We start from the raw sequence: 57,671 nt of genomic DNA on the forward strand, positions 1-57,671 counted from the left end.
TCATGCAATAAAAGAAACCGATTTTCAAGCAATTGCCAAATTCGCCGACCATAACTATGCGTCAACCTATCAATTGCAACTGGTAGCAGGAAGAAATCTACAAGCCTCCAATATGACGCGCGAGTTTTTAGTGAATGAAACCTTGGTAAAAAGCCTCGGATTTAAAAATCCGGAAGATATCCTGAACAAAGAAATCAGCATGTTGGGCGATCAGATAAAATGCCCGGTGGTCGGCGTATTGAAAGATTTTAATGATCGGTCTTTCCATCATGCACTTGCGCCCTTGCTGATTACGACCAACGGCACCATGTATCGTCAGATTGGAATAAAACTCACGAGTGCTCACCTCGCTACCACCATGCAAGCGATTAAAAAAACATGGGAGCAGGCCTTTCCCGATTACGTTTACGAATACAAGTTTCTTGATGATAAAATTGATAGTTTCTACAAACAGGAAAATCAGTTGGCTACGCTGTATAAAGTTTTTGCAGGTATTGCTATCTTCCTTAGCTGCCTTGGCCTCTACGGATTAGCCTCTTTCATGGCCGTGCAGCGTGTAAAAGAAGTCGGTATTCGAAAAGTGCTGGGCGCAACGGCCGGTAATATCGTCTATTTGTTTTCAAAAGAGTTCATTTTACTCATTGCCATTGCCTTTGCCATCGCTAGCCCCATTGCCTGGTATTACATGCACCAGTGGCTACAAGATTACGCGTATCGCGTCAACATCAGCTGGTGGCTATTTGTTACAGGTGGAGTGATCGCCTTTCTGATCGCATTAGCCACGGTCAGTTTCCAAGCCATCAAAGCCGCTTTGGCAAATCCGGTGAAGAGTTTGCGAAGTGAATAGTGTTTAGGACACGTTATAAACGATCAGTCATTCATTTTAAGCTTAAACAAAAATTAACCCTATATTCGTATCATACATAAATAATCGTTTTATGAAATCTAGTATGCATTTACGTTTTCAGCGAATAGTCGCTGTTCTCGTCCTTCTGACCAGCGTCAGCTTAACAGCCTTTGCCCAAAGCCCGAAAAAAACGGCGGAAGGTAAAATTGGCAGTGCAACCGTATCCATTCAGTACAGCAGCCCGAGTGTTAAAGGTAGAACCATTTGGGGTGATTTGGTGCCTTACGACAAAGTCTGGCGGGCCGGTGCCGATGCGGCTACCGTTATTACTACCGATAAGGATTTAAAAGTAGAAGGAAAGAATTTGCCGGCCGGCAGTTACAGTTTATTTGTGATTCCCGGCAAATCATCCTGGACTATCATCTTCAATTCGCAAACCGGCCAATGGGGAATCAAAAAAGGCGGTGAAGCTAACTTGGATCGTGCAAATGATGTCGTCACGGTTACCGTTAAACCTGTCAGCAATGCGATGACCGAAAGCTTAACCTATGAAGTGGATAGCAAGGGGATCGCACTGGTATGGGAAAAATTAAAAGTACCTGTAAAAATAAAATAAGCAGTAAGTTTCTTATCGGCTCATCTCCGCCGGCAACATCATAACGATCAGTACAGCCGAATCTGTACTGATCGTTTTATTTTATGTCACTTCCTAAGGGTGCCCAAGCCGGGGAGTATTTCATTCAAAATAGCACTAATTTTCACATTATGTTTCGCTATTTTCTCTTTTTTCTCATTTTTAACACACTTTCTAAGACTAAATGAACGAATACGCCCGGAGCGTGTATTACCAATTTGCCATGCAGGTAGCCATCATCCGCTTCCTTAAAATCGAAGAAAACAACACCATTTATTCACGTATAAAAAAAAACAATAAGTATGAGCTCATCAGATCAGAACGAACAAGCTAAAAGGCCGAATACCATCTCCTTGGAAAAGGCTAAATTACAGACAAAACGGTGGCGCGAATTGCTGGAGGAGGATTTTCCCGGTTATAAGCTGAAAAATAAAGCCGCTTTTATTCAAGCAGAAGACTTAATCGGCTTAGTCGAACTTTTTAAAAAAGAAAAAGACCTTATCGGCGTACGCGCTTACTTCGCGCTGGAAAGAGAAGAGCAGGACGATAAGACACCCCTCCACCACGTAAAACTCGTTCTCGTACCGGTAAAAGAAGGCGGAAAAAACGGCAAAGATGTGATCGAAGAACAAGATCCGCTGGATGTCACCAAAACCCAATCCGTTATATACGATTTTACAATGCCTTGCCCCGACTGTTGCGATGTAACAAGTCCGCTATTTAGCTGATTATCTTTTCTAAGTTTCGGTATCCTCAATCTCTGTGGATGTCGAAACTAGATTTGACTTAGCCGATGTAGCATAAAAGCCTCGGGTTTCGTTTTCTTATCAAATCCCTAAATCAAGGTCATGAAAAAACGACACCTAGCCGGTATACTCTTCTTCAGTATGTTGCTTTTCGTTACTTGCGAAAAAGAAGAAAACGAAAACCCCATCATTGTAGAACCGCAACAATGGCGAGAAATAGCAAAAGACAGCATCAGCACCGGCACCGCGGCAGGCTTTACCATCGGTGCCAATGCGATGGAAACCTACCAAGTGGTACAACAGCTATTGCAAGTCCATACACCCAATGTGCAAGTTGTATCCAATATCTATCATAAAGTGGAAGCGGTGGCCGGTAAAGTCGGTTTATACAATGCGCTTCTCTTTGATGAAGAAAAAGGCACCGGCACCGGCGTACAGCTTTATTTCGAAGACGATCACATCAAATCCATTTATACTAATGATGGTAAAAAACTCAACAGTTGGCCCAACAACAGCCTTTCCATGCGCGTACAAGTAGGTATGGAAGTCGATCGGGTTTATCCGCAGCTACTGGCCCTAAGCAGTATCAGCCAATATGCACGTAAATTTCAACGTATCTCTTTATTTTCCAAAAACACCAACAAAGATTTTGATCCCGCCATGGCACAATCACCCCAATGGTATTTTGCCCATAGCGAAGGCGATAACCGGCAGAAACATATTCGTTTGCATTTTGAAGAAGGTAAATTGCAATCGGTGGTGATTGGTTTATATGCCCCTTATTAAATACCTGCGATTAAATTTTAAAGGCCGAAAAAAGACATTGATGTGGCCAAACTTCGCAGGCAGATTCCCATCTTTGTAGCTACAAAATGGAAAATATAGATAACAATACTACACTCATTTGGCTTATGTGCCTACAGATTTCTTCGAGCACCTGTAAACATCATTGTTATACAAACACAAGTTCTACTAAATAAGAATAGCGCTCGGAAATCTAACAACGGCACCACGAGTATACAGCCTTATCACACGAAGGGAGCAGAAAAACTGCTCCCTTCGTTTCTTATACCGATTTTTTATCCTTAACTTTTCGTATTCTTATCCTTGATTCGTTGTTCATTGATGTGTAAACTATCCAACATTTGTGGCCAGGGCAATACCTGATGGCTGGCTGCCCACTGTTGCCAGGCGCTGGCTAAGGCCTTCACTTTCTCCGGCATTTCTTTGGCCAAATCATGCTGTTCCGTACGGTCCTTTTGCATATCATATAATTCCCAATGTTGCTGGGCCTCTTCTCCTTCCTGCCACTTCATAACCGCTTTGAATGCACCCAAACGAACCGCCTTATTTCCTTCATGTTCCCAAAAAATGGGCTGCTCGTGTATGGGCCGGTCACTTCCTTCCAATAGTGGCACAAGACTTTTACCGGCCATATCCGGTACCTGTTTTCCACCCTTTTCCGAATGATAGCTTGCCCCCGACACATCCACAAAAGTGGCCATGATATCGGGTAAAAAACCGTATTGTTGAATGAGAGACCCATTTAGTTTTTTCGGAATCTTGGCCGGCCAATGGGCAATCAGCGGAGAGGATATCCCTCCCTCGTGCACCCAATGCTTATACTCACGGTAAGGCGTGTTAGACGCGTTGGCCCACCCTTTCCCATAAGTAAGGAAATAACCGACCTGTGTTTCCAGGTTTTCTTTCTTTCCGCCGCCTACATCTCCCCCTTCGGCGCAGGCGCCATTATCGTTAATGAAAACGATCAGTGTATTTTCATCTAATTTATTCTTCTTTAGGTAAGCCACAAGTTTACCTACATTTTCGTCCATGCGATCAACCTGCGCAGCATAAATAGCTCGTCGCAAAGCCATTTCATCCTGCTTTTCTTTCGGCAACGTATCCCAATCGAAGATATCCTGCTTACTCATGGCCCACCCTGTGTCTATCAGCCCCAATTGCCTCATCCGTTTGTAGCGTTCTTCGCGTAATTTACCCCATCCATCATGATAGCGATCACGGTATTTATCAATTACCTCCTTGGGTGCCTGCAGCGGCCAATGCGGAGCAGTATATGCCAGGTAAAGAAAGAACGGACGCTCACCATCTGCTTGTTTGCTTTGATCAATAAACTGAATCGCCCGATCTGTAAAGGCATCGGTTGTATAAAAATCAGGATCATCAATCGTTAAGGTATCATTCTCCAACGTAATACCCCGCGGTTGTGCCGGACGGAAATAATTGCTAGCGCCATCCAAAATGCCATAATAATGATCGAATCCGCGCTGCAAAGGCCATTGCTCCTTTCGTTCCATACCAAGGTGCCACTTACCGGTCATCAGCGTGGTATAACCGGCAGTTTTTAACACCTCAGCCAAGGTATTCGTTTGTGGGCTCAGCTCGCCTCGATAGCCGGGCACATGATAATCATGCTGTGTAAAATGTTCGCTCGGATTGGTCATGTGGCCAATACCTGTTTGATGAGGATAGAGTCCCGTCATCAGCGATGCGCGCGAAGGGCAACAACGCGCACCATTGTAAAATTGGGTAAAGCGAAGCCCAGTAGCTGCCAAGCTATCCAAATGAGGGGTTTCAATTTCGCCGCCGTAACAACCCAGATCCGAATAACCCATATCATCTGTCATGATGAGGATAATATTAGGTTTAGCGGGCTCCTCTTGAGCTGGTGGTTGATTGCATCCAACATATAATCCACCGATCAGCGTTACGAGCAGGCTAATGTGCGCGAACAAAGGCTTATTTTGTTTTCCTATTAACGACATCATATTTAGGTTTATCATTTTACTTCTCCGGCATGCTCGCCTAATTCATTTTCTCCCATCAGCTCACGTTGTTTCTTCCCCCATTTGCTCAGCTGTTCAAAAATGGGTGTTAATTCAATGGCCAGGTCGGTGAGTTCATATTCCACCCGGACAGGTACTTCCGCATACACCGTCCGTTTCACTAAACCATCTTTTTCCAGCGCGCGCAGCTGACTGGTGAGCACCCGATCTGTCAGGAAGGAAAACTCGCTCTTAAACTCCTTGAACCGATATTTTTTACGCGATAAGAGATCTAAGATAAACAATTTCCAACGACCGCTGATGATGTGTATCACATAGGTGAGATCGCAATTGATGATACATTGCTCATTGCGGGTATAGGTAGAATTTAGTTTTCGCTCGCCCATTACTTACTTCAATATTAGTAGCATACAATTACCGGTCTGCTATGCCAACTCCTTGGCCCATGCTATTTTTACACCGGTGTTTATACAAACTTACTATTTAATTGATAAAAAAGATGGACTTACATTTAGCAGGAAAAACAGCCATTGTTACAGGTGCCAGTCAGGGATTTGGCCGAGCCATCACGCGCGAATTGGCCATGGAGGGCGTGCAAGTGCTGGCTACGGCGCGTAGTGAAGATTTATTGCATAGCCTGCAAGCAGAAATAACCGGCGCCGGAGGCATGGCGCCGATCCCCTTCGTACAAGATTTTATGGAAGCCAGCGCACCCCTTCATATTGCAAATGCGGCATTGGCAGCTTTTGGTGCCGTAGACATCCTTATTAATAACACCGGAAGGAGCCGTGCTGTGGATGTAGTAGGTGCAGAAGAAGAATGGGAAGCCGGTATGTTGCTGGATTTTCACCGGCATCGTCAATTAACCCAACAATTATTACCACAATTTATCGAACGAAACACCGGCAGCGTCCTTAACATCACCAGCACCTATGAGCTGCGGTCTATCAACGTATCAGCGGTAGCCAAAGCAAGTTTAACCCAATGGTCTAAGCAACTTGCCGGTGCGCTGGGCCCACATCGTATTACGGTAAACTGCCTACAGCCCGGACTGATTGATACGGCCAATACCCAACGTTTATTCTCCCCCAGCGAACGTCAAACATTTGCTGCCAGCGAAATTCCGCTCGGTGATTTTGGTACACCCGAAGACATTGCCTCGATGGCTGTATTTCTCGTATCTCCACGAGCGCGCTATGTAAGCGGAAGCGTATTTACGGTTGATGGCGGACTGAGGCGTCACGCGTTTTAGTTATGTAAATTCAAAGTTTATTTCATGTATTTTCAAAATTATATTCATGTAAATTCAAAATTAAGTCTATGTATTTTCAAAGTTTGTATGTATTTTTGAAAAAAAGAGGAAATGGAAACATTCATAAAACGCGCTGTTTCAAGCATATTAATGGCGCAAAAGGAAAAGTTTCCCGTATTAGCCGTTACCGGACCGAGGCAATCGGGAAAGACCACCCTATTGAAGCATTTATTCAAAGACTATAAATACATCACATTAGAAAACCCCGATGTCCGTTCTTTTGCAAACGAGGATCCCAATGGTTTTTTGCAACAATATGATGGAAACGTTATATTGGACGAGGCACAGCGAACCCCTGAACTCTTTTCTTACATCCAATCAAAGGTAGATGAAAACGGTAAAATGGGGCAATTTATCTTATCCGGATCGCAGAACTTTCATTTACTGAATAGTATTACCCAAACCTTGTCCGGAAGGGTCGCATTATTTAAATTACTGCCTTTTGATATGCAGGAAATGCAAAACGCTGCCTTATTGGTCAAAAGCTATACCGATGCTTGCTTTAAAGGCTTTTATCCCGCTATATTCGATCGTGAAATTGACCCCACTATATTCTATGCCAATTACATTCAAACCTATATCGAAAAGGATGTAACCACCTTGATCAATATCCGTGATCTAAAAACCTTCCGCACATTTCTCGGCCTATGCGCCAGTCGCGCCGGCCAACTACTTAATATCAGCGCATTGGCAAATGCTTGTGATATTAGTCAACCTACAGCTAAAGCCTGGTTATCTATTCTAGAAAGCAGTTATATTATCTTTTTGCTCAATCCTTATCACGAAAATTTTAACAAACGGCTAATCAAAAGCCCCAAGCTATATTTTTATGACAGCGGTTTATTATGTCATCTATTGGGTATTCGCCATCAAGAAGAAGTGTCCGAAAACCGCTTAAAAGGTAACATTTTTGAGAACATGGTCATCGCTGATTTCATTAAGCACAACGCACATCAATATCTTCATCAAGAATCCTATTTCTGGCAAGACAGCAATCAACACGAAATTGATTTCCTTCTTAAAAAAGCCAATGGTTTTGAGATCTTCGAAGTAAAAGCCACACAAACCGTTACACCAAAGCTTTTCGCCAATATGGACTATTTCGCTGAGCTAGCAAGTCCACAACCCGTGAATAAAACCTTAATTTATGGTGGTAATGAAAACCAAGAGCGCACAAAATATAAGGTGTTAAGCTGGAGAGATATCGGGAAGCTGTACTCTTAACTTTTTAAATCGGTTCATCTTCATTTGGCGCCGCTTTATTTCCATTTAACCGGAATAAAAACAATCGACTTATAGTTGTCTTTCTCGTATAATATACCAACGGTTCTCTTCCCAAGTCGAACAAGATCAGAATAAGCTGCATAACCACCTTTATAAGCAAGAGGGGCCGTGGCAACCCGCTTATTATAAAACCAATGTTGACCATCATCTTTGCTCAAACGTAAGGTCAGGCTGTCGCGGTTCTGCGTAGCTGCCGCATTACAGAAAGCCAGTATCCGATTTCTCTTATCTAAAAAGGAAAGCACACTTCCCTGATTAACCGGATCCGGCAATTGCTTATCATAAAAGGTAGTGTCCCAAGTCGCCCCCCCATCCTTACTGATACTCACGATTCTATTTCGCACCTGTCCCTGCTGGTTACGGGTGTTCATCAAGAGCCTGCCTCCAGTCAACTCAGCCGCCATCGACTCATTCCCCCCTTCAAACGAAACGCTCTCGCCCAGTTTAAACGTCTTCCCATGATCATCCGTATAATAACCATGTGCCCGGTAGTCTTTGAACGCATCTTGTGGCATGCCGGCAGAATGGTTGGCCGCAATAAAGATCCTTCCCTTAAACTTCCCGGCCTCGAGCTGCACCGCATGTCCGGGCGTATTCGCATAACTGCGCCAATCCTCCTTAAAACGGTAAGCAGGATTAAAAGCGGGTTGATTGGGTCGATGCGTCTGCAGTGTAATATTCACAGGTTCAGACCATGTTTGTCCGTGATCCGTGGAAGTAACATACCATACCTCACGTACCCCTTTTCCCCGGCGCACCTCACCCTCATGATTATTACCCGTATTATAAAACAAAAAAATACGGCCTTGCGGATAAGAAGGATCCGTTAAATCCACTACTGGCGCCGGATTGCCCGCTTGTAAATCGCCGTAATCGACCACCTTTTGCAAGGTGTTCCAGGTTTTTCCGTTATCGGCACTCCGTTTCATCACAATGTCGATATCCCCAAAGTCACCCGCATGAGCCACCCTGCCCTCGCAAAACGCGAGTAAATCGCCATTTTTAAGTTTAATAATGGCGGGAATCCGATAGCTTTGATATCCTTCCCTTCCAGAAACAAAAACTGCCTTTTCAGCAGTAGTATCTTCCGGCAATCCCTCAATCTTTTCCTTTGCAAAGCTCATCTGCTGCAATAGCAGCATACACCAGGCTACCACCATCGATTTCTTGATCATATTCTCTTATTTTATCTTGTTTTACGTAAATATTCATCCAGCAGTAAATAGCAGTACCACTCTTGCCGAGGTAGATGAAAGGGCCCCTTAAACAAATTTCCTTTGGCCGTCTGCGCAAGGCGGCCATCCCGATGAAGATAACCAAACCATTCGCCATGCACCCGATCATGAAAATGTCCATACGCATATTCATGGATCATGCGGTGCCATTGCGCATACTTTTCGTTCCCCGTCATCAAGTAAGCAAGCAAAGTAGCAATGATGGCCTCATTTTGTGGCCACCAGAATTTCATATCCTGCCAATACTCCTGTACCGGTTTACCATATACATCGCTGAAATATAAAATACCACCCTGTTCTTTATCCCATCCCCTTTCCCACATATAATCAAGCATCCTACATCCCAGCTGAATCAATGCCGGATCATTGTTCCGGTGTTTCGCCTCATGCAATATAAACCAGGCTCCTTCAATTGCGTGCCCCGGATTTAAGGTCCGGCCATCTATATGATCAATGATACGACCATCAGGTGCCACCTGCTCCATCACACATCGGATATCATCTTTCACAAAATCCGATTCAATTTCACTGATCCAATTACTGATCGCTTGGTCGCAACGTTCATCACCGATAATTCCCCGTAACTGCTGCGCCGTATTCATCATAATCATCGGTACGCCGATACCCTTCGAAGGTCGCGTATTCATAAACTTGGCCGGCAATTGAAGCTCACCGGAAGCATAGCGCAAACAGCTACCGAACAGCGTGCGGGCGTAATCAGCAGCCTCCTTACTCCCGCTTGCTTTGGCGTAAGCGGCTAAAGCAATCACCGCAAAAGTTTCCGAGAAAAAATAACGGCGTTTCCGAATCGGTTCGCCCGATCGGGTCACATGGAAGAACATCCGTCCATCCTGATCAAAGCAATGCTTCATCAAGAAGTCATATCCAAGCTTTGCGCCTTTCAACCATTCTTCTCGCTTTTCTATTGTATTGTAAAGTGTCGCCAGTAACCACGTAGCCCGTCCCTGAATCCAAACCGCCTTATCATCATCAATTAAACTACCGTCCTGATCGCGCATCAACAGAAAACCACCATTTTCCTCATCATAAGACCGCGGAAACCAAAATGGAACGGTATCATGCAACAGTTGGTTCTTATAAAACTGTTTCAATGCCTTTAGCTCTTCTATCGTGTACATCATGTTATTCAGTTATATCCATGCTAAATGTCGATACCGGCACCCCCTGCTCGCTAACCAGATTCGCGCGTGTGAAAGGCTGCCAGGCATAACGGAGTGCCTTTGGAAAAACACCTTTAGGTACTTCGATCCGTATTATATTATGCTGTATCTCCACCGCTGTGGGTAGCACATTTCCTTTCGTGTCAATCCATTCAAAGCCCTTTACCGGCTTACCGTCAGCCGTTTTCAAGTCGGTGGTAAAATATAGATTCAAAACCGCTCCTCCTCGGTTCATTTCCTTTACTTCAGGTGCATCCGCCAAGATATCCCGACCATAACTATGCGCCAATGCCAAATTGGCCAAACGTTCGCCAACCGGAATCTTGTTGGTCGGATGTACATTCAATGAATCACCAACATCAGCACTGATAGCCATCCACGTATTCGGAATCTCCTGCTGAAGACGCCTTTGTACATCCCTAAAATATGGCCATGCCGGCCGACCTATACTAGTAAGTTGCACATAAAAAAAAGGCAGGCTATCCTGATTAAAAAACCGACGCCAACCCTGAATGAAGGTCTTGAAAAGTTTCGTATAAAGCTCCGGATTATGCACATTGCTTTCACCCTGGTACCAAATAACCCCTTTGATCGTAAAATCCTTTAATAGCGCCACACCTGCTTCAAAATTATAGGCCGGTTCGTAAGGGTGCCTTTGCCCGGGATTTGTTGCAAACTTTAAATTCACATCAGCCCTCCCGCGATTCCAGTCCATAATAAAATCAGATTTCCGCCAGTTATTGAGCATATCCACCAGCAGCGGATCATTCTCCAGGCTGTAGCGATCTATCCACGACTCGATCCCCGAGCCACCTACCGCAAGCTGTATCAAGCCAATCGGTACGCCCGTTTCCTGTTGCAATCTGTTACCGAAGGCATAGCCAATGGCCGAGAAGCTCGCGGCATCTACCGCGTTCACCCGCTTCCATATGCCGTTAAAATACTGCAATGTGTTCGTCTTCCTGAGATCTTCTTTAGACCAGGCCTTATCACTCGTGGGCGTGGCCCCTTGAAGCTGATACAAGCGTAAATTCATGCTGCTGTCTGCCTGCTGTGCAAGCATCGCTCCCCCTTGGGCAGCCCGCAGCGGAAAAGCCATATTCGATTGCCCGCTACACAACCATACATCACCCACTAAAATGTCCCTTAGCACGATATTTCGATTTTCACTCCGCACAAGCAGCTGATAAGGCCCTCCCGCTTCCCTTGCGCGCAATGATACGGTCCAACACCCGTTCTCGTCGGCTTCTGCCATGCCTTGCTCCTCGCCCAAACGGACTTCCACGCGCTGCCCGGCATTCGCTATTCCATAAATATGAATAGGCCTTTCGCGCTGCAGCACCATATGATCGGCAAATACCCTTGGCAGTTGTAAACCACCGTAATTTCCCGTTATTTTTTTAAAGACCGTTTTGGCAATAATTTCAGCACCCTCTTCATTCGGATGCAGGTTATCCGGAAACAAATCGGGTCGGCTATGCAAAGGTTCCTTTAGGTTGATCAATTGAGCCTGATGTGTTTTGGCAATAAGGGGCAGCAGTTTCTGAATTTGCTTATACCACTCAAAAGTACCCGATTTAAAGCGGGGATGACCGCTAAAAATGGGCGTTAACACGCACACATAAAGCTTTACCTTTGGATTTACCTCCTGTAAGGTATCAAGCAGCCAATGATAATCCCGCTCAAACTGATCCCGGTAATGGGGCCAATTACGCGGATCCGTATCATTCAAGCCGAGATGGACGATGGCGACATCCGGCTTAAAAGCCAATGCATCCAAAAATTCCTGCGTCTTGAAATAAGGATTATGTCCGTTTTTTAATAAGGTTGCCCCACTATGGCCAAAATTACCGACCTGATATTTCGATCCCAGTAACTGCTGTAATTGCGCCGGATACGATTGTACAGAAGGGTCCTGCAAACCATATCCATAAGTAACCGAATTACCCATACAAGCTACCTTCATCACCTCGGTAGCGCCGCTTTTAAACACATACAAGCAGCAGATCATAAAAAAGCAAACACCTTGCTTTATCTTATTCTTCTTGAAAATCATTTGTAGTCGGTTTTAGTAGTGATAATTGCAGGAGTACAACAGCTAAAACAATAAAAGCCAGCACTGCGAAAGCACGCCCCAGATGGCCTGAATCAACAAATCTTCCCAGAAGATCGGTAATAAACGCCCCGGAAAATACCCCCACCATATTCATTAAGCCGTAAGCCGTTGCCCGATGTTTGGTGTCGACGAACTGACAAAGGATCGGCATATTGTTTGCATCGAACATACCGAAGCCCAGGCCAAAACCCAGCGCTGCCAATAGCACAAACAGCAAGCTGTTTCCGAAGCCCAAAAGTAGCAGCGCAGGTACCGTTAAACCCAGTCCGATCGCACTGCAATAAATTCGTCCTTTTATATGCTTATTCACCCAGGCATCCGATAGCATCCCACCAAAAATGACCCCCACAAAAGACGACCCGGCAATTGTAATCGTCGATAAAGGCCCGGCCGCTGCCATTGGGATATTCAGATTATTCGAAAACAAGGTAGGAAGCCAATTCTTCGTAGCCCAACCCGGCAAACTGGGAATGGCAAAATACAGTAAGATCATCCAGAAGGAGCCGTTCCGCAACAAAACCGACAGCCCACTGAAAGGTGTTCTTGTAACGCTAGGTGGCGTCGTTGCCGTGGGTCTATATTCTTTCAATAGCCATACCAGCACCAGCGCATAAGCCATACCGATGTAACCAAAGGTATGAAAAGTAGCCTGCCAGGAGGTATTGCTGGCAATTGTAGCCCCGAAACCTCCCAGTGCCTGCCCGAAATAAAGCCCTGTCATATGTAAGCCTACGGCCAAAGAGCGGGTCCGCTTTTGATGATAATCGGCGATAAGCGAAAGACCGGCAGGAATATACAAAGCTTCACTAACCCCCATAATAGCCCTTAAAACATAAAGCTGATGATAAGTGCTTGCATAGCCCATACCAAATGTGACACCCGACCAAACAAACAAGCTACCAACGATCAACCATTTACGATTCGTTTTGTCGGCTATCATACCCGCAAGGGGACTCATCATACCATAAATCCATAAAAAGACCGCCATGAGATGGCCAAAATTCGTAGCCAGTTTCAGTTCCGTGATGTCAACCTGCATGGCGGGTTTCATCGTGGCCAGCATTTGCCGATCGAGGTAATTCAATAAAGCCACTACCCACAGCAAGGCTACTACTAACCAAGGATAATATTTTTTTCGGTTCATTGCGCGGTGTTTATCATTGGTTTTGTCTATCCATTGCTCGTTTATCATTTTAACTTTCCCTTTAACACCAGCGGCGTTCGAATGCCGGCTTTCACCTCCCCGCTCGGTATATATACCTGCCCTCCCCACCATACTGCGGTGGTTGTAACCGGTGCATTTATCGGAAGATCCTCTTTAACCCGCCAAGTATCAGTTAAGCTATTGTATGCCCAAACTTTCCGCCCGAAACCCGGATGTGCGATCTGTATGTTATTCTTTTCGTCGATCAATGCCCGCTTCTTTTCACTATCTTCTTCCACTGCAATTTCGCTCAGCAATCTTTCCACCTTTTTAAACGTAGCGCCCTGATCGCCGCTGAATATCCAAATTTCATCTTCACCCATTGCGAGCCCTGTACCTGCCGATAAAGCTTCTGGTAAAGACGCTTTAGCAATCCATTTTTTTGATTTGATTTGATATTGCCAAACACCCTGATAAAAATCACTCAGTGTCCCTTCATTCCTTTTTCTGCCCCCAATTAAATAGATAGCATCACCCAGGCTAAACAAATAAGCGTGGGAAACAGGGTAGGGCAGATTCACTTGCCTTATCCATCCTTTCTCCGGTTGCCGCATATCCAAGGCAAGCAACTGATCAGAAACGCCCTTCTCCAGCTCGCCACCGGCCAAATAAAGGATATCGCCCACAGACGTCATCGCCGCATTGCTTAACCGAAACGGCAGCGGTAGCAGGTTTTTTACTTGAAGGTGTTTGCCCTTCTTCCGGTATTGCAGCAAGAGCGTTTGATCGCTCAATCCTTCCCGATTTTCTCCTCCGGCAATTACCATCCCATCCGCCGTGCTCCAACTCGCACCATAAGCGAGATCAACCGGCAGTTCAACCTGATCCATCAACTCTTCCGCGTTCTTTGTCTTTTTATAAACATAAACCTGCCGGTGATAGGCCTTTACACCCCCCTCCCAAGGCAGTTTGTCCGGAAAATTTGCACCTCCTCCAATTAAAAGCAACGAATCGCACACCCCCACAATGGGGCCGGCCAAACCTGGATGTACCGTCCCCTTAGCTGCGCCGGGTATTGAAAAGGCTACCGACCAATCAAGCTGCCTTTGTTCATGCCGGCCCTTCACCGATATGGCTATTGTCATGAATATAAGAGAAATAATACGATAAAAACCTGTGTTCATTACAAAAAATTGGTACTCAAGGCAAAACCGACCGGAATTGGTCAAAACCCAGGGCCAGAACATCTTTTCTAAAGCGCTCGGTTTCCTCTTCACCCATATTCTGTACCGGCAAACGAAAACCACCGCAATCGATGCCCACCAATTTCATGTAGGCCTTGCCTGTTGCGATGCCCCCATACTTACCGAGCAATCTAATCATATCGATCGACTGTTGCTGCAACTTTTGTGCGTCCCCAAGCTTAGCCGATTCAAAAGCAGCGATAAGCTTGTGGTAAAGCGGAGCGGCATAATTGAAGGTGCTACCCACCGCACCCTTCGCCCCGAGCACTAAAGCCGATAACATATTTTCATCACGCCCCCAGAGCATATCATATTTACCCGCTGCAAAATGTAAGCAGGTTAAAAAATCCATGAAATCTTCATGCGTGTATTTAATGCCCGCAAAATTGGGTATGTTGCCATCAACGGCCGCTAAAAGATCGGCCATTTGAAAACCAACGCCGGTCAGCACCGGAATATGATAATAATAGAAAGGCATGTCCGGAACCGCAGCAGCCACCGCTGCACAGCAATCCGCAAGCGCCGCTACATGCGGCGGCTTAAAATAATACGGTGCCGTGAAAGAAACCCCATAGAGCCCGAGCCGATAAGCCTCCTTTGCCAATTCCTTGCAGTCGCTCAGGCAGGTACCCCCTAGCAATGCCATTACGTTAAAGTCATTGTCTTCCGCGGTGGTCACCGCCCAAGCCTCCATAACAGCAACCTTTTCGGCAAAGGTCATCGAGACCCCTTCCCCTGTAGAACCGCAAATAAAAGCACCGGCAACGCCATTGGCTTTCAAAAATCGATAATAATCGGCAATACCCGTTAAATTAAGTGCTCCCGAGGCATGCATCGGTGTAAAAGGAGCAGCAATTAAACCCGCTAAGTGTTTATTCATGTTTGTTATCATTTAATTTCGTACACTCAATCTAAAATTGCGAATAGCCATCAGTCTGCGCGAGCGATCGGTTATTTGTTAAGGTATTCCGATCAATCGGCCAGTATAACTTATACGCATCGGAAGCAGGAAGCCCGGTGTACTTATAAACAAAAGCATCACCAAAACGACGCAAATCATACCAGCGCTTCCCCTCTCCCACAAACTCAAAAAAGCGTTCTTGCAAGATGGCCTCCGCAGGATTAGTGTCCACAAGTTGATTGGGATAGCCGTGTACGGCAGCTTGATAATTACTTCCATAGGCTCTTTGACGGACCTGATTTATTTCGTCGGCCGGATTCTCGCCCAAGATCGCTTTTGCTTCCGCCAGCAACAGAAGTAAATCAGCGTATCGATAAATCGGATAATCATTGGTATAGGCCCTCATTCCTGCATTCTGTTCGCCCTGAAATTTTCTCAGGAAACAACCCGCCATACGGTATTTTCCCTCGTTATCCTTTTCATAGGCCGCCTGGATACTGGTATTTTTTCGCGTATCGTCCTCCTCAAATTTTCTATAGGTCTGTATTTTAGTGGGGGCGCGCAGTATACCGCCATAATTATCGGCCGTTACACTGAATTGCCTGTTTTCAAGCGAATCATAGAAATTCGCAATCAAACCCGTTTGCGGAACAAAATTGCCGATAAACCCTAATGTAGCTTCATTCAGTTGATGCCTGATTACAAAGATCATTTCCGCATTTCCTTTGTTGGCGGCATCAAATACTTCCCTATAGCTTGTTAGTAGGTTCAAAGACAAGTTGCTTTGTACCTCAAGCAGCGCTTGTTTAGCGACCTCCGCGTCTGCTGCCCCTCCCTCGCGGTGTGCGGTCCATAAAAAAACTTCCGCTTTCAGCATCAGCGAAGCAGACTTTGACCAGAACGCTTTGTTGCTTCGGATACTATAATCCGAGCCAAAATGGCTTATCGACGTCTCAATATCCTGCTTCACCAAGTCCAATACTTCATTAGCGGGGCTCGCTTCCTTTGCTAAATTAGCAACATCAATATCCGCTATTGCCTCCGTTTGCAGAATAGCCTTCCCCCAAGAACGATACAATTGAAAATAGTAAAAGGCCCGCATACCATGGGCAATGCCCAAATAATATTGCTTGGTTGCTTCGGTTACAACATTTGTGCTATTCAATTTGCTGATCAATAAATTCAATTGATTGATGTTACTATAGAAATCTCCATAATTACTTACACCGGGGTTATCCAGGTCAAGGTTATGTAACCACATCCGTTCCAGGCCCTGCGAGGCTTCACCGGTAAAGGAGGCTGAGGTACCGGCATCATTTCCAAAAATATCGCCTCTCAGTTCGCCCAGATACATAAAACCTTGCGCATGGTCTCGGAAACGGGTATGCAAACCCGTAACAAAGGCGTCAAATTGATCCGGCGTTTTCCAATAGCTGGCATCGCTGATGGTACTCACCGGTACCAAATCCAGCTTTTTATTGCACGAAGTAAGGCCCGTGGCACCTATGCTGATCGCTATAAGCGATATGATCATTGTAGTTTTCATTTAGATAATTTTTTTTCAATGGCAATGAAGTTGTTATACTATTTTTTACATTCGTTCATTTGATAAAGGATGATCTCACCGATCTATCGCCTTAAAATGAAACCTGAACACCTACTACAAAAGAGCGTGGCGTTGGATACGTACCACTGTATATTCCCGTCGCGAGGTTACTCGCGTTCACCGGCGGCTCAGGCGTCGGACCCGAAAACCCGGTGATGTAAAACAAATTGTTAGCACTTACATATGCTCTAGCCTGCGAAAGCAAATGCGTTTTTGATAATAGGCTTTTGGGCAGATCGTACGACAAGGTGATTTCACGCAAAGCCAGGTAATCCCCTTTTTCATAGAACCTGGAATTATTACTGTTCAACACCGGGTTTGCGTTATTTCCGCGCGTATAATTCTGTTTCGAACCCGCCACCTGATCGGCAAAATATACTTTTGGAATATCCGTTACCGTATTTGTTGGAGACCAAGCCTGTTTCTGCAGCTCGATGTAATTGAAAGTTCCCTGATAATTTCCCAAGGTCCGCGCTACCAAATCGTTATAGATGGTATGTCCCAACGCAAACTCCCAGTTCGTAAATAAGCTCAGGGCTTTATAGCTTAAATTGGTTGTAAATCCCCCCGTCCATTTCGGATTAATATTACCGATATAGACCTGATCGCGCGAATCGATGATATTATTGCCATCTACATCCAGCCAGTTTACGTCGCCCGGTGTGATGCGTCCATTCGGCCCGGCCGGCAAATTAGGTCCGGTAATCCCGGCAATAGCATCGGTTCGATTACCGGCCAACTGTTGCACCTCTTGTTCATCCTTAAAAATAGAAACCTGTTTATAGGCATAAATGTCGCCCATCGATTGCCCCTCCTGATAACCACCGACCCAAACGACCTGACCTGATTTCGGATCATAGACCTGTAAGCCGCCCTGGCGATTATGCTCGTTGCCATTATAGGGTAATTCTAAAATTTTGTTCTTAACAAAAGCCGCATTGATACCCACATTCAGGTTAATACCTTCCGGCTTACGCAGTAGCTGCGCATTCAAAGCAAACTCATATCCTTTATTTTGTAAGGTACCCAGGTTGGTGGTAATCGAAGAAAACCCGACATAACTTGGAAGAGACAAATCGGTCAACAAGTTACTCGTCCGGCGATCGTAATAATCGAACAACAGCGTTATTCTATTATCGAATAGCCCCAGATCCAATCCTAGCCCTGTCGTTTTACTCTTCTCCCAGGCCAAGTTGCTATTAACCGGTTCGGTGTTTAAGTAACCCGCCACACCGTTATAGTTGGTCTGCAGGCCATAGGTTCCCTGCACTTCGTACCTGCCCAGCCCCGAAATATTCCCGTTCTCACCATAACTCACCCTAGGTTTGAAGGTCGAGATATATTTCGATAGGGCCGATGCTGCAAAAAAGTGTTCCTGATGCATATTCCAACCCGCTGAAATCCCCGGAAAGAATCCGGTACGATTTCCAGCCGCTAAGCTGGACGCCGCATCCAAGCGATAGACCGCATTAATTAAATACTTACCGTCAAAGTCATAGGCCAGGCGGCCCAAAGAAGATATAATGCGGTATTCCGACTGCGTGCTGGTGTTATCTCCCGGTACAAAAACCGTCGAGGCATTTACCGTAGGTATATCATCGGTTGGTGCATTTTTTCCGTACACCTGCATGTAATCCGTTTTTACATTGTAGTATTCCGCCCCAACCATGGCATTGAAATTATGCTTATCGTTAAAGGTTTTGGTATAATTGAACAGGCCATTGAACTGCGTCTGAAAATCCCGATTCAAGTTTCGGTAAGCATCTCTGGAAGTACTACCGATAGATGGTGGATCCGAAAAGATGTTAGCATAGGTTTGTGTAGACTTCTGAAAGGACTCATTAAACTGCTCGAGCATATAAGCATTGGCAGTAGCTTTAAAATAGAAGCCGGGAAGAATGTCCCATTTCAACGAGCCATTTACAATGACGCGATTGGTTTCATTTTTTCGGGAGATACGTGATAACCAATACAAGGGGTTCCCGTCATTAACCCCATTCCCGGGGTTCGGTAAAGTCTTCGCTTCATCGAGCCAGGGATTGAACGTTGGCCAAATGGCCAGCGTCCGATATAGCGCATTTACTTCTGACCCCGCAACACCATACTGAGAGGAAGTAGATAGCGTAACACCCGTAGACACCTCCAAATTAGGTTTTATTTTGTACGAGCCATTTACGTCTGCCGAGTAGCGTTTATAATCCGAACCCACAATCACCCCTTTTTCATTATAGGCATCAAAGGAGGCAAAATACTTACCCCGGTCATTCCCGCCCGTAACATTGACATAATGATCCTGCGTTGTGGTGTTTCTGAATAAAATATCCTCCACCTCACCACCGTGATCTTTATAAATAATTTGGCCGCCGTATGGGTCATCCAGCACAGCCCAGCCCTCGTTTACAAGATAGTTAAGCTCCGGTGTATACCGCCGAATATCAAAAGTCGCTAAATTAGCCGGATCAGTCAGCAGTCCAAGCCCACGGGAGCTATTCACTTGTGCCTCCGTTCTGTTCGCATTCAAATAACCCAAACGCGTGTAGTAGATATAGTCACCGGCATTCATATATCGATAACCGTTTCTCCGTTGATTAAATCCACCGGTAAACTTATACGTGATCTGCGCCGTACCGGCCTTACCCGTTTTCGTAGTCACCAATAAAACCCCATTATTTGCCCTGGCGCCATAAATCGCGGTGGCCGAAGCATCTTTCAATAACTCCATCGACTCGATATTCTCTGAAGCAATATCATTTAAATCGCGTATAACCCCATCAACCACAACCAAGGGCCCTCCCGGATTATTGATGGAGGCGCCACCTCGTAGACGCAACATCGGAGCAGCACCCGGTTGCCCGGTTTTATTAACTACTTGTAAACCCGGCACAGCACCCTGCAAGGCCGAAGCTACGTTTGCGCGCGGTACATTTTCAAGTACTTTTTTATCCAATTTAGCAATGGAACCGGTGATGTTCGATCGGCTCTGTGTTCCATAACCTACCACCACCACTTCATCCATTGTTTGCACATTCACTTCAAGGCTAATGCGGAGCCGGGTTTCTTTCCCCACAATAATTTCCTTTGGCGTGTAGCCCGTATAGGTTACCATCAGCACATCCTGCGGCTCCGCATCTAAACTAAACTTCCCCTCCAGATCGCTCTGTACCGCTGTTCCCGTTGATTTGCGCGTAATGGTAACGCCCGGCAAGACTTCGTTCGTTGTTGCATCAACAACCTGACCGACAATCCGTTTCGTCTGTGCATACGCTTGCTCATAGCCCACTATCAGCGTACATAGTATCGCTACAAGGTGGATTTTTAGGTTTACTCTCATAATTACTAGTTCAGGTATAAAAGTATTAAGTATTACATAATGCACAAATATAGAGATTAAAAAATAATATGCAAGAAAAAAACAAGTATATGTATAACATAATAACGATTGCAATTCATTATCTTTGTTGCAAGTTTAGCATAACACCCTATGAGCAGTAAAAGCACAATCTCAGAGCAATTTGGCACATTAGACACTTCCAGTCTGGTCGATCGAGTAGAAATGAAGATTATCGACTTATTTATTAATAAGGGCTTGAAAGTTGGGGATGCGCTTCCAAAAGAAGTGGAGCTCGCTGAAATTTTGGGCGTGAGCCGCACGGTTATCCGCGAAGCGATGTTGCGGCTGCGCATGGTAGGACTGATCGATTCGAAAAAGCATCGCGGTGCTGTGCTCACCAATCCGGACTTGCTCTCACCTTTAAAAAAATCGCTCCATCCGAGCATATTAGCTGAGAAAACCTTACGGGATTTATTTGAAATGCGCTTGGTGCTGGAGGTTGGTATGGCGGACTTGCTATTTGAACGTATTACGGATACCGACCTGGAAGAATTGGACAAAATTGTTGCCAATGAGCCCTTGAATCCGGACGCGACCCTATTTAATATTATAGATGAAATCGCTTTTCACGGGAAGCTCTATGAAATATCAGGCAATCAAATGCTGAAAGATTTCCAGCATATGCTTTTACCGGTGTTTCAATATGTACATACGAGCGGCTTATTAACCAAAGCCTCTCAATCGAAAACATTCATTTCGCATCGGGGTTTGGTTGACATTTTAAAAGTTGGTAATCCCGAGGTATTCCGGAATGCCATGCGAAAGCATCTTGATAATCATTTCGCTCGCCTTTTCGCCCGTAACTAAGTTTTCTATGAATTGATTCTATCTCCATTTTGCACTGTGACAGTGCATTTTTTATAACATTTTGCACTATCATAGTGCAATGTACCCTTTTATAAAGAGGCCGTTCTCGGTTTGCCAATATCGAATGAGATCATACAATCAAACCTATCCGTCCACAAATGAACAGCGAGTGTTCAATATCGAACAGTTAGACCACCAATCAACAGAGTATACAGCACAAAATCAGTCATTTACATTTTTGGCTTAGTTGATGATAGCCTTCTGCTAAACACCGGAAATCGGTCGCGGAATATAAACGCTATGATCAAAAACTATTTGAAAACCACCTGGCGCAACCTGGTTAAAAGCAAAGGGTATAGCGCTATCAATATCGGGGGACTTGCCGTGGGGATGGCCGTCGTCATGCTGATCGGTTTATGGGTATATGACGAACTCACGTACAATAGCTACCACAAAAACTATGATCGCATCGCACAAGTGATGCAACATGCCAATTTTAACGGTAAAATAGGCACACAGAGCGCCAACCCTGCATTGATGGGCCCGGAATTACGGGCTAAGTACGGAAATGATTTCAAATATGTGGTACAGGCATCCTGGTATTACAACCCTTTGCTCTCTGTGGGCGACAAACATATCAGCCAAGAAGGCATCTATTTCGAAGAAGACGCCCCTGAAATGCTCAGTTTGCAAATGCTGAAGGGAACACGTGCCGGCTTACATGATACGCATTCCATTTTACTATCCGCCTCTGCGGCCCAAGCCCTATTTGGCGAGGAAGACCCCATGGGAAAAACCTTGAGGGTAGACCGCAGCCAAGAGGTGAAGGTGACCGGTGTTTATGAAGACCTACCCAACAACAGCTCTTTCAATAAGGTAAAAGTTATCCTGCCCTGGTCTTTATGGATTATTCAAAACCCCTGGGTCAACAAAATGGAAAAACCATGGGGCAGCAACTTCAGCCAAACCTTTGTGCAGCTTACCGAACAGGGCGATATGGAGAATATTTCCCGTAAAATCAAACATGTAAAGTCAGATAAGGTAGGGAAAGACGAAGCGAAAACTAACTGGGTGGTTTTCTTGCACCCCATGCGTAAATGGAATTTGTATAATGAATTCCGCAATGGTATCAATACCGGGGGGAGTATCCAGTACGTACGATTGTTTAGCCTCATCGGCGGCTTTGTGTTGCTATTGGCCTGCATTAATTTCATGAACCTGACGACCGCACGAAGCGAAAAGCGCGCCAAGGAAGTGGGCATCCGTAAAACCGTCGGCTCGCATCGCCTGCAACTGATCGGCAGGTTCTTTGCAGAATCGTATATCACCGTGCTGATCGCTTTTGTACTCTCTTTGCTATTAGTCATCTTATTCCTACCTTCTTTTAATGAGGTGGCCGACAAAAAAATCGAAATCCCTTGGCTCAATCCCCTATTCTGGTGCACCAGCCTGGCCTTTATAGTCATCACCGGCTTATTGGCCGGTAGCTATCCTGCGTTCTATTTATCATCGTTCCAACCCTTGAAGGTACTGAAAGGGACATTCAAAGTTGGCCGATTTGCTTCGGTGCCGCGCCAAGTACTCGTGGTTGTACAGTTTACGGTTTCTATTATGCTGATCATCGGTACTATTATCGTCTATCAGCAAATTCAGCATGCCAAAAGCCGACCGGTCGGTTATACCAAAACGGGATTGATAAACCTGCCCCTCGAAGGTGAACTGAGAAAACATTTTGAAGCCTTCAGAACAGACCTGAAAAACACCGGTGCCATTGAAGAAATGGCCGGTTGTCAGCTCCTTACCGGGGTATGGAATAGCAACGGCGGTTTTGATTGGGAAGGCAAAGACCCCGATTTGGCGACCGACTTTCCGAACAACTCGGTATCCGTTGATTTTGGTAAAACCGTGCAATGGCAAATAAAGGCGGGGAGAGATTTTTCAAAAGCATTCGCTACCGATTCCATGGCTTTTATCATCAATGAATCCGCCGCCAGGTTTATGGGATTTAAAGATCCTGTCGGGAAAACAATCCGACAAGGCGGTGAGCGTTTCACCATTATAGGTGTCGTGAACGATATCCTGCAGGAATCACCTTTCTTTCCGGTGCGCCCCACGCTCTATCATCTCGATTCGTATGATGCTATGGTGAATACCGTACTGAAACTAAACCCCAAACAGAACGCGGGACGATCCATTAGCGCCATTGAAGGTGTTTGGAAAAAATACGTGGAAGACGTACCCTTTAATTACTCCTTTGTGGACGAAGCATTCGGAGACAAATTCAAGGTAGAAGAACGCATCGGGAAGCTTTCTTCTTACTTTGCCGTACTGGCCATCTTCATCTCCTGTCTGGGACTTTTCGGCATGGCCAGTTTTGTGGCCGAGCAACGGACGAAAGAAATCGGCATCCGCAAAGTATTAGGCGCCAGCGTCGCTAACTTACTGCAATTGCTTTCCAAAGAGTTCATCCTGTTGGTAAGCACTTCCTGCATCATCGCCGTGCCCGTCGCGTGGTATTACCTTAGCCAGTGGCTTAACAATTATGATTACCGTGTTCGCATCAGCTGGCTTGTTTTTCTCGTAGCGGCTGTACTGGCGCTGGTGATCACCCTGCTCACTGTTGGCTTTCAAGCCATTAAAGCAGCAACCGCCAATCCGGTGAGGAGTTTACGAAATGAGTAAATTCCCTTTCTATTCACTATATTTATCATAGAATACGAAAACGGACGCAGGCTACCCCTATAATGAAAATTACAACGTACATACCTACGGCTCAATTAACGCCATTTATCAAAGATTATAAAATCATTGAAAGCCAGTATGATACAACCAACCAAGTGGTACCTAATGCCTCATTTGCTTTAGCTTTTCGTCTTAGCGGCCAAATATCGTATATAAACAACGACCGCTTCGTCGATTTACCAAACATCGCCTTGTCAGGATTGCGAAAGTCCGTTCGGTTTATCCATTATAAGAAAAACTCAGGCACCCTTATTGTCTCATTCAGTGAACAGGGTTTGTCCGCCTTCTTCAGACAACCGCTTTACGACTTATTTGAGCAGACCGTTCCCTTAGACCATTATATACCACCCGCCACGCTAGCACTTGTGGAAGAGCGCCTAGCCGAAATGAGCAACAATCAATTGAGAATCGCCTGCATGGAGGAATTTTTAATCTCCATACTGATTAACCGTACGCCCGATCTATTAGTAACGGAAGCGATCCATAAAATCCATTCAACAAGGGGAAATATCCGAATAAAGGAGCTTGCTGCGGCTTTATGCATCAGCCAAGACGCCTTCGAAAAGCGGTTTAGAAAAATAACAGGAGCTTCCCCTAAACAATTTTCCCAGATTATAAAAATGAACGCTATTGTTCATCAACCTAATCCGGCATCGCTTCTTGACCTGGTCTTTGAAAACGGTTATTACGATCAACCCCATTTCAACCGGGACTTCAAGCTATTTACCGGACAAACACCCACTGATTTTTTCAAATCGCCTTCTTTTTGGTAATCAATGATTTTTTACAAGGATTGCTTTTTCCAACGCACCATCTCCACCAAGCTACCAAGGCGGGAAAATAACACACATCATCGGGCAATTCGTCTATTCTTATCGGCCCCTCAGCGCCCCATCTTTGTGTTATCAAATTTATTAACGAAATAAAAACACAAAAAGATGAAAAATTTTCCCATTCCCACAGCAGAACAAGTTTCTCCCGCTAATCAGGCCTTATTTGGAAACCTTCAAAAATTAGTGGGCTTCGTACCGAACCTGTTCGCTACCTTCGCTCACTCCGAAAACGCCTTAGGAAATTACCTGGCCCTGCAAAATGCCAAAACATCCTTAAAAGCCAAAGAACGTGAAGTCGTGAATTTAGTAGTGAGCCAGTATAATCATTGTGTATATTGCTTAAGTGCACATACAGCAATTGCCAAGATGAATGGCTTTTCCGATTCCCAAATATTGGAGATACGGAAGGCAGAAATTTCTTTCGACCCTAAGTTGGATGCACTTGCAAAGTTGGTAAAAGGTATTGTTGAAAATAAAGGCCATGCACCCTCAGCACTCACCGATAATTTTTTTGCAGCAGGATATTCAAATGGAAGTTTAGTGGATGTAGTGGTTTTGATCGGCGATAAAATCATCACCAATTACCTCCATGCCCTTACCGAAGTTCCAGTTGACTGGCCGCTCGCACCTGAGTTATAAATCGGCCGATAGATTATATCCCCGTAGCTACCTGGAGCAGCTATTGGGATATATTATTAAAAATGAGTATTGGAAATAACACGGATTTCGCTTTTAAAAAAGAACCTTTATTTTAGTCATTTTTTATATATGTTCTTTCTTATGAAATTTATTTAACTTTTGGCTTTGATCCAAAAGTTACAAAAAATCAAGGCTTTCCAGGTCTCACTAAAAATTCGGTTCCCATCCCTTTGTTCTGCGGAGCCGCCCCTATTCGCAATTCCTTCTCTTCGCTTTTTCGCATAACACTTTAGCCTGCGCTGCTAACCGAATTTTCTCTACGCTCACCCTGGAAGGCCGTTGTGCCCTGCGCTATCGCCCCGTTGCATAACCGTCCCGAAGGACGTCAATGGCCTAGTCTATGGAGGCCGCAACCGGCAGTCAAAGATGGCCCTTCCTGATTATTAAGCGAAGCATCCCGAAACCAGTGAATCGACGAACGAAGGGTTTAGCATTGAGCGAGAGGGTGGCTCCGATTCACGGATGGGCATCTGACCACGAGTTGCAACGGAATAGACAAGCCGAAGCACCTTGCCACTTGGGTGCTTCCAAGTGGGATGTATAAAATAAAGGTTCTTTTAATATAAACACCTTCAACGATATTTAAGAAGGAAAACCAGGCGCTATTGTATTACACCACTATTCCTTTAATTTTGTGATATGGAGAAGAGGCTATGCAACCTATATAAGAAGCATCGGAATCCTACTAATCGGAACGTAACAGATGAAATTTACCTATAAGAATCAAAAGACCGCCGCTGAATGCAAACTTTTAGCACACGAAAAAGCATTTGACCGGGTATTTTACGGGAAGGATCGCAAAGATAAATTGCTGACGATTGCCTGGAATAAAGGTAAATCCCAAGTCGTACATATTGATGAAGTTCCGTACGAATTCCCGGCGCAGAGTCTCTTGTGTTTAATGGTTAACCAATCCTTTAATTTTGCTCAACCAAAAGATATCGTAGCCTGGCAGTTCAACCGCGACTTTTATTGTATTGAAGATCACGACAGGGAAGTGAGCTGCGTGGGTTTTTTGTTCTATGGTTCCAGCGAAACGATGTTCGTCAACTTAAACGAAGAACAGCAGCGCAAGATTGCCTTATTATTAAACATATTTGAAGAAGAGTTTGAAACCATCGATAATATACAAGAGGATATGTTACGGATGCTGCTAAAGCGTCTGATTATTATTGTGACCCGCCTTGCGAAAGACCAGTTTGTCGATAAGGCCGTAACGGATTCCAAACTGGATATCGTAAGGCAATATAATTTGTTAGTAGAGCATCATTATAAAACAGAACATCGGGTAAAATTTTATGCAGACCAACTCAACCGTTCGCCCAAAACATTGGCTAATTTTTTTGCACTTTATAACCACAAATCCCCTTTGGCCGTTATCCAGGAACGAATCTTTTTAGAAGCGAAACGGCTATTTATATACACCGATAAATCCGCTAAAGAAGTGGCTTATGAATTGGGTTTTGACGACGTGGCCTATTTCAGCAGTTTCTTTAAAAAAATGGCTTCCGTTGCCCCCACCGCATTTCGAAAAAACAAAGCAAGCCTGATTACAGACCAACCGGCTCCGTAAGCGCAACGTTCAAAGGAAGGTTACAACCACGGCCTTTTTGTTAATTTTTTCAGCTGATGGAACCTTCTCTTGTAAAGAGAAAGCTTAAATACCTTTAAGAATTAACACAAATGAAAAAAATTAAATGAAATGAGCTTGCAAATGCAATAAAACATTCACTCTTAACTTCTGTTTCTTTTTGTATCTTTCTATAAATTAAGTGAGGCAAAAGCGACTGTTAAAACAAGAGGCAGTCTGTGCCGATGACAGAGACATGGGTATTATAAATTAGCACGATATGAAATCAGGGATCGAAATTATCGAAAAAGACAAGGGACGGATCTTAGGCGTAGCAGGTGGCAATTACCGGATCATTGTACCGGGAGAAAAAACGGATAATCAATACGCAGTTATCGAAATGATTGTCCCACCCGGAGGCGGGCCACCGCCCCATTCGCATCCCGATACACACGAAACCTTTTATGTTTTGGAAGGAGAAGTTGAATTTCAGACCGAACAGGGGAAATCCATTGTTGGTACCGGAGGCTTTATAACCATCCCGCTCGGGGGAGCCATTCATTGCTTTACCAACACTTCCAGCTCGGTGGCCAAGCTACTTTGTACCGTCATGCCCGCCGGTTTGGAAAAAGTTTTCGAACTCGTCGGTGTTCCGGTGGGTAGCGGTGAATTTGCACCCATTCCGGAACTTACAGACGAACGTCGGGAACTTATGGCACGGATCGACAAGCAATACGGACAAAAGACATATCCCAAAGGGTATCTCGATTAAATTCGAGATATCCTAACTTACAAGGTTGCTAGCCGGTATTTCATTTCGCCCCCTTCCCTATCCAGTCCGCCACGGCATATAGACTTCTGATCGGTCTTCTTTTCCGATAGACCCCATCACCTTCCCTACTACCCGTATCATTGGTATTCCCTTCGACTGTAATCACCTCCCTTTCGCCCCATTCATCAATAAAACCACAATGCGCAATGCGTTTGAGCGAAGGGAAGTAGAGGCCGAACACACAGGCTGTTTTCGTTATTGGTTGTCCGTTATTAGTTGTTCGTGATCCCGTTGTAGGCACCCTCCCTCGTGGCCACACCAATTTATCATGAGGAAAGAGGCTGGCGGCCCAAGCAGTTTTTGGATTCTCCACGTCCGCTTGTTCGAGCACCCAGCAAACAAAAGCCGCACACCAGGCATAGCCTTTACCTAGGCCTGTATACGCTAGATAAGCTTCTACCTGTGGCCCATCGTTACGCCCCGTAGCCTCCCGTACCCCCAGTTGGCTATCGTAAACTTTCTTGACCCTTATACGAGTAGTTTCTATACGATTCTTTTCCAAAAGCAACGAATCTGTTGGACGAAATGAACTATTTCTCAAAAACACCTCCTTTTTCTTGGACGAAATAGAAATACTTGCATTACTGTTGTTATCCATCATAGCAGGAACTAAGAAGGATATCAGTGCTTTTATAATTAAAACGCTTAGTATCATTATTAAAGGGTTTACTTTCTTTTTCATTTTTAAAACGTTAAAATTGTTTTCAACTTTTTCTTGATAAAAACTTATTCCCCTTTTACCTTAGATGCAAAAGGGGCAAAACATCAAGACTGCACGTATTTCGCTAAAGATTTAGGGTTCACCCTCAATCCTGTGGAGCCGCGCCACACCACATGCCAATGCTTCGCTTCTTCACATGATTTTTTTGCCTAGGCTATCCTAAATCTTCTTAACGCTCACTCCGTGAGGCCGTCCTGCCCGACCCGCCAAAGCCCCGTTTGCATTAACGTTCCGAAGCAAACCCCACAATTCACAACCGGCAACTTTTCAAGCAAACAGAAAAGACCTTAATAAAATTCACTTTTTGCCATGATTTTAAATTTTAGTATATTTGATTATTATGACGACGATAACTGCTACACTTCATAATAGTAAAGATGTTAAGCTCTTACAAGAAGTACTCAACCGTTTTGGTATCCCATATACGGTAAATGAGGATACAGATGCATTCCCGTTTACCGAAGCCGATCTCAAAAGTTTCCGTGATACTCAACAAGCCTTTAAAGACGGTAAAACAACCGCTAAAGATTGGATTGAAGTTCAAAAAGAGCTAGACCGTGCGTTCCGTTAAATTACTAGAAAGAGCGGAAAAAGAGCTTTATGCCTCTATCGAATGGTATGAAGAACAACAAAAGGGCTTATCTAGCAAGTTCATTAAACGAATTGCAGCAACATTAAATTCAGTAAAGAGTTCACCCCTCATTTTTCCTATTAGGACTGGTGATGATATCCGTTTTGCACCAGTAAAAGTTTTCCCGTTCGTTATCATTTATTGGTTTGATCAACCTAGCGATGTTATTTACGTAATATCTATTTTCCATACCTCTAGGGCACCAAATTACCCTAGCAAATAACTGTCTAATAACACTTATCAACCTTAATGCCACGACTATTACCTTCACTCCTCAATGCCCACATCGGCAAACAACAACTAACAACGGGCAACTAACAACTAACAACCAACTCTCCTAAAGCAACGCCCCTAAAGCGATAACAAAAGCATACAGCAAAGCCAAAAAGAAACCCAGGTAAACACCAACCTTCTGCCAAGAGAGCAGTGATTTAAAGTTCCGTTCAAAATGTTCCGCTGCATATTCCCCTAAAAAGGGCCAATGCTGATGCAGTACCCAGAGGCAGAGCTGCACGAAGCTTAACACCGCCACTGCCGCCACCAGCACGGCACTCAACACGCCATAGTCAATAGGCGCCGCCGTGACATCCACTAAACGAATGAGTGGTTGATACGCGATGTAAGCTAGGATACTGGCTATTAGTAGTGTTATTAAAAGATATTTTCTGTAAATGATGATAAAATTTTCCATGATCGTTATTGGTTACTCGTTGTTCGTTATTGGTTGTTCGTCAAAAGCAAGGCGGCAATAGCCGCCTGCTCCATTCATCCCTACAATTCAACAATAGTTGAGGCCGTATTACCCGGCGTATTTACGAGCGTTATCGTAATAGCCGAACCCGTTAGCACCTCATTTGCCGCCGTTGCCGTATAAACCCACTCGGTGGCTGTTTCATCCGTAGCCACGGCCAGACCATCTTCGATCGCCACACCATTTCCATCCGCAATATCCACATGCACCTGCTTTACTTCCAATACATCTCGTACGCGAATGGTGATCATATCACCTATAGCGCCCATGTAAGCATCAACAAGTACCCTTCTAACTTCCGGATCTGTCAGGTAATCCTTAAAAGCCACATTATAGGCTGTTTGCCCAGGCTTCGCCTTTTGCTGGTAGCGATCCTTCAGCTCAGGATCGCTGATAGCGCGTTTGGCATAGAAAGCCGCGTCCGTAAAACGTTCCTGAACCGAAAGTTGATCGTCAGTCGGTACCCGATCCGGGTTGATCTTCGGTACACCTGCAATGATTGTACTCCCTGCCTTTTGGCGAAAAACAAGCATATCGCCAACTTTACCACTAGCTCCGCGCATTACCACATTATTTCTGGACTTTGCCATAACATAAAAATTTAAAGCGTTAAAAATTAAACCATTTGTGCAATCGTTTTTTTGGTACCAATCGCGTTCGATTACGGTTCAAAGGTTAACAAAATCCAATGTAAATCAATGGTTATCAGCAACCTGCAAATAGTTATGAAGAAAAATGAATCAAGTTGAAGCTTTATGAAGAAGAGATGTAACAAAAGCCCTGCTAACGATCGAAGTAATATCCCAGTACCATTCAGTACTAAAGAGGCCTTTTCCTATAATCTAGGTTGTGTGAAATCAGTGTGAACTTACTGTCAAACCAGTACGAGATCAGTATCATTTCTGTGTACGGGCAGTTCCAAATAGTGTCATTTTAGTAGCTTCCCAGTAGCGTTTAGTGTCAAAGTAAATATTTCAGTCCATGTTATCGTTCCTACAAAATTTATCACACACAACCGGTAACGCACAACGGACAACTCTATTGACAACTCAAAACTCACTACTCTTCTTAATCGCCTCAATCACTTCATGCTCTAAGTAAATGTCTTTCCCATCCAGCTTATAAGGTTTCAGGATTTTTTTCTTCTTTAGGTAGTATAATTTGGTATCCCCTATCTTGAGGAGTTGCTTGATATCCGCGTTATCGAGTATACGTATAGCAGGATTTCCTTTCATTAACACCGTTGATAAAGCCGGTCGTTCTAAGATCTGCTTTAACACAACCAGTAACTCGCGTGCAATATCAATCAATAGATCTAGCTTCTTAGGTATCATAGATTTTCAGGTTAACATGGGTCCATATAAGTCGTTCTGATTTCAAGGTTTGCGGGTTAACATGGGTCCATATAAGTCGTTCTGATTTCAAGGTTTGCGGGTTAAACGTGGTAATGGCGATGCATTTCGCCGGCGATAATCTGAATCGTCTGATATAATTCCTGCGTAGCCCCATTTCCGAAACCCAGCAACAGCGATTTGGTTTTTATTACCGGAGGCCCCACAAGCGAGCGTCTTGGAAGCATATTCAATTCCCTTATCTTATTTACAGGCACAAGGATTTCATAATCTTTCCTCGCCTTAATCCAGAAAGAAGTGCCACTTGCGGGTGGCGTTACCTCCACCCATGTCCCCAAAACTTTCGCACATTTTTCCACCAGCAACCTCATCTGCACCCGGAGATATTCAGTAACCGGCGCCGTAACACCAGCAAATATATTAGCTTCCAAAAGCCTGGCTGCCAGCACCTCATAAAGAAATCCGTACTCCACGTCACGGTCATCCCATTCTTTCAATAATGCAATAAAATCTGCTGCTGCCAGTACCACACGCAATTCGTTATACATCACTAACAGTTTACTATAGCTTCGAATGCTAACCACATGGTTCATAGGCTCCTGCGCCACATCAGCAAAGGTAAGCACATGTTCGTACATCATCTCATGATCTTCAAACTCCTCCACCAGAACCATATCCAACTGCGCCGTTAACAACAGCAAATCGTACATGGCTTGTTTTCTATCTTCACCTTCGCAAGCTCCGTAATCGCTTTGCAAATTAGTATACAATAAAGCGATATGTCGTCCTTGCAGCGAAGCTTTCTCACTCAAACGCCTCACCTCCGTAGCCCTTGCACCACAATTCGTTTGCGGCACCGTCCACACCTCCGCGCCGAGATCCGTAAAAAGCGTTTCGTTCAGCAGGGAGGGCCTTGTCATAATCACAATATCATCCGGCTGCAGCAACAAGCGCGCAATCAGGCGGATCGTATGTAAACGACCCGATAATAGCTTAAAATTTTCGGCACCATAGTATTTCCCTTCACGCATACTCACATTCTTCAATAAGACATCCCTTAACCTATTTGGAATGGCCGATAAGCCTATCCAGGTATCCAAGGGCTGCTGTATCAAACCCTGGGTTACCTGACTGATTTTCTTCATGCAGGGCTGCAGAAAAAAGAACGGATTCAGCTCCGCCGAACCCACGGCAATATATGGGCTAAGCTCTCTGACTTGCCGTCTTGACCCGACAGAAGGGCTAAAATATTTTCCGTAGATTTCTTCACTGTCCAACAGGGCTTGCGGTGTCACATAAGTACCTTGGCGCTGCCTTGTCATCAAAATCCCCCGTTCCGTTAAATTTCCCACAGCACGGTCAATTGTTTTAGGATTAACAGAAAATCGCCTAGCCAATTCCTTCCTATTCGGAATCTGCTCATTCCGCTTCAGCACGCCGGAACGGATGTCCCTGATTAAATTTTCGATGATTTTTCGCTTCTTTGATGTTGTCTGTTTCGTTGATAAAACTTTCTTCATGCTTGTTTGGTTGATAAAAATTTGCTCATGTATGTTTGTATGTAAATAGGGTTATGTCTGGGCCAAAACCTTTATAAAATTCAGTATTTAAGTAAATAATTTTTAGGTAATGCCGTTTAAACAATCCCCAGAAATTTCAGATAGGGATGCATTACCTCTTTGTTAAAAACAGGTGGCTCCAATTGAATATCGGCCAGCATTCGACGCGTATTGCTCCGGTCGTAATAATAGGTGTTCTCATAGGCCTCCACCAGACATTTACCCTCGTGCACATCTTCGGTAAACAAGCTCAGTAATGGGTAAATAGGCAATTCTGCTTGATGGCGCCATTGCTTAAGCCACTGATGATATTCCATTCCCGTCAACCCCAAATTGAAATACTCATTCATCTTAGCACAAAAATCCGTGAGCGATACATCATTCTCCGGCAAAGGCGAGAGATGAAAATTTTGCCCCACAGCCTCCGGTTTACGGCCAATGTGCACAATCGCTTTGCACATATAATCCACCGTGGTCAGCTCATCTTTGAGCCCCATTACCAGTGGGAAGGACTTCAGTTCAGCGCAGCTGCGCATGAGCGCACCCCACCATTGATTCTTCACCGTAGCACCACTGGTACCATGGCAAACCGCAAAGCCCAATCTAAAATTAATAATCGGTAAGCCCTTGCGCCTCGCCTTTTCAGCAATACTTTCCATTACCCATTTGCTTTTTATATAACCCAAATCACGGCATACAGCCGGTAAGTTCTGTTCAATCGGGTCGTCTTCGTACATCCAGGTTTTACCCGTAAACGGACGCCCCCAACTAAAAACACCCATCGATGACAGCAGTACCAAGTGTTTTACCCGACGCGTCACCGCCAAATGCAACATATGATGTAAACCATCAATATTCGGCTTTTTAATCAATTGATAGGGTTGCACATAACTCACCGAGCTACCCGAATGGTAAATCACATCAATACAATCCAACAAACCCTCGTACTCGTCCTTGGCAAGCCCTAAGCCAGCCCGTGCCAGATCCCCCACATGCGGCACCACCCGCTCTAAATCCCCCTCCTGCCAAGCTAAATTATATTTTTGGAAGGTTTCCTTTATTCTACCCCAAGCTGCCGGTAAATCAACCGCCCGCACCAGGCAATGAATCTTGGCCTGCGGATGATTCCTTAATAATTCGTCCAAGAGATGCGATCCCACAAAACCCGTTACGCCCGTTAGGAAAATGCGTTTCGGGCTGGCCAGCAACGCGGCATCCGGCAGCTCGGTAACCGTAAAATCAAAAGGCAGCTCACTATCGTTCAGCAGCTCTTGCTCTACCTGTAGCGCCCTTACTTTCTGCGAGATCTCCACCTCGCCCAAACGCCGTTCCACCTCTTCTACAAAAGATTGAATCGTAGTAAAGGTATAGAGCTCGGGCAGGGCAATCCGCGCCTGCACCATTTCAGGCAACTGCATATGGAGCTGCGCCAATAAGAGCGAATGCCCACCCAGGTCAAAAAAATCTGCATGCAGGGGTACATCTTCCAGCCCCAACAAATCCCTCCAGATCAACTGCACCTGTTCTGTCAGATTAGCGGTCTTCTGTATAGCTGTCCGCTTTCCGGAATCTTCCAATTCGGGCAATAACAATTGTTCTTTATCCACCTTACCCGCATGGTTCAACGGCAGGTTTTCAACCGTAACAATCTTGTCCGGCAACATGTAAGATGGCATCAGCTGCTGCAATTTAGCCCTGATATCACTAAAAGACGCTATACCTTCACCGGTAACGGGTTGCACGAAAGCCACCAAACGCGAAAGCCCCTTTTCAGGTTTATGCACCTTTACAGCTACTTTTGCCACTTGCGGTAACTGGGCCATACCATGCTCAATTTCTCCCAATTCAATGCGGTATCCCCGAATCTTTACCTGTTCATCTTCCCTCCCCGCATATTCCAACAGGCCATCCTGACGCCGTTTTGCACGATCACCGGTGCGATAAAAAAGTTCTTCCCCGGCCTCCCCATTCTTGCCGGGTATCCGAATAAAAGAAGCAGCCATTTCTTGCGGCCGATTTATATAACCCAAGGCCAATTGGGGCCCACTCACCAGCAATTCACCCACCTCATCAGCGGCCAGTTCCCTCCCTGCTCCATCCACTACGCGCAACACATTGCCGGGCAGTACCGTACCGATAATACGTGGATTAGGTTCTTCCATAAACGTATAATTACTTACCGCCACCGTTGCTTCCGTAGGCCCGTAACTATTAATCAGCCGAACCCGTTTATACCAGTTACGGATGGTATTTTCGGTAGCCGCCTCGCCGCCAATGGCAATAGTTCGCAGGCGCCCGACAGGCCGGTCACTCGGTAAAGACGCCAACACCGCGGGTGGCAAAAGCGGTAATATATCCACCTCATTCATTACGATAAAATCCAATAACGGTGCCCCCACTATCTTGTTATCCGGGTATAACAGCACCGTAGCGCCACGCGATAAAGGCACCCACATATCAATCACCGCAGCATCAAAACTCGGCGAAGCAAATTGCAGGGTTCTGCTACTGGTACTGATGCCCAAAACATCCGCTTGCCGACTCACAAAATGCCAGAGTGCAGCATGACTGATCATTACCCCTTTCGGTCTGCCGCTACTACCCGAAGTATAAATAATATAAGCACAGGCATTTGCCGATACATTTTCTTTTTGGTTTGCTGTTGGTAGCTTCGTGAGCTCAATATCCACCGGCAAACCATCGACGGCCAAGCTCACCCGGGCAAAGCCATCCACCTTATACCAATAATGTTTTTCCGTGAGCATTAAATCCACCCCTGCATCTTCTACCATCAGTTTAATCCTGCTCTCCGGAAATTGGCCATCGATGGGTAAATAAGGCGCCCCTGTTTTCATCACCGCCAAAAAAGCAATTACCCGCTGCGCCGACTGCCTAAGGCAAACCGCTACGCTGCTTTTTTGGCTGACACCGATACCCCGCAGGTAGTACGCCAACTGGTTGGCCTGCTCATTTAACATGCGGTAGGTATAAGATGTGCCCTGATCAATGAGCGCCACCTTATCGGGCAATAATGCTGCAATCGTTTCAATTGCGTGTAGAAGGTTTTCGAAATCTTGTCTGCCAGCATCATCGAAGAGATGTTGATGCCGTTGAATAGGTTTTTGTGTTTGCATCATATCTGATTTAAGTTTCAGCAATTTTATAATTGTCTGTCACCCACCCAAAAATATTACACAAAAAGGCCTTTAGCGAGGACAGAAATTATGTTTAAGTTTTAATTGGCCGGAAAATTATATTTTTTGATTGCTAAATAAAAGACAAAAGTGCCTGCCCCCTATAAATAGTAGGGTCTAACCCCATACTTTTATTCCTTTTTATAGTGATTTTTTCTATGAAAGATTTAATGCGGTATCCGTTAACATTTTCTACTCCCATTAAATAGCAGTATCTAACCCCTAGCAAAATACTGTTATATGCACGAGCTTTGGCGCTTCGTATGGAGCCATTTCTTTTTTATATCGCACAGTATGTAAGGCTAAGTGAAGCCGAAAAGGAATTTATACGCGCCCATGCCAAACTGCGTCATTTCAGAAAAAGCGATTATTACCTTCGTCGCGGCGAAAGTAAACCCCGATGGTGTTTTGTCTTATCCGGCTTGGTGGCCGGCAGCAATACCGATCTATACGGCAAAGAATATATTCATTGGATCAGTGCCCAGCATGATTATTTTACCGGTACCAAACACCCTTTTAGTTCCCATTCGGCAGACCTGGACATCTACTTTTTGCAGGCCGGCACCGTGGTGGAGTTGCCGCTCCTAGACCTTCGCGAAAAGCAACAGCAACACCGTGCTTTCAGCGAATTTCTCCATTTGTTAAAACAGCGCAAATTAGAAAACTACCGTCGGCACCTCCAGCTCATGCATTTACCCCGCGAAGATCGTTATGCTGCCATGGCCCATCTTTTCCCTCAATTAATACAACAATTGCCTGTTAAGAGTATACAGGCTTTTCTCGGAATTCGTGCATCCACCTACTATTTATCCATGAAAAAATATCTGCGGAAGCATCACTAAAACACCCTTGTCGTCAAATTTTATACCCTTCCCTACAAAAATATTCAGAGATATAAAATACCATTATCGGCGTTTTTTCGCGGCTTGGTCGCTATAAATTTGCTTTTAATGGAAACGAGGAGTAGCGGAGCCAGACCGTAGGCAAAGTTCCATTACCGTCCGGCTGCCGATCAAAAAGATTAGTGCAGGGCATCGGCAGCCCGCCGGTTAAAAAGAAAGGAGAAGCAAAAAATGAAAACGCAAAACTTATTTAGCATTATTCTGATCATTGTACTCGCTATATCGGCAACAATAAAAATCATTCACCACGAACGAACGGTTTCGGATATGATGATGCAGGTTTTTCCCATTAGCTGGGCGAAATATTTAGCGTGGGCACAACCAACATTTCAATTACTATTGTCACTGGCACTCGTTAGTCATCGCTATAACCGTACAGGGTTGGCGGCATGTTCCGTTTACTTCGTCTTGTTGGTAATTTACTCAGCAAGCGTATTATCCGGTTTCTATCAACACCAACCTTGTTCGTGTATTGGGCTTTTTAAGGGGCTAAATTGGGTAGAAAACCTCGGTTTGCACAGCGCCACCTTTTTAATAGCCATATTCGGACTATATCATCGTCAAGCAACTGTTTTTTTGAAATCCATTTTCACCAAAAAAGAAAGGAGGTTGAAGAAAAGAACTGCTTAAAAAAGAAGCGCAAAGGCTAACGCTTCCCAACGAACAAGGCGCTGCTATGGTGGCCTCGAGGACCTGATCAGCCAATTATATAACTAAAAATAACAAAATGAAAAAACTTTTCATCATCCGATTGGCGGTACTAGGTACTGCCATCGTAACCGCTTCCGCTTTTACAAAGCCAGAAGCAAAACCTGTTAAAAATAGCAGGGCATTAGAATGGTTCGTATATACTCCTGGAGAAGGGGGCCAAACCAATCCCGCAAATTACAGCAAGGACGATGTGCCTCCAAGCTGTAATGGAATGCAGGAGCTTTGTGCTATTCAGGCACTGGAAGACGGCGATAGCGGTAGACCGATCGCTACCGGATCGGATAGTGCGGAGAATCCTACGAATCAAGTCTTCCATCAATAAGCCTTTCAACTATTAAATGGCTGGTAAGGGGTGTATCTTCAGAAGATACACCCCTCTCTTATTTATTATCTTCGATACCTCCAAGGTCAATTACTTTTCGAGGAATCTCAAAGAGATAATCTTCTTCCATATTCAATGTAAAATTTCTTCCTGCCACCGTTCGCATTATATTTACATTCCAACCTGGCTCAAACAGGAGACGCTTCCGGTCTGCCCAACGGATATTCCGGAATGGGAGTTCCTTTCGGCGCTCTATTAAAATTGTTTCCAGCGCCTCTTTTGGATCCCTGATCATCAGTGGCTCAAAAGTGCCTTGCACATAGCGACGACCTAACAAGTGGTTCAACCAATTCATCCCCTTCTCAAACTGCCCGGTACGGATAGCACATTCTGCCGCCAATAAATAAAGCTCATTATTGCTAATACCCCCAAACTGTGCATTCAGGCCTCCACCTACATAACTTCCTTTAAACTCGATATCCGCTTCATCTTTATAGTTAAAAAACAATTCTTTACGGAGATCATTTGCCGTATACAAACGATATAAATCCAGCGAAGCAGCAACATTTGGGTAGATCACCCCAGTGATATTGATCAAACTCGCATGAAATAATACTTCTTCATTAAAACGTTCAAACGGATTCGTATTGATGTCAGTTATCTCATTATAGTCCATCAATGCGCCATCCAATTGCAGTGCCGTTTCCACGGCCGCGGAAGCTTCCGCAAAACGGTTCATCAACAGGTAAACTTTCGCCAACATAGCAAATGCCGCACCCTTGTTAGGTCTAGTCTTATAGATTTGCGAAACATTCAACAATGCTGCCGCCTCTTCAAAATCTCGCCTTAGCTGCTCATAACAAGCTGCTACCGTGGCACGCTGCGAAGCATCCCCAATGCTCGCTGTCGGTCGCAACACAATGCCAAGATCTGTATTAGCCGTTTGAGGGTTATACGCTTTTGCGAATTGCTGGAGCAACTGGTAGTAAGCAAAGGCGCGGAAAAACAGGGCCTGCCCCCTCATATTCGTCTTTTCAGAAGCTGGTCTCAGCGCATTATTACCCGCATCCAAGCTTTCCAGCGCAAGGTTAGCGTAAAATACCGTTACATAAGGCAAAGACCAATCATTGTTATCGCTGGCGTTATACAAATCCGTTTCCCATATATACGCATTGGCAGATACTATAGAGCGCTGGTATAAATTCTGCCAAGTTTCGTCCGAAATCTGCACATCATCTGAAGCCAGCAAGTTAGCCGCAGGATACTGCGTATTCATCACGGTGGTATTGTCCAACAAAAGTTGTACAGCTTCCAAATTGTCGGAAAGCAAAGTTAATGCCTCATCCGGCTTGGCTTCCAAATATTTCTTGCAACCCACGCACGCGCAGCAAAGGCATACCAAAATTAAATATGTCAAGTTTCTCATATCACCATTGTTAAAGGTTTGCTTTTAATCCAATTGAAAATATACGTGGTTGCAGTGCCGCAGCTGAAACCGCATCCGGGTCTAAGCCTGCTTTGTTGGCACGCCATAAGATGCCGACATTTCGCATGTTCATATAGACATCTAATGCTTGTAAAGCAATTTTATTCAGCCACTTTTTTGGCAAGCTGTAAATTAGTTGAACATCTTGCAGACGGATATTATCCCCTTTTTCAACCAGTATCGCCGCATTCTCATAAAAAGCGTCGCGACTACTGTTAACAGGGTAAACCATAGATGGGATAGCCGTGCGTAGTTCATCCCCAGGTTGCATCCAGCGACTTGCGAAATCTTCATGTCCAACCCAGTTGTTAAATAAACTACTGTAATGGATAGAACTTCGCTTAAAATAATAATGAAAACGATATGCTACATTTAGATAGAGCGAAAAAGCTCCATATCGGAAGGTATTACCAACCGCACCAAACTCCGTAGGTAAGGCAGGTCCGTGATATTCCAGATCGTTCAGTTTAGAACTATACAGTAAGGCAACGTAATCCGTGGACACCTCTCCGTTTACCAACCCCTGAGGATCACCCGTTTCTGCGTTCAATCCCGCCCAACGGTAAGTCATTACATTATACACCGGCTTTCCCTCCAAAGGGCGAATGGCTAATCCTGAATTCACATAGCTATTCCCACTTGCATTGAGGTTGTTGTAGTATTTTGTTAGTTTATTCGTGTTGTGACTGTATAGAAGGGCCAATTGCCATTGCATGCCCCCATCCAATAACTTAATATTGGCTTGCAGATCCAGTCCTTTCGTGCGCATGTTTGCCACATTTCGGTTTACGCTGCCCGATGGAATACCCACCGTAGGATCAATGGGCTGTGCCCCGATCAAATCCTGCGCATCTTTTACATAATATTCCAAAGAACCGTTAATCCTATGGTTAAACAAATCGAAATCGGCACCTAGGTTAACTACCCTCACTTTTTCCCAGCGTAAATCAGCGTTCGGATAAGTGCTTACTACCCCATAGGGAATGTTATTCAGATTTGTCACAATCCCTGCGGGCATACTTCTTCTCACCGTTGCCAAAGCTGTCAAGGATCTCGACAAATTACCATTAAATCCATAGGTGGCGCGGAGCTTCAGATAATCCAACCAATGGGTTTGCATAAAATCCTCTTGACTCAAATTCCAGCCAAGCCCTGCCGACCATAACGGAATCGCTTTCTGATTGCTGTTCACTCCAAAGTAGTTCGAAGCGTCCTTACGCGCACTCGCTGTCAAGGTATAGCGATTTTTAAACGCGTATGCCATATTCAAATAATAAGATACAAAACGATTGGTTTGCTGGCCGAACGACTGCACGGCCGGTATATTATTACGCACATTCGGATTATAATATTGACTAAAGGCCGTCACATAATCCACCAATTGACTAAGCTGGCCTGATTGCTGATAACCATATACACGATTACCAGAATTGGTTGTCAACAATTCACGAATCTCTCCTCCAAATAAACCGTTTAATTGATGCTCATTCCAATTATGGTTAAATTTCACCTGTCCTCTAACCGTATGCGATTGCAACAATTCAGCGCGTAGCTCGCGGATACCCCCATTTGCGGGTATCGGAAATGTCAAACTTTCATCCGATCGTTGCGCAAATGAATTTACCAAGTTGCGTGTAAAATAAGCTTCCTCCGAATAAAGTTCGTCACTCCTACCCTCGTTCCGCCCATATTGGTACTGCAGCTCCGCTGTAAACATATCAGTTAAGCGGTAATTAAAATTCATTCCCAGCAAAAGTTGATTGTCGTTCACTTTCAATTGCCTTTCATCGCCATCCAACAGTGGCACATAGCTCCAGTCCTTTACCCCCTCTGCTAATGCCTGGTTTTTAAAACTGCTCCGACGATCCCGTTCTATTGCCAACGGATTACCTTGATCATCCACTAAACGCGCGTAAGGATAGAGCGCCAATGTAGACGATGGTTTAACCGCATCAACCGCAGGTCTCCCCTCTCCGCTTACCTGATAAGTCCAGCTAATAGTAGGATTTACCGTAAAGCGGCCCGTCACTTTAAACGTCTGATCAGCCCGTAAACTAAACCTTTCATAGCGGGAACTCAGCGCGTCCACGCTGTTATCATATCCTAATGAATAATAATAGGTATGCTTTTCCGATCCACCTCTCATATTCAACGCATACTGTTGATTAATCGGTGTATGATACCAGTGCTTGTTAAAATCCCTCCTAACGTCGTAAGTTTTCAGCTTTTCCAGTTGTTCGTTAAGTTCATTATCAAGCAGTTTACCATCTCTGTTCAAAATCATCAGCTCTACAGCTGGCGTTAGCGGTGCTTTATTACGGTCCATCTCCATGGCATTATAAAAGCCGTTTGAAAAAAGAAAACGTTCTACCTCAACAAAATCAGCCGAAGAGATTTTACGATCGTAAAACAGATCAGGTTTCTCGCTTACGCTTACGTTTGAATTAAAAGCAATCTGCTGCCGTTGCCCAACTGAACCCTTTTTAGTGCTGATTACGATTACACCATTCGCTGCCCGTACTCCCCAAATAGATGCAGCGGAAGCATCTTTCAAAATCGTAATACTCTCCACGTCATTCGGATTGATCTGATTAATATCCCCTTCGAACGGAAAGCCATCTAACACCAACAGCGGCTGTGCACCACCATACACCGTACTCAAGCCGCGAATACTAATATTCGGTCTGCCTCCTAAGCGTTCATCAAAAGACACACTGTTTGCCTGACCTTTTAGACGGCTTAAAATATCCGTACTGACATTGCGGTTCAAATCCTCGTTCGAAAGTTTCGTAAACGACCCTGTTGCCCTTTCTTTAGGCAATTCATAATATCCAGTGGAAATATTCACCTCTTCCAACTGATTTGCCTTCGGTTCCATGACGACGGTCCATTCCGTTGATTTACCATTTACAGGCAGTCTTTTTACGTAATAGCCAACTGTTGATATGTACAATGTATCCATATCACTGTTGATTTCGATACTAAATCTGCCGTTAACATCGCTTGTGCTGATCTGCTTTGAGCCCACAGCTCTAATTGTGCTACCGGGAAGCGGTAATTGGTTGTCCTTTGCAATAACTACCCCTCGTATCATGACCTGCGCCATCGAGGGAGCTGCCAATAATAACAGCACTATAAAAATTATACTCTTCTTCATTTCGGAATTAGGTTGGATTAGGGATTCGTTGATTTCTTGCTTATGATTAGCATCTTTATCGGACGCTGTTCTTCTTCTAGCACCAAATGATGCTTCGCAAGCGATTTATTGATCTTTTCCAGATCACGAACTTCATCGCTATCAAAGCTTATATCCACTTGGTAATCGATACCGGTTTCATCCAGCACCGGTTTAAAGTCTAGCAACTTGTTCAAGTAATCAACAAAAAAATACGGCACCCGCCCACTTAAGGTTTTTATAGCTGTAGATGTATCCGAAAGATTATTAAACCCTGAAACTACGTCAGAACGATCGGGTCTTCCGTCCTTGCACCTCAGCACAAGGCAATTTACTTCCCTTTGTTCAACAGTAGCTTGGAAGCCGAAATAGCGTTCCATATCTCGGAGCAAAAAAGTTTTTGCCCTTGCTTTGAGACGTATCGGCACAATCAACTCGTAACAATAACTATTTTTTCTTATTTCCGCTTCACTCTTGCCTGACATCCATAAGGTTTCGTCCGAAAATCCATCATCGAAAGATATCCGGTTTCGATACCAAGATACAGGGAGGTTTAATCCCCATTTGAAAATTGATAATAGCGGAACGTTAATGGCATAAAGTCGAAATTTCGAGCTGTCGGTAGTTTGGCCTAGGCGCGACTGATATCCATTCCGATAGGTGGACAGGTTGGCATTATACAGATAAGAAAAATCATCGTCCGGTTTCTTAACGAGGAGAGGCTTGTTATAATCAACATCTAATATATCCTCCTTAACAGAGGTAAAAGAAGGCGCTTTTCCATCCACCAATAGTTGAAGACGCTCTGTATTCAGTTCTTCAGAAGACGTGGCAGCCAAAAATGTTCCGTCAGCACCAATCCAAACTATATGTGGCACCAAACGATACGGAAAATAACTTGTAAGCGCAGATGCATCTGTTATCAGTTGAAGATTTAAGTCAATAAGTTCTTGTCTCCTGGCAAAGAATGCCTTTACCGTCACTTCATCCTGTGCTGTAACTGATAAAAGGGTTAGGTCTTTTTGGTATTTTTTAATTAAGCCACCCACTTTCGGCATTTCTTTAATACAGCCACCGCACCAAGTAGCCCAAAAATCCAGTATAATAAGTTTGCCCTTATAGTCGCTCAGTTTTACCGTAGTACTTCCCTCTTGCCCTGCTTTTACCATTTGGAAAGGCAAATTCCACAGCGCTTCCGGAATACTATCCCCTATTTTCAATGGCTTAATAGAATCTGTGGATAAAGCCACGCCGTGGGCAGCCTCCGGGGAGGAGGACTGCCGGGCGTGTGCCAAACAAACACAGAACAAGATCTTTAAGGTTATAAGGTATAAGCTATAGGGTTTAAGGGTGTGCGAGGCCCGCTTACACAACAAGCCAAAAAACCTATCTCTCGAAGGTATAGCACCTTGCGTTAAAGCAGATGCATTTCGCCCAAATTTCTTTGCATTTCGCCATATTTTTTTTGCATTTCGCTCACCGTTAAATGCATTTCGCCCTCTATTGACTGCTTTTGGCATAGCATTCGTTGCATCTCGCCTACCTCCCTCTGCATACCACCTCGATTTACCGAACCATCCACAGCAAGATCTCGAAGGAACATGTGCTCGACAGCGAATAACTGGCCTCCAAAACTTCGGGTAGTAGAAGCTAAGTAACTGCACTACCTTTGAAAGAAGGTTTGCAGCCAGGAGTTTTTGGGTACCTTTTTGCGGAAAAAAGGTACAAAAAGAAAATTCGTCCCTATTAATGGTCGTTCGTCCCAGAACAGCACTACAAACAGGTCGTTGGTCCCTAATTTCTGCAGTTCGTCCCACATTCACTGCAATTGGTATATAAGTTGTTACGCTACACTTTTCAATAAATGCCGTTCGCGCCAGTTTTCCTACCTTTCGGGTCGCTTTTGCTGCATTTCGCGCCATAAAAGATGCAGGTTGTCTATCATTTGATGCACCAGCCAAACCACGTCGTTTGTCCCTGCTAACGGTTGTTCGTCCCAAAACAGTACTACAAATAGGTTGTTCGTCCCTGAATATTGCAGTTCGTCCCAACAAATACTGGAAAGCACAGAACAAAGTGGTTGAAAGCGAAAAGCATAAAGATGCATTTTGACCCCGCCAAATTGCATTTTGCCCCTCCGTACCTGCATTTCGCCCTCTATTGACTGCTTTTGGCATAGCATTCGTTGCATCCCGCCATTGAGCAATTGCATCTCGCCTAAATTTCTTTGCATTTCGCCATAATTTACCTGCATTTCGCCCCCCGTTGACTGAATTTGGCATAGCATTCGCTGCATCTCGCCTTTTGTCGAATGCAGGTCGCACCCATTTTCCTACCAGTTGCGCTAGCTTTCCTGTAATCTGAGGTGCTTTTTCTGCAGGTTGCGTATCATTTGATGCACTAGCCCAAAAACGTCGTTTGTCCCTGCTAACGGTCGTTCGTCCCAGAACAGTAGTACAAATAGGTAGTTCGTCCCTGAATATTGCATTTCGTCCCAGCGTTAATTTGACGCTTTTTCCAAAAATGATACAGAAAGGTCTCAAAGGAACATCTGCTCGACAGCTAATAACTGGCCTACAAAAGTTTTTATCGTTGTGTTTATTTTCAATGGAGATAAAGCTATTCCGATAAACCGGAATCGTCGGGTAGCAGAAGCTAAGTAACTGCACTACCTTTGAAAGAAGGTTTGCAGCCAGGAGGTTATGAAGATGTGTCTGCTTTAATAGGCCTTCATGAGCTCGGAGCATAGCTCCTCGGTTTGGGGTACCTTTTTGCGGTGACCTCGAGCCTGGTGGCGAGAAGCTTGAATGCTTTGAAAAATAGAAGAATGATGAAAAAAAGGTACAAGGAATATTCATCACTAATAATTCACACTCCTGCCTACCGCAGGCAGGCATCATTAGGGACTGCTTTCGCGCGCCGGCACCAAACCTCTTAATCAAACAATTTCTACATAATTTAAAAACCGTTGAATTTTTAATAAAACGTGCAAATGTGAGCAAAATCATTTGGCACGTATGCCTATAAAGCCTATATTTGAGACATAGGTATCCCCTATGAACGTAAACCGTCATTTTTTTAAATTAGATTTAGGTGTTTTTTGTTAAAAGATTTTAGATATAATCCACCCTTTTGGGCTATATAAATAGCTCATCAAGTCGAAAATAAGAATAGGATTTACGAGATTAGGTTGGTGCAGTAATAATTAGAATTATTGGATTTTGAAGCGGTTTTGCAAGCGCGCGAGGTGCTTGGCAAGAATAGCTTGCGGGATTTTTAGTTGGTTGGTTGTCGGTCTTCGTTTTCATAATGTTTGGTTATGATAAACGATGCACTCGGAAAGAAGTGAGTCTTACGTGCTTAGGTCATAAGGCCAGTAGGCACCTCGTCCCTTTTGTTCGTGGTTCCGCCAGAAACCTCCCATCATCCAAAGAGTCAGGGTTGCCCCAAAAGTGAACGAGGTAGCCATACTGGAATATATCACGAAGATAAAAAATTCCAGTAAAAGGCAAACACCTCGGTCAACTCGTGGCAATCTGGCGGATTTCGAACGAGTAAACATCGTTATGAGTAGCGGCTTATTCCCCACTCATTAATGTGTCGCTTTATTAACTAATGCAAATATACATGTTTGACGTTTAACGTCAAACTTTTTTACAGAAATATTTTAAGTGTTTCTAACATTATATATCTCCATGGCGAAAATCAACAGATTAGATGAAATTCTTGATGAAACAAAGGTGTCAAATAGAAAAATAGCCAAATTAGTGAATAAGTCAGAAGCAACGATTTCTCGCTGGCGAAATAACCATAGACAGCCTCCCTTAGAAGATTTAGAAGAAATATCCAAATTCTTAAGAATCGATAGACGCCAATTCCTTCACGAAAGTGAGTGGTCTGATGACAATGAAAATAAAAAAACGGAATAGAAGCATATAGATTTTCTAAAGCTTTTTGGACAAAGCCAATAATATTTGAAACGAAAATATTATAGTCCCAATATAAAACAAAGAACATGGCGCTACTAAACTTCATAGACTTGAGTTCTCGGCAAATATTTTTTGTGTTGCCATTGGTTATTGCATGTGTCTACACCGTATACAACTGCATTACTAATCCAAATCTAACTAGCAAAGAACGCCTAATCTGGCTACTAGCTATCTTACTTTTTCCTGTAGTGGGATGTGTGTTTTATTTATTCTTAAACAAAGACCGCCGTGCCCCACGGAAAGTGATGAGGAAATGATAATCGTTCATTAAACCTAAACCAATGACCAAAACTAAATCAAACGAAAGCTTAATCATCCCTGAAGAAGTAGTGATGAATCAGATATATTACATTCGGGATCAGAAGGTAATGTTGGATAGAGATTTAGCGGAGCTATACGGTGTAGAAACCCGCGTACTTAAACAAGCTGTTAGAAGAAATATTGATAGATTCCCTGAGGAATTTATGTTTGAGATGACCAAGAAGAATTTTTCTAATTGGAGATCAGAAATTGTGATCTCCAATTCCGATAAATAAGGAATGTGACATAAACGAGATGATGATATCGAAAATGAGCTTAATTTTTAAAGAAATATAATGGGAAATTAATTATACTGTTATGAAAAAACGATCGACACTAAAATATATCAATATAGATGATCTTAAACTAGACACGAACAATCCTAGATTTGGTGAACTTTACAATGGTAGCACTAACGAAGATGATCTAATAGAATATCTACTTTATGAAGAAGCCGGAGAAGAAATTGCATCAGCAATAGTAGATAAAAATGAGTTCTATGAAGATAAAGCTTTATGGGTGATCAAAGATAAAGAGGGTAAATATATAGTTCGCGATGGAAATAGACGGTGTGCAGCTGTCAAAGCACTGCAAATGCCAAGCAAATATAAATTGCCGCTTACCAAAATGCTTTTTGGTCAATTACCTGTCTACGAATATACCGATGAAGCAGAATTAAAATCTAGAATTGGTGAAGAGCATGCTGCCTCTTTATTTCGAAGTTGGGAACGTATAGCCAAAGCTTTGCAAATTCTTGATTTGGCAAATAGTGGAAAAAAGGACGAAATGAACAACCTAGATTCACGTCCGGGAGACTTTATTAAGTTGGGTTCCTTTTATAAAGAAGCAGTGAAATACGGTGGAGATAACTTCCGAAAGCAACTGAGACGAGGCAGAGGAAAAACAGGCGGTAAAACTATTATTTACGAACGTTTATTCAGGGATGCTAAATTCTGTGGATATAAATTTAAGAACTCTCCAAGCTTTAAAATAGACATAATAGATAGAAATAAATTTAAGTCCTATATCAAAGCCTTGGTTAAGTATATAGACGCTTATCCGGATTTAAAAACGTCTAACATTGATGAAAACAAAGATTTTATCAAAAATCTCAAACCATATGGTTTTGATGCAGATCAAAAGCCCACTCAAACTTCAACACCATCATCTCCTTTAACACATAATCCACAAGGAACATCACCAGTAAGCAGCGCATCACCTTTAATACCAACAACTAGTTCAGCGACAACGTCAGGAGCAAGCAGTATCCCTAATGGCAGTCTTTCGTCTATGTCCACAGGTGCAAGTATGGTGGCGACCTCTGTGCCAGCGCCATCTACATCATCAACTACCAGACCATCTATTAAACGTAAACCTGTATTAAAAAGAAAAAAAATTCCACTGGCGCTCAAAAAACTTATTGACGAGTGCTTTGATATCAGTAAAGATAGTTATCCAAATGCAAAAACAGCTTTAACAAGAGTTACTTTTGAATGTACGTTAAAATATATTGTTGAAAATACCTTTTGGAAAGCTAACAAGGTCTTAAAAAACTCAAATCATTTCCGCAATGCATTTTTTGACAATAAAGGGACCAAATTGGTTTACACAAATTTTTCAACGCTTAAAAATAAATTCACTGAACTAATATCCGAAACAGGAATCAAAAATGCCTTTAATACATTTAGCTTAGAACTCCCTCATCAAATAATTCATAACTACCTTACTGTGGCAGGACCAGCTAATGCTGACAGCATTTGTACCAACTTAATTCCTTTAATAGAATTTATGCTTAGAGACGAAAAAGATCTTTTAAGTGACTTAGATTTAAGTAAACTTTGATTGTAGCCTATTTCTAATTATTTTTACCAAATAAAAAACGAATTTGGCAAATCCTAGAGGACAAAGCCCCCTACGTTATCCAGGCGGCAAAGCATGTTTAACACAGTTCATCACAGAGCTAGCCCAACAAAATGAGCTAGTGGGAGGGCGTTATGTTGAGCTTTATGCAGGTGGAGCTGGCGCAGCATTAAATCTTCTATACAATAGAACGTTTGATAGCATTCTCATCAATGATTATGACTATAGTATTTATTCATTTTGGCACTCCGTAATAAATCAAACAGAAGCGTTCATTAAGCTTATTGAAAGAACTCCCGTCACTCTAGCGGAGTGGTATCGTCAAAAAGAAATATTCGATCGCGGTCGAGAAAACGAACAACTTGACTTGGGTTTTGCAACTTTTTTTCTGAATCGCACCAACCGTTCGGGAATCATCTTCAAAGCGGGGCCAATTGGTGGATTTGAGCAAACAGGAAATTACCTCATCGATGTACGATTTAATAAAAAGAATCTGATCGAACGTATTGAAAAGATCGGCAGCCATGCAGATCGGATACATCTAACCAATGAAGATGCAACTAAAATAATTCAGGCTCTGGAAAATTATACACGAGATCTGTCTCGCACATTTTTGTACTTAGATCCTCCTTACTATAAAAAAGGTAAGGAGCTATATCTCAACAATTATGGGCATGATGGACATGAGGGTTTGGCCCAATACGTAGTTAATTTACCCAATGAGCTGCGGTGGTTGATATCTTACGACAATGTTGACCAGATAAAAAGAATGTACCAGCATTATCGCTTAGCTACATTCGACCTAAGTTACACATTACAGTCAAAAAGGTTTGGCAGTGAATTGTTAATATTCAGTGATAATCTTAACTTAGGAGCCGAAATTACAGTCAATGGTCGATCCAGCGACTTAGATATTTTTAGATATCAAGAGCATGAACCAACAAATCCAATACCTATCATCCAATGAGCTACATTTCGATTACCGCAATCCTCGGATAGCGGAATTCCTCCCTACAGCACAAACCCCCGAGAAGGAAATTATAAAAATTCTATGGAATGTGATGGGAGTTGAGGAAATTGTATTATCTATTAAGGCAAGTGGTTTTTTTACAAATGAGCCTCTCATTGCAATTGTAGAAGACGGGAAGAATGTTGTGCTTGAAGGTAATAGAAGACTTGCCGCTGTCAAATGTATTCTTGACCCCACCATAGCCGACTTCATTGGAATCAATAAAAATACGCTATCGATCCCTAAAACAGCTAAAGACACATTAAATGAGATACCCATTATTTTTGTTAAAGACCGTAAGGACGCTTGGAAATTTATCGGCTTCAAGCATATTAACGGTCCTGCAAAATGGGGAAGCTACGCCAAAGCACAATATGTGTCTCAAATCAAAAATGAATTTAATATTCCTTTAGAGGAAATTGCTTCACAGATAGGCGATACGCATAAAACTGTTCAAAAACTATATCAAGGACTTCAAGTCATCGAACAAGCCGAACAGCTTGGCGTATTCGATCGCACTGATATCCAAGCGAACAGACTTTATTTCTCTCATCTATACACTGGATTAACATACGAAGGATTCAAAGATTATATAGGAATAACGGGTGTCCCCGAGGATCAGGCTAATCCAGTTCCCGAAGACAAAAAAGAAGAATTAGGAGAGTTATTAACATGGATATATGGCAGTAAGAAAAAAGATGAACAAGCAGCTGTACAATCGCAAAATCCGGATATCCGAAGACTGGAAGCAGTTTTAAAAAATAGAGAAGCGATTCACGCATTAAGAGACGGACTTCCGCTATACCAAGCCTATGAAATTAGCCAACCCAAGGAAGAAACGTTTGAGCAAAGTTTATTGGAGGCAAAACGTGCTCTCCAAAAAGCTCATTCCTACCAGACAGAGGGTTTTGATGGACAGGATGAAAGCCTAATGAAACATGCGGCTTCCATTGCGAAATTGGCAGATGAATTGTATGAATTAATGGAGAAGAAATACCTTACTTTAAAAGAAGCTGGTAAAAAGAAAAGATTGTTTGACGAAGATTAACCTTTTAACCTAGACTATGTTTAAGCTTCCCGATGGCATCCCCACATTTAGAAACTCTGCTCAAGATTGGGCTGATTATGCAGAGTATCATGCTATATTAAATGGTAAAATAAACTTGTACGGATTAACAAAACCATCCCGCTTGGTTTCGGATGAGGATGTAGTATTGGGAATCGAAGACGACACCGATAAATATCTCGAAAAGGTAGATGAAATTTCCACTGAAATACTTTATCGTATTCAGGTTGGCGAGTGTCTTTACCCCTTTGAAATCGAAGATCATGACTACAGTCTTCGATTTGCACCAAAATCGGATCAAGGTAATATTATCTATCCTTATTTATTGTTGGCCACACGTGCAAAAATGGATAAAGATCGCATAAAAGCTAGTATCGACGGTTCATTACTTTTTGAATATCTCTGTTCCATTGTTGCTCAAAATTATTTCGGCCCCAGAGCGGAAGTGGACATCCTTGGTACAAGCAAAGAAGATATTACGAATTTCAGAGACAAATTGCGTGAAATAACACACGTACTTGGTGAAGGTGGCGATATTCATGACAACCATGGTCACAAACCACAGGATGGCAAAGTCGATGTCATCGTCTGGAAAGGCTTCAAGGATCAACAACCTTCTAAAATGATTGGTTTTGGGCAATGTAAAACAGGTACGAACTGGGTTGAGAAGCTATCAGAATTAGATACAGAAGCATTTTGCAAAACATGGTTTACAAGGCAACCAGTCCTTACACCCGTACGTATGTTCTTTACTGCTCAATACTTTCCTAGAGATATTTTTCGCGAAAGGGCTAATCTAGCAGGTTTAGTATTTGACCGCTTTAGAATACTTGATTACCTCCCAGAAAAAATAGATGAGAATCTATTAGATAAAATATACAACTGGACAGAAGCGATAAAAGAGCATTACAGTAAAAACTGATTTACCAATCGTAACATACTAGAACCTCCATCGAATTATAGTGACCAAGTATAAAGCAAAGATATCCCCACATGAAAATGCAGACGAATTCTTCATTTGGCGAATTAGGGCATTACAATTTGCTGACCCCAAAAAATGGTCAGGAAAAGATTATTATTATTGCCATCCACCTTACTATAAAATGAAAGCGGTCACAAATGTGACCAAAAAGATAATCCATTTCAGTTTCAATGATTCATCAGTACCGAACTATTTAAAGAAAGGAGGAAAGGGATTTTGCCATCAATATGCGCAGGATTTTATTAGTAAAGAGCGCAGATTAAGAGTGCGTTATAAAAACAAGAATTTTACTGTAGAATTTGTTTCGTTAGAAGAAGAATCTCGTATTCTAATAGAAGAAGGCAAATATTTATATGCAGATCTAAAAGGAAAGATAAAGTCTCCAGAGTGGTTCGTTACAGACATAGGTAGTGACGAATTGGTCGTAGAAATATATCACTCTAACAAATCTACCATCGAGAAACAAGCAGGATATAGAAAAACGGATAATGCTGCCATTCAAATTGAATTAAATAAATGTTATGCGTTTAAGAATGAAAAACACTTTCATGGTTATAGTGAGGAACAGATTGTAGGACAAATGCAAATACTCGAAAGCTTTATTTCACGCTCATATTTTCAATTTGATATTTTGCATTTTCCAACACAAAAGCGCCAGAGATTTCAGGAAAGTAAAATAACAAAAAAAGCGAAGGATCAATATAATGGTTCTCGAGAAACAACCTCTCTTGCTGCTCCTTTATTTACCCAACAAGAACATTTAGAAAAACAAGCACCCGTTTTCATCTCGCAAGACATTAAGCAGACCACAAAAAAAAATAAAGAATCAACTTTCAGTCAGATTCTCTCGAAGTTTAAGCGCTTTTTTCAAAAGCGGTAATACAATAATAAATCTTCCTTATATACTTGCCTACTTCTAACGTAAAGTTAGTTACCATATGCAATTTACAATACCCGCTCAAATATCCCTATGACCTTAAAATCGGTAAGCGTGTCCTCTTCGAGAACGATAGGCTTATACTTATCGTCATAAGACAGAGGATTTAAGATAATCTTTTCATGCTGCCATCCTTCTTCGCTAACTATTTTCTTGCTGCTGTATTCTTTTATAGTATAATAGGAGCCGAAATCAGCATCTTGTATTGCTGTTGCAGAAGCCAGTACGATTTTGCCATTACGACTACCACCACTGTATTTCCGAAATAGACATATAGATCCGTTGGGAATAATCCTGTTCATCGACTCGCCCACTACCTTACAGGCAAACAAATCGTTTGTATCATACATATTATGTGGCAATAGGACATATTGTACCTCTCCTACTGTTTGAGCATCGCTAAAATCACCGGCAGCCACTGCCAAATCATAAAACGGAATAGCATTTTCATCAGGTTCCTTCGTTAATGTTATTTCCTCCTTGTCATCAGTGACTCCAAATGAAGGAATATATTGTGCGAAATAATCCCGAAGATCGGGATCACAGACATAAATATATGTTCCCCTTACACCACGAAGCAAAATGGTTTTATAGATATTGAGAATGAAATCATGCAATTGCTCTGCGTTTTCTATTGCATTCTTGCCGTTCTTATCATGGTAGTTTTCCTTTCGGATCACAATACGTTGTGTTATTTTATCGTAGCTTATTTCATTACCAAAAATAACACCTGCGTAGTTTAGATCATAACCCTGTGTTGTATGGATGCAGCCTACTTCTTCGATCGAGCCTTCGCTATTGATCCAGTCTATTGATGTGCGATTCCATCGCAATTGCACATCGCCGATGCAGATATCATATTGTTCGGGATCTTTATTCGAAATCCATTTCCACGCGTAACCGGCGATCAACCGCGCCAAGCTATATTCCTGTTCGCGCTTTTTAATTTGGCCAACCATATCCTCAAAGGAATGGAACAGCAGGAATTCATATACCTTGGATTGGAATATTCCTTTCGTTTTTGGCACTGAAACACTAAGCAGTTGATCTATAAAATTAACATAATCGATCCCTCCCATTACACGAAATTGTGATTTCAATTGTTCTTCTCGGGTATCCAGCTGCTGCCTGAGACGCTGAAAATCTTCCTTTTTCACATCAGATGGTTTGATACTCTGATTTGCATCGTAAAAAAATACGGCCTTTTTGGACTTTAAAAGTATCCAATTAAGTTCGGAGTCTTTATACTTATCAAGACCTAACTGAACCATATTTCTATCAAAGATACTCGTATGGGTACCGCTGAGATTGACTCGTCGTCGTAGTCTATGGGACTCATCTACAAGTACAATATCATAATGTTTTTTTATCACTTCTGATGGTCCGATAACCATACTGGCTTTGAGGTCTTTGACATGCTTAAATACGTTAGATAGCGTTTTGCGGAATGATGCCATCGGAACAACCAGTGCCATCTTTGGCTGCGGGTATTTCTTTTTCAGTACAGCAACCAGCTGGGGCAATTCCTTTTCTTCTTCGCCGAATTCGGTAAAATTGAAATCTTCGAGATCCGTATGGATCAGCTTAAAAAGGAAAATCGCAAGCACCGTTTTACCGGTACCAGCACCGCCATCAATTAATAAGTTCTTGGCATCATCGGCAATAAGTCCTCGAATGATAGTCTTTAGGCCGTCAACCTGGTCTTTTGAAAGGCTTTTATACGGCGAGTATTTGAAAAGGTCAGAATTATCTATATGTTTAAGAGAATGCTTAGCAATACCTTCTGTGCGCAAGCGCTGCCAAATATTTTTAAAAATCTCCCAATAAAGCTCTTTTTTATTATAGTAATTATGGTTTGCCAAGCCGAGATTACCGTTCTGCAACTGATAATAGCCGTCCCCAGAAAGATATCGGATAAGATTCGATTCGATATCTAAGGTTGCTGATTTATTGAACAGACTGCTACTTAGAAGGTGTACAACCGTAAGCCTCTGCTTTCGCTGATTGGCAAGATGTGTTTTCATACGAGCGCGCATGTCGGTAGTTTCACCGACATAAGCCTCCTTCATAATTCCGTCACTAAGTATGTAAACCAATGGCCATTGGTCATTTTCGTAAATACGGTGATCTATTTTATCGGGAAGTCTCGTATTGAAGTCGTATAGGTTTATTTCAAACTGATCTGAGGAATTCATAGCTCATTATACTTTTTAGCGTTTCCCTTCGATCTATCTACCGGATATTTGGCAGCGTTTTTGGTTATCTTGTCAGTCACGATCTGGTTGATATCTAAATCATACTTTGCCGCTAGCTGCAATGCATAAGCAAACACATCGGCCAGCTCTTCTTTGATCTTTTCTTTATCAGCTTCTTCGGGCTTCTTCCACAGAAAGAGTTCGTTTAGCTCAGCCGCCTCGATACTGAGTGCTAAAGCCAAATCTTTAGCATTATGAAATTGCTTCCAATCGCGCTCTTCGCTAAACTGTAATAATTTATGAGTAAGGTTTTGCCAATCGTTCATCTGTGTTGCTTAAAGGTTTACGTAAAGGTAGGGATTTGGGTGGGGAATGGCAATCTAATTCCACTCGGTTAACTTAACATTTTATTTCTTGAAATCATTTCTTTTTCAATCCTTCTTCTGCGCTTAACCTAGTGTCGTTCATTCCTTAACTTTTCCCATTCTTTAGGTCACAGATACTATAAAACAAGATTATAATAGTATATATTAAAAGAATCAAGGTATTCAACATATTGATCTCCCTCCTGTGTTATAGCACAATGATCTTCAAAGCTTTTACGCGGACGGAAAGAATTAGACAAGCACGAGTTATTTGCTAGTATGATTGCAAATGCATGGTATACGGTGAACTACTTCAATGTGTCATTTGGTCAACAAGACTTAATTCAAGATGCGGTAAGGCAAATTAAAGAGATCGAGGGCATTACCATAGATGCGCCAAAGCCATTGATTAAAAGCAGGCTTGTGGAAACAGACAATCCGCTTACGCATAAACTATTGTTCCATTTTGATAAGCAGGTTCCGCATTGGTTCCTTAGCCCTTGGTATCCTAAAAGCGATAGGAATGCCATCTATCAATATTCGCAAGAAGGTCTTAACAAACCCATGTACCATCTACACAAAGACCGCATTGTGATACAGGAAGAATGGTTTGAATACCTGGGTCAACATCTCCGTATTGTAAAGGATTACACATATTGGAATCTAACACTTCATACCACCGTTCCCGAAGCATCAATCCATGAGGAACCGTTCCACCATATAGGTTTATTCAATGTTATATCTAAATATGAATATCCGATTTGAGTGACACCAACTGGCCTTGCTGCAGTAGAACCTCCTGTAGGGAAATCTAAATTCGGCCTTATATCCCGCCATTTGCCAGGACTTCCACTTTCCATACACAGCCAACCGTAAACACCATAGTTAATGCCAGGACCGGCATTCGAAAAGTTTATGTTTTCGACTATATCGCCTTTTTGCCAAGTTCCTTGTGTAGGCTTAGCAGCTGATACAGCGCGGGCACCTAAATTGCCCATATTCGTATTTCGTATAAGCGAATTTTGTGAAGTTATATCTTCAACGGTATGATTAAAACAGAGGTTAAGTCCCATTTTTACATTGGTGGGTACGGTATTTTCTATATGTATTCCTCTTGTCTGTGTTCTAGAAGCTCCGGCACCCGTATTATAGCACATGTTATTATTCACTGCTATATTGGCGATTATAGCGTTTTGATTATCTGGTATAATACCTATACCAACACTATTGTCATAACAGATATTAGCGGAAACAACAATATTGTTTCCATTTCTCACCGTTATTCCGTTAGACGAGTTATTATTGACCCGATTGCCAATTATGGTTCCGTTGTCTCCCATTATCCAAATACCGTGGATGCTCGCTTCTACCGAGTTGTTGGATATTTGAAAGTTGACAGCATTTTCTATAGCGATTCCTCTTCTTGATAAACTACCTTTGACTATGTTGCTGTTTATAACTACACCGTCGCAACCCTGTGTTGCTACGATCCCCCAACCTTGGCATCTATCAATCGTATTGCCATTTATATTCACCTTTTTTCCAGTCGCCTTTATCCCATAGAATTGTTGAAAGAATGTACCTGTATATAGATTTTTTATAATATTATCCGAGAAAGTAATATTCTCGGAATAGACTAGCTCATTACCATTTTGATGATTCTCGCACTTAAATCCTCCGCCTGCACCATCAACTATATTACTTATTACGACCACATCTCTACATCCAGCTGAGGCATCAACAGCAAGCCCGCTACCGTAAACTTGAGCGGGTTCTGGCAACATACGGCCTATATTCTTAAATATGCACCCACTTACTATGGAAGTTACAACTTCATTGAAACCAAAACCGTGTCCTCCTATATCTTCGATGTAACAGTTTCGGGCCTCGACGTTTCGAGTTTCATAATGCGGATAAGGTTCAGCAGCTTTTCCATACGATGAAAAACAGCTATCCCATGATCTTGTAAAATGGCAATCGGATATATATACGCCGTTTACACTGCCATTAGACGACGGTTTCGAATAAAAAATATTATAGGCGCCATCAACATCCCAAGGAGAAGTAGTTGCATATGTCGTTGCGCCACCGTCAAATTTCAGCTTTTCGAAACGAATGTTCTCAACCTCTACCAGTCTTAAAAAGTTTCTTGTACTTCCTGATTGACTGTAAGGCGCCCTATAAAATAACAACAAGCTTTCATCTCCCTCACCCACTAGAGATACATTAGACT

Annotated in this window: 50 protein-coding genes (2 of these 50 only partly in view); 27 read left to right on the plus strand and 23 right to left on the minus strand. The window is 43.3% G+C overall.

What is annotated here, in order from left to right:
- The 4 genes from RYH73_RS01100 to RYH73_RS01115 form a co-directional block, all read left to right on the plus strand.
- Positions 1-847 carry the end of an ABC transporter permease gene (locus RYH73_RS01100; RefSeq protein ID WP_335311405.1) on the plus strand. It extends 1,613 nt beyond the left edge of the window, so only the last 847 of its 2,460 coding nucleotides appear in the window; the start codon falls outside the window, past its left edge; its stop codon occupies positions 845-847.
- Positions 848-938: 91 nt separating this feature from the next.
- A complete protein-coding gene (locus RYH73_RS01105) occupies positions 939-1,463 on the plus strand; it encodes a DUF2911 domain-containing protein (RefSeq protein WP_335311406.1) in 525 nt (174 codons plus the stop codon).
- 320 nt (positions 1,464-1,783) lie between these two features.
- Complete coding sequence (locus tag RYH73_RS01110) at positions 1,784-2,209, plus strand: hypothetical protein (protein WP_335311408.1); 426 nt, start codon at positions 1,784-1,786, stop codon at positions 2,207-2,209.
- 120 nt (positions 2,210-2,329) lie between these two features.
- Entirely contained in the window at positions 2,330-3,013 is a 684-nt protein-coding gene (locus RYH73_RS01115; protein WP_335311409.1) for a hypothetical protein, read from the plus strand.
- A gap of 299 nt (positions 3,014-3,312) precedes the next feature.
- Here the strand turns inward: RYH73_RS01115 and RYH73_RS01120 are convergent, their stop codons facing one another.
- Both RYH73_RS01120 and RYH73_RS01125 read right to left on the minus strand, forming a co-directional pair.
- Complete coding sequence (locus tag RYH73_RS01120) at positions 3,313-5,016, minus strand: arylsulfatase (protein WP_335311410.1); 1,704 nt, start codon at positions 5,014-5,016, stop codon at positions 3,313-3,315.
- Between the two features lie 11 nt (positions 5,017-5,027).
- A complete protein-coding gene (locus RYH73_RS01125; RefSeq protein ID WP_335311411.1) occupies positions 5,028-5,420 on the minus strand; it encodes a winged helix-turn-helix transcriptional regulator in 393 nt (130 codons plus the stop codon).
- Between the two features lie 113 nt (positions 5,421-5,533).
- Between RYH73_RS01125 and RYH73_RS01130 the strand changes: the two genes are divergently transcribed.
- Positions 5,534-6,286, plus strand: coding sequence for an SDR family NAD(P)-dependent oxidoreductase (locus tag RYH73_RS01130; protein WP_335311412.1), 753 nt, complete (start codon positions 5,534-5,536; stop codon positions 6,284-6,286).
- 111 nt (positions 6,287-6,397) lie between these two features.
- Positions 6,398-7,570, plus strand: a complete 1,173-nt coding sequence (locus RYH73_RS01135) for an ATP-binding protein (RefSeq protein ID WP_335311413.1) — start codon at positions 6,398-6,400, stop codon at positions 7,568-7,570.
- A 35-nt stretch (positions 7,571-7,605) separates the two neighbouring features.
- Here the strand turns inward: RYH73_RS01135 and RYH73_RS01140 are convergent, their stop codons facing one another.
- The 8 genes from RYH73_RS01140 to RYH73_RS01175 form a co-directional block, all read right to left on the minus strand.
- Positions 7,606-8,805, minus strand: coding sequence for a sialidase family protein (locus RYH73_RS01140; protein WP_335311414.1), 1,200 nt, complete (start codon positions 8,803-8,805; stop codon positions 7,606-7,608).
- An 11-nt stretch (positions 8,806-8,816) separates the two neighbouring features.
- A complete protein-coding gene (locus tag RYH73_RS01145) occupies positions 8,817-10,007 on the minus strand; it encodes an AGE family epimerase/isomerase (RefSeq protein WP_130855043.1) in 1,191 nt (396 codons plus the stop codon).
- 1 nt (position 10,008) lies between these two features.
- Entirely contained in the window at positions 10,009-12,102 is a 2,094-nt protein-coding gene (locus RYH73_RS01150) for a GDSL-type esterase/lipase family protein (RefSeq protein ID WP_335311415.1), read from the minus strand.
- Entirely contained in the window at positions 12,083-13,306 is a 1,224-nt protein-coding gene (locus RYH73_RS01155) for an MFS transporter (protein WP_130855041.1), read from the minus strand. Before RYH73_RS01155 ends, RYH73_RS01150 begins: the two co-directional genes overlap by 20 nt.
- A gap of 44 nt (positions 13,307-13,350) precedes the next feature.
- Complete coding sequence (locus RYH73_RS01160) at positions 13,351-14,451, minus strand: hypothetical protein (protein WP_165446923.1); 1,101 nt, start codon at positions 14,449-14,451, stop codon at positions 13,351-13,353.
- Between the two features lie 55 nt (positions 14,452-14,506).
- Complete coding sequence (locus RYH73_RS01165; protein ID WP_335311416.1) at positions 14,507-15,430, minus strand: dihydrodipicolinate synthase family protein; 924 nt, start codon at positions 15,428-15,430, stop codon at positions 14,507-14,509.
- Positions 15,431-15,461: 31 nt separating this feature from the next.
- Positions 15,462-16,997 (minus strand): SusD family outer membrane lipoprotein NanU, encoded by a 1,536-nt coding sequence (nanU, locus tag RYH73_RS01170; protein ID WP_207303722.1) that lies wholly within the window; start codon positions 16,995-16,997, stop codon positions 15,462-15,464.
- Positions 16,998-17,088: 91 nt separating this feature from the next.
- On the minus strand, positions 17,089-20,388 hold the full coding sequence (locus RYH73_RS01175) for a SusC/RagA family TonB-linked outer membrane protein (protein WP_335311417.1): 3,300 nt from the start codon (positions 20,386-20,388) through the stop codon (positions 17,089-17,091).
- A 150-nt stretch (positions 20,389-20,538) separates the two neighbouring features.
- On the opposite strand from RYH73_RS01175, the gene RYH73_RS01180 reads away from it, so the two are divergent.
- The 7 genes from RYH73_RS01180 to RYH73_RS01210 all read left to right on the plus strand — a co-directional run bounded on the left by RYH73_RS01180 (position 20,539) and on the right by RYH73_RS01210 (position 27,871).
- Entirely contained in the window at positions 20,539-21,255 is a 717-nt protein-coding gene (locus tag RYH73_RS01180; RefSeq protein ID WP_335311418.1) for a FadR/GntR family transcriptional regulator, read from the plus strand.
- A 300-nt stretch (positions 21,256-21,555) separates the two neighbouring features.
- Positions 21,556-23,937 carry an ABC transporter permease gene (locus tag RYH73_RS01185; RefSeq protein WP_335311419.1) on the plus strand — a complete coding sequence of 794 codons (2,382 nt, stop codon included), beginning with the start codon at positions 21,556-21,558 and terminating at the stop codon, positions 23,935-23,937.
- A gap of 62 nt (positions 23,938-23,999) precedes the next feature.
- Positions 24,000-24,770 carry a helix-turn-helix domain-containing protein gene (locus RYH73_RS01190; RefSeq protein ID WP_335311420.1) on the plus strand — a complete coding sequence of 257 codons (771 nt, stop codon included), beginning with the start codon at positions 24,000-24,002 and terminating at the stop codon, positions 24,768-24,770.
- Positions 24,771-24,935: 165 nt separating this feature from the next.
- Positions 24,936-25,469, plus strand: coding sequence for a carboxymuconolactone decarboxylase family protein (locus RYH73_RS01195; protein ID WP_335311421.1), 534 nt, complete (start codon positions 24,936-24,938; stop codon positions 25,467-25,469).
- A 400-nt stretch (positions 25,470-25,869) separates the two neighbouring features.
- On the plus strand, positions 25,870-26,073 hold the full coding sequence (locus RYH73_RS01200; RefSeq protein WP_335311422.1) for a hypothetical protein: 204 nt from the start codon (positions 25,870-25,872) through the stop codon (positions 26,071-26,073).
- Between the two features lie 159 nt (positions 26,074-26,232).
- Complete coding sequence (locus RYH73_RS01205) at positions 26,233-27,102, plus strand: helix-turn-helix domain-containing protein (protein ID WP_335311423.1); 870 nt, start codon at positions 26,233-26,235, stop codon at positions 27,100-27,102.
- 277 nt (positions 27,103-27,379) lie between these two features.
- The gene (locus RYH73_RS01210; protein WP_335311424.1) at positions 27,380-27,871 is read left to right on the plus strand and encodes a cupin domain-containing protein; all 492 of its coding nucleotides are present in this window, start codon (positions 27,380-27,382) and stop codon (positions 27,869-27,871) included.
- A gap of 40 nt (positions 27,872-27,911) precedes the next feature.
- Here RYH73_RS01210 and RYH73_RS01215 read toward each other — a convergent pair whose 3' ends face one another.
- A complete protein-coding gene (locus RYH73_RS01215; protein ID WP_335311425.1) occupies positions 27,912-28,613 on the minus strand; it encodes a hypothetical protein in 702 nt (233 codons plus the stop codon).
- 379 nt (positions 28,614-28,992) lie between these two features.
- On the opposite strand from RYH73_RS01215, the gene RYH73_RS01220 reads away from it, so the two are divergent.
- Positions 28,993-29,223 carry a hypothetical protein gene (locus RYH73_RS01220; RefSeq protein WP_130855010.1) on the plus strand — a complete coding sequence of 77 codons (231 nt, stop codon included), beginning with the start codon at positions 28,993-28,995 and terminating at the stop codon, positions 29,221-29,223.
- On the plus strand, positions 29,210-29,506 hold the full coding sequence (locus RYH73_RS26640) for a type II toxin-antitoxin system RelE/ParE family toxin (protein ID WP_130855009.1): 297 nt from the start codon (positions 29,210-29,212) through the stop codon (positions 29,504-29,506). Before RYH73_RS01220 ends, RYH73_RS26640 begins: the two co-directional genes overlap by 14 nt.
- 114 nt (positions 29,507-29,620) lie before the next feature.
- On the opposite strand, the gene RYH73_RS01225 is transcribed toward RYH73_RS26640, so the two are convergent.
- The 5 genes from RYH73_RS01225 to RYH73_RS01245 form a co-directional block, all read right to left on the minus strand.
- A complete protein-coding gene (locus tag RYH73_RS01225; protein ID WP_335311426.1) occupies positions 29,621-29,974 on the minus strand; it encodes a hypothetical protein in 354 nt (117 codons plus the stop codon).
- Positions 29,975-30,054: 80 nt separating this feature from the next.
- Positions 30,055-30,624, minus strand: a complete 570-nt coding sequence (locus tag RYH73_RS01230; protein WP_335311427.1) for a hypothetical protein — start codon at positions 30,622-30,624, stop codon at positions 30,055-30,057.
- A gap of 459 nt (positions 30,625-31,083) precedes the next feature.
- Complete coding sequence (locus RYH73_RS01235) at positions 31,084-31,368, minus strand: hypothetical protein (RefSeq protein ID WP_335311428.1); 285 nt, start codon at positions 31,366-31,368, stop codon at positions 31,084-31,086.
- Between the two features lie 101 nt (positions 31,369-31,469).
- On the minus strand, positions 31,470-32,906 hold the full coding sequence (locus RYH73_RS01240) for a GntR family transcriptional regulator (protein WP_335311429.1): 1,437 nt from the start codon (positions 32,904-32,906) through the stop codon (positions 31,470-31,472).
- Positions 32,907-33,022: 116 nt separating this feature from the next.
- The gene (locus tag RYH73_RS01245) at positions 33,023-36,082 is read right to left on the minus strand and encodes an amino acid adenylation domain-containing protein (RefSeq protein ID WP_335311430.1); all 3,060 of its coding nucleotides are present in this window, start codon (positions 36,080-36,082) and stop codon (positions 33,023-33,025) included.
- A gap of 320 nt (positions 36,083-36,402) precedes the next feature.
- Here RYH73_RS01245 and RYH73_RS01250 point away from each other — a divergent pair, with 320 nt between their 5' ends.
- The 3 genes from RYH73_RS01250 to RYH73_RS01260 all read left to right on the plus strand — a co-directional run bounded on the left by RYH73_RS01250 (position 36,403) and on the right by RYH73_RS01260 (position 38,074).
- Positions 36,403-36,981 (plus strand): Crp/Fnr family transcriptional regulator, encoded by a 579-nt coding sequence (locus RYH73_RS01250; RefSeq protein ID WP_335311431.1) that lies wholly within the window; start codon positions 36,403-36,405, stop codon positions 36,979-36,981.
- Between the two features lie 231 nt (positions 36,982-37,212).
- Complete coding sequence (locus tag RYH73_RS01255; RefSeq protein ID WP_335311432.1) at positions 37,213-37,671, plus strand: MauE/DoxX family redox-associated membrane protein; 459 nt, start codon at positions 37,213-37,215, stop codon at positions 37,669-37,671.
- A 97-nt stretch (positions 37,672-37,768) separates the two neighbouring features.
- Positions 37,769-38,074 (plus strand): hypothetical protein, encoded by a 306-nt coding sequence (locus tag RYH73_RS01260; protein ID WP_335311433.1) that lies wholly within the window; start codon positions 37,769-37,771, stop codon positions 38,072-38,074.
- 58 nt (positions 38,075-38,132) lie between these two features.
- Here the strand turns inward: RYH73_RS01260 and RYH73_RS01265 are convergent, their stop codons facing one another.
- The 4 genes from RYH73_RS01265 to RYH73_RS01280 all read right to left on the minus strand — a co-directional run bounded on the left by RYH73_RS01265 (position 38,133) and on the right by RYH73_RS01280 (position 46,297).
- The gene (locus tag RYH73_RS01265; protein ID WP_335311434.1) at positions 38,133-39,500 is read right to left on the minus strand and encodes a RagB/SusD family nutrient uptake outer membrane protein; all 1,368 of its coding nucleotides are present in this window, start codon (positions 39,498-39,500) and stop codon (positions 38,133-38,135) included.
- Positions 39,501-39,510: 10 nt separating this feature from the next.
- Positions 39,511-42,717 carry a SusC/RagA family TonB-linked outer membrane protein gene (locus tag RYH73_RS01270; RefSeq protein WP_335311435.1) on the minus strand — a complete coding sequence of 1,069 codons (3,207 nt, stop codon included), beginning with the start codon at positions 42,715-42,717 and terminating at the stop codon, positions 39,511-39,513.
- Between the two features lie 17 nt (positions 42,718-42,734).
- Positions 42,735-45,482: a TlpA family protein disulfide reductase gene (locus RYH73_RS01275; RefSeq protein ID WP_335311436.1), complete on the minus strand. Its 2,748-nt coding sequence runs from the start codon at positions 45,480-45,482 to the stop codon at positions 42,735-42,737.
- A gap of 605 nt (positions 45,483-46,087) precedes the next feature.
- Positions 46,088-46,297, minus strand: coding sequence for a hypothetical protein (locus RYH73_RS01280; RefSeq protein WP_335311437.1), 210 nt, complete (start codon positions 46,295-46,297; stop codon positions 46,088-46,090).
- Between the two features lie 133 nt (positions 46,298-46,430).
- On the opposite strand from RYH73_RS01280, the gene RYH73_RS01285 reads away from it, so the two are divergent.
- The 8 genes from RYH73_RS01285 (at position 46,431) to RYH73_RS01315 (ending at position 52,821) form a co-directional block, all read left to right on the plus strand.
- Positions 46,431-46,664 (plus strand): helix-turn-helix domain-containing protein, encoded by a 234-nt coding sequence (locus RYH73_RS01285; protein WP_335311438.1) that lies wholly within the window; start codon positions 46,431-46,433, stop codon positions 46,662-46,664.
- Between the two features lie 86 nt (positions 46,665-46,750).
- Positions 46,751-46,981, plus strand: coding sequence for a PLDc N-terminal domain-containing protein (locus tag RYH73_RS26645; RefSeq protein WP_442946049.1), 231 nt, complete (start codon positions 46,751-46,753; stop codon positions 46,979-46,981).
- Positions 46,982-47,005: 24 nt separating this feature from the next.
- Positions 47,006-47,260 carry an ORF6N domain-containing protein gene (locus RYH73_RS01290; RefSeq protein ID WP_335311439.1) on the plus strand — a complete coding sequence of 85 codons (255 nt, stop codon included), beginning with the start codon at positions 47,006-47,008 and terminating at the stop codon, positions 47,258-47,260.
- Between the two features lie 82 nt (positions 47,261-47,342).
- Positions 47,343-48,866, plus strand: a complete 1,524-nt coding sequence (locus RYH73_RS01295) for a hypothetical protein (protein ID WP_335311440.1) — start codon at positions 47,343-47,345, stop codon at positions 48,864-48,866.
- A 43-nt stretch (positions 48,867-48,909) separates the two neighbouring features.
- Positions 48,910-49,851, plus strand: a complete 942-nt coding sequence (locus RYH73_RS01300; protein ID WP_335311441.1) for a DNA adenine methylase — start codon at positions 48,910-48,912, stop codon at positions 49,849-49,851.
- Positions 49,817-50,941 carry a hypothetical protein gene (locus tag RYH73_RS01305; protein WP_335311442.1) on the plus strand — a complete coding sequence of 375 codons (1,125 nt, stop codon included), beginning with the start codon at positions 49,817-49,819 and terminating at the stop codon, positions 50,939-50,941. The genes RYH73_RS01300 and RYH73_RS01305 overlap by 35 nt, the downstream gene beginning before the upstream one ends.
- Before the next feature lie 16 nt (positions 50,942-50,957).
- Entirely contained in the window at positions 50,958-51,881 is a 924-nt protein-coding gene (locus RYH73_RS01310) for a hypothetical protein (RefSeq protein ID WP_335311443.1), read from the plus strand.
- A gap of 40 nt (positions 51,882-51,921) precedes the next feature.
- Positions 51,922-52,821 (plus strand): hypothetical protein, encoded by a 900-nt coding sequence (locus tag RYH73_RS01315; RefSeq protein ID WP_335311444.1) that lies wholly within the window; start codon positions 51,922-51,924, stop codon positions 52,819-52,821.
- A 65-nt stretch (positions 52,822-52,886) separates the two neighbouring features.
- Here the strand turns inward: RYH73_RS01315 and RYH73_RS01320 are convergent, their stop codons facing one another.
- Both RYH73_RS01320 and RYH73_RS01325 read right to left on the minus strand, forming a co-directional pair.
- The gene (locus RYH73_RS01320) at positions 52,887-55,073 is read right to left on the minus strand and encodes a DNA/RNA helicase domain-containing protein (RefSeq protein WP_335311445.1); all 2,187 of its coding nucleotides are present in this window, start codon (positions 55,071-55,073) and stop codon (positions 52,887-52,889) included.
- Positions 55,070-55,399: a nucleotide pyrophosphohydrolase gene (locus RYH73_RS01325; RefSeq protein WP_335311446.1), complete on the minus strand. Its 330-nt coding sequence runs from the start codon at positions 55,397-55,399 to the stop codon at positions 55,070-55,072. Before RYH73_RS01325 ends, RYH73_RS01320 begins: the two co-directional genes overlap by 4 nt.
- Positions 55,400-55,717: 318 nt before the next feature.
- Between RYH73_RS01325 and RYH73_RS01330 the strand changes: the two genes are divergently transcribed.
- Positions 55,718-56,203 (plus strand): hypothetical protein, encoded by a 486-nt coding sequence (locus RYH73_RS01330; RefSeq protein WP_335311447.1) that lies wholly within the window; start codon positions 55,718-55,720, stop codon positions 56,201-56,203.
- Here RYH73_RS01330 and RYH73_RS01335 read toward each other — a convergent pair.
- Positions 56,110-57,671, minus strand: partial view of a right-handed parallel beta-helix repeat-containing protein gene (locus RYH73_RS01335; protein WP_335311448.1) — the 3' portion only. 349 nt of this gene lie beyond the right edge of the window; the window shows 1,562 of its 1,911 coding nt (coding positions 350-1,911); the start codon falls outside the window, past its right edge; it ends in the stop codon at positions 56,110-56,112. The two genes, RYH73_RS01330 and RYH73_RS01335, sit on opposite strands and share 94 nt — an antisense overlap.

This window comes from Olivibacter sp. CPCC 100613 (assembly GCF_036959255.1).
Lineage (GTDB): Bacteria > Bacteroidota > Bacteroidia > Sphingobacteriales > Sphingobacteriaceae > Olivibacter.

What these genes read in the sequence shown, in the direction of transcription:
- RYH73_RS01105 (WP_335311406.1), top strand. Translation starts at nt 939, where the DNA reads ATGAAATCTAGTATGCATTTACGTTTTCAGCGAATAGTCGCTGTTCTC.
- RYH73_RS01110 (WP_335311408.1), top strand. Translation starts at nt 1,784, where the DNA reads ATGAGCTCATCAGATCAGAACGAACAAGCTAAAAGGCCGAATACCATC.
- RYH73_RS01115 (WP_335311409.1), top strand. Translation starts at nt 2,330, where the DNA reads ATGAAAAAACGACACCTAGCCGGTATACTCTTCTTCAGTATGTTGCTT.
- RYH73_RS01120 (WP_335311410.1), bottom strand. Translation starts at nt 5,016, where the DNA reads ATGATGTCGTTAATAGGAAAACAAAATAAGCCTTTGTTCGCGCACATT.
- RYH73_RS01125 (WP_335311411.1), bottom strand. Translation starts at nt 5,420, where the DNA reads ATGGGCGAGCGAAAACTAAATTCTACCTATACCCGCAATGAGCAATGT.
- RYH73_RS01130 (WP_335311412.1), top strand. Translation starts at nt 5,534, where the DNA reads ATGGACTTACATTTAGCAGGAAAAACAGCCATTGTTACAGGTGCCAGT.
- RYH73_RS01135 (WP_335311413.1), top strand. Translation starts at nt 6,398, where the DNA reads ATGGAAACATTCATAAAACGCGCTGTTTCAAGCATATTAATGGCGCAA.
- RYH73_RS01140 (WP_335311414.1), bottom strand. Translation starts at nt 8,805, where the DNA reads ATGATCAAGAAATCGATGGTGGTAGCCTGGTGTATGCTGCTATTGCAG.
- RYH73_RS01145 (WP_130855043.1), bottom strand. Translation starts at nt 10,007, where the DNA reads ATGATGTACACGATAGAAGAGCTAAAGGCATTGAAACAGTTTTATAAG.
- RYH73_RS01150 (WP_335311415.1), bottom strand. Translation starts at nt 12,102, where the DNA reads ATGATTTTCAAGAAGAATAAGATAAAGCAAGGTGTTTGCTTTTTTATG.
- RYH73_RS01155 (WP_130855041.1), bottom strand. Translation starts at nt 13,306, where the DNA reads ATGAACCGAAAAAAATATTATCCTTGGTTAGTAGTAGCCTTGCTGTGG.
- RYH73_RS01160 (WP_165446923.1), bottom strand. Translation starts at nt 14,451, where the DNA reads ATGACAATAGCCATATCGGTGAAGGGCCGGCATGAACAAAGGCAGCTT.
- RYH73_RS01165 (WP_335311416.1), bottom strand. Translation starts at nt 15,430, where the DNA reads ATGAATAAACACTTAGCGGGTTTAATTGCTGCTCCTTTTACACCGATG.
- nanU (WP_207303722.1), bottom strand. Translation starts at nt 16,997, where the DNA reads ATGAAAACTACAATGATCATATCGCTTATAGCGATCAGCATAGGTGCC.
- RYH73_RS01175 (WP_335311417.1), bottom strand. Translation starts at nt 20,388, where the DNA reads ATGAGAGTAAACCTAAAAATCCACCTTGTAGCGATACTATGTACGCTG.
- RYH73_RS01180 (WP_335311418.1), top strand. Translation starts at nt 20,539, where the DNA reads ATGAGCAGTAAAAGCACAATCTCAGAGCAATTTGGCACATTAGACACT.
- RYH73_RS01185 (WP_335311419.1), top strand. Translation starts at nt 21,556, where the DNA reads ATGATCAAAAACTATTTGAAAACCACCTGGCGCAACCTGGTTAAAAGC.
- RYH73_RS01190 (WP_335311420.1), top strand. Translation starts at nt 24,000, where the DNA reads ATGAAAATTACAACGTACATACCTACGGCTCAATTAACGCCATTTATC.
- RYH73_RS01195 (WP_335311421.1), top strand. Translation starts at nt 24,936, where the DNA reads ATGAAAAATTTTCCCATTCCCACAGCAGAACAAGTTTCTCCCGCTAAT.
- RYH73_RS01200 (WP_335311422.1), top strand. Translation starts at nt 25,870, where the DNA reads ATGGAGGCCGCAACCGGCAGTCAAAGATGGCCCTTCCTGATTATTAAG.
- RYH73_RS01205 (WP_335311423.1), top strand. Translation starts at nt 26,233, where the DNA reads ATGAAATTTACCTATAAGAATCAAAAGACCGCCGCTGAATGCAAACTT.
- RYH73_RS01210 (WP_335311424.1), top strand. Translation starts at nt 27,380, where the DNA reads ATGAAATCAGGGATCGAAATTATCGAAAAAGACAAGGGACGGATCTTA.
- RYH73_RS01215 (WP_335311425.1), bottom strand. Translation starts at nt 28,613, where the DNA reads ATGAAAAAGAAAGTAAACCCTTTAATAATGATACTAAGCGTTTTAATT.
- RYH73_RS01220 (WP_130855010.1), top strand. Translation starts at nt 28,993, where the DNA reads ATGACGACGATAACTGCTACACTTCATAATAGTAAAGATGTTAAGCTC.
- RYH73_RS01225 (WP_335311426.1), bottom strand. Translation starts at nt 29,974, where the DNA reads ATGGAAAATTTTATCATCATTTACAGAAAATATCTTTTAATAACACTA.
- RYH73_RS01230 (WP_335311427.1), bottom strand. Translation starts at nt 30,624, where the DNA reads ATGGCAAAGTCCAGAAATAATGTGGTAATGCGCGGAGCTAGTGGTAAA.
- RYH73_RS01235 (WP_335311428.1), bottom strand. Translation starts at nt 31,368, where the DNA reads ATGATACCTAAGAAGCTAGATCTATTGATTGATATTGCACGCGAGTTA.
- RYH73_RS01240 (WP_335311429.1), bottom strand. Translation starts at nt 32,906, where the DNA reads ATGAAGAAAGTTTTATCAACGAAACAGACAACATCAAAGAAGCGAAAA.
- RYH73_RS01245 (WP_335311430.1), bottom strand. Translation starts at nt 36,082, where the DNA reads ATGATGCAAACACAAAAACCTATTCAACGGCATCAACATCTCTTCGAT.
- RYH73_RS01250 (WP_335311431.1), top strand. Translation starts at nt 36,403, where the DNA reads ATGGAGCCATTTCTTTTTTATATCGCACAGTATGTAAGGCTAAGTGAA.
- RYH73_RS01255 (WP_335311432.1), top strand. Translation starts at nt 37,213, where the DNA reads ATGAAAACGCAAAACTTATTTAGCATTATTCTGATCATTGTACTCGCT.
- RYH73_RS01260 (WP_335311433.1), top strand. Translation starts at nt 37,769, where the DNA reads ATGAAAAAACTTTTCATCATCCGATTGGCGGTACTAGGTACTGCCATC.
- RYH73_RS01265 (WP_335311434.1), bottom strand. Translation starts at nt 39,500, where the DNA reads ATGAGAAACTTGACATATTTAATTTTGGTATGCCTTTGCTGCGCGTGC.
- RYH73_RS01270 (WP_335311435.1), bottom strand. Translation starts at nt 42,717, where the DNA reads ATGAAGAAGAGTATAATTTTTATAGTGCTGTTATTATTGGCAGCTCCC.
- RYH73_RS01275 (WP_335311436.1), bottom strand. Translation starts at nt 45,482, where the DNA reads ATGCTCCGAGCTCATGAAGGCCTATTAAAGCAGACACATCTTCATAAC.
- RYH73_RS01280 (WP_335311437.1), bottom strand. Translation starts at nt 46,297, where the DNA reads ATGTTTACTCGTTCGAAATCCGCCAGATTGCCACGAGTTGACCGAGGT.
- RYH73_RS01285 (WP_335311438.1), top strand. Translation starts at nt 46,431, where the DNA reads ATGGCGAAAATCAACAGATTAGATGAAATTCTTGATGAAACAAAGGTG.
- RYH73_RS26645 (WP_442946049.1), top strand. Translation starts at nt 46,751, where the DNA reads ATGGCGCTACTAAACTTCATAGACTTGAGTTCTCGGCAAATATTTTTT.
- RYH73_RS01290 (WP_335311439.1), top strand. Translation starts at nt 47,006, where the DNA reads ATGACCAAAACTAAATCAAACGAAAGCTTAATCATCCCTGAAGAAGTA.
- RYH73_RS01295 (WP_335311440.1), top strand. Translation starts at nt 47,343, where the DNA reads ATGAAAAAACGATCGACACTAAAATATATCAATATAGATGATCTTAAA.
- RYH73_RS01305 (WP_335311442.1), top strand. Translation starts at nt 49,817, where the DNA reads ATGAACCAACAAATCCAATACCTATCATCCAATGAGCTACATTTCGAT.
- RYH73_RS01310 (WP_335311443.1), top strand. Translation starts at nt 50,958, where the DNA reads ATGTTTAAGCTTCCCGATGGCATCCCCACATTTAGAAACTCTGCTCAA.
- RYH73_RS01320 (WP_335311445.1), bottom strand. Translation starts at nt 55,073, where the DNA reads ATGAATTCCTCAGATCAGTTTGAAATAAACCTATACGACTTCAATACG.
- RYH73_RS01325 (WP_335311446.1), bottom strand. Translation starts at nt 55,399, where the DNA reads ATGAACGATTGGCAAAACCTTACTCATAAATTATTACAGTTTAGCGAA.
- RYH73_RS01330 (WP_335311447.1), top strand. Translation starts at nt 55,718, where the DNA reads ATGATTGCAAATGCATGGTATACGGTGAACTACTTCAATGTGTCATTT.